The sequence below is a fragment of the Streptomyces sp. Wb2n-11 genome, from assembly GCF_001049855.1.
In the GTDB taxonomy this organism is placed as follows: Bacteria; Actinomycetota; Actinomycetes; order Streptomycetales; family Streptomycetaceae; genus Streptomyces; species Streptomyces altiplanensis.
Window position 1 is genome coordinate 618,954 of sequence record NZ_CVPB01000001.1, and the last position, 55,474, is coordinate 674,427.

Here is a 55,474-nt window from a genome sequence, read left to right on the forward strand (position 1 = left end):
CGCCGCGCACCGGTCCGTCCTGCGCCGAGCCCGCCGGGCGGGCCGGTGGCGATCGCCGTGCCGGACACCGGCACGGCGGCCGTGCGCCTCATGGAGCAGCTCGGCCCGACACCCCCGTCCGGGGCCGCGCGGATGCGCACGGGACCGGTCCCGCAGACCGACCGCTCCGGGTTGTTCGGCGTCACGAGCCTCGGACTGGGCCGACGGCGCGCGGAGGGACCGTACGGCCGGTTCTCCGCGGACAGCTTCCGTCAGGCGGCTCCCGCCGTCATGAACGGCGGCTTCCGTCCCGGCGGGTACGGCGGCTCCCGCCCGGGCGGGCACCGCCGGCCCGTGTGGTGGCCCCTTCCGCCGCGGCCGCCGCGTGGCAGGCGCCGCGGCCGTCGGCGCGCGCCACGATCCGGCCTCCTGCGACACGGACGGCGGCCTCGGTGCCGTCGCTGACGGCCGGTACCCCGGCCGCCTCGGCGAGGACGCCCGACACGTCGTGCACCACCTGGAGCCGCGGCCACGCCGACGGCGGGAACGCCTGCCGCAGGCAGCCGCACAGCCCGGCGACGGCCCACCGTGCCAGGGGCGTCAGTTCGGCCGGCTCGCCGGTGACCAGGACGGCGGTGACCGTGGCCCCGGGCGGTGCGGCCCGTACCGCTTCCTCGGCGGCTTCGAGCCGGTGCAGCCCGAGAATCACCACCACGCCGTCGTCCGCCAGCCGCGCCGGCCCGCCGCGTACGGCGTCCATCGCGGGCGGCGGGGACCACGGCTCGTCGGCCGGGCGTGCCTGTGGGATGTAGGGGAGGTGCGGCGGAGGCCACGTGTCGTCGAGAGCGAGGTCCGCCAGCCGCTCACAGGCGCTGACGATGTTGAAGGGCTCGATGAAACCGGGGGCCGCGTCGGCCATCTGACTCGCGCCGTGCAGCGTCGTGAGGACGGCCTCCGCGACGCGCACCAGGCGGCCGGGCGGTGCGTCGGGCCGCCGCAGTCCCTCCAGAGCCAGCCCGAGCAGGACCGCGTCCAGCTTCATCAGCTGGGCGAACGGCCGCCGGATCCGCTCCTCGGAGAGGATCTCGGGCATCAGGTGCCTGCCCAGCCGGGGCGATTCGTGCCGGTCGCCGGTGCCTGTGCCGGTGCCGGTGAGCGGCAGTCCGGCGACCCAGGCGCGGGCGAGTGCGCCGAGCGCCTCGGGGCGGGTACGGCCCGGCGCGGGGTGCGGGGGCTCGGGCACGTGTTCGGCGAGGTCGGCCAGGACCGCGAAGTACAGCGCCCGCTTGCCGGGGAAGTTGGAGTACACCGCGCCACGGGTCAGCCCGGCGCGCTCGGCGATGGCGTCCACTTTGGCTCCCGGGAAGCCCTGTTCGGCGAACTCGTTCCTGGCCGCTTCGAGCACCCTGGCGCGGTTGTGCTCCTGCAGCTCCGCCCTGCTGAGCCGGCCCATGGTCCTCACTTGCCTGCGCGTTGCCGTCCGTGTCGGTTCAAGATACCGTCACCATCCAGATGGTGACGTCATATGGTTTCAGCATTCGACGAGAGCGAGGGATGTTTCCGAGTGGCACGCATCGGTGACAGCGGCGACCTGCTGAAGTGCACGTTCTGCGGGAAGAGCCAGAAGCAGGTCAACAAGCTCATCGCGGGCCCCGGCGGCATCTGCATCTGCGACGAATGCGTCGGCCTCTGCAACGAACTCATCGCGGAGGACCTGGACGGGGCGGCCGGAGGCGGTGGGACGGAAGAGCTGCCGACGCCCCGGGAGATCCACGCCTTCCTCGACCAGTACGTCGTCGGGCAGAACGACGCCAAGAAGGCGCTCGCGGTGGCGGTCCACAACCACTACAAGCGCATCGGCGCGGCGGCCGGCGGACCGGAGGAGACCGAACTCGGCAAGTCCAACATCCTGCTGATCGGCCCGACCGGATGCGGCAAGACGTACCTCGTCCAGACCCTCGCCCGGATGCTCGACGTCCCGTTCGCGATCGCCGACGCGACGGCGCTGACGGAGGCCGGGTACGTCGGTGAGGACGTCGAGAACATCCTGCTGAAGCTGATCCGGGCCGCCGACTTCGACGTCAGGAAGGCCGAGACCGGGATCATCTACATCGACGAGATCGACAAGATCGCCCGGAAGGGCGAGAACCCGTCGATCACGCGCGACGTGAGCGGTGAGGGCGTACAGCAGGCGCTCCTGAAGATCCTGGAGGGCACGGTCGCGAGCGTGCCGCCGCAGGGCGGCCGCAAACATCCGCAGCAGGAGTTCATCTCCTTCGACACGAGCAACGTGCTGTTCATCGTCGGCGGCGCGTTCGCCGGTCTGGAGCGGATCATCGAGCAGCGGGCCGGCCACCGGGGCATCGGGTTCGGCTTCCCGGTCCCTGCCACCGGGAAGGACCGGGAGGGGGAGGACCCCTTCGCCGGCGTCATGCCCCAGGACCTGCTGGAGTTCGGGCTGATCCCGGAGATCGTCGGCCGGCTCCCGATGGTGTCGGTCGTGCAGCCGCTGGACCGGGCGGCGTTGGTACGGATCCTCACCGAGCCGCGCCACGCGCTGATCCAGCAGTACCGGCGGCTGTTCGAAATCGACGGCGTGGAGCTGGAGTTCACCGAGGACGCTCTGGGCGCGATCGCCGACCAGGCACTGCTCCGCCGTACCGGCGCCCGGGCGGCGCGCACCATCCTCGAAGAGGTCCTGCTCAACGTGATGTACGAGGTGCCGAGCCGGGACGACGTGGCCCGTGTCGTGGTGGACCGCGACACCGTACTCGGCCATGTCGCCCCGGTGCTGGTGCCTCGCGCGCGGCCCGGCCACGAGCCGGGCCGGGAACCGGACCGCCGCGACCGGACCGCCTGACCGCCTGCTTGCCGGCCCGTTGGCCCCGCTCCCCGTTGGCCTGTCGGTCGGCTGGTCGGCTGGTCGGCTGGTCCATGCGGATGAAACCGGATCCCCGCGAATGCGATGGCTGAAGCGCCGTGGAGGCGATCGGCAAGGGTGGCTGATGCTCCGTCGACACCCCGCGGCAAACCTCCAGAGAGGCAGGGCGCCCCCACGATGCTCAGCACCGACTTCGTCACCGGATCCCCCAACTGGCTCGACCTCGGCAGCCCCGACACCTCGGCAGCCGCCACGTTCTACGGCCAGGTCTTCGGATGGGACTTCCGGTCGGCCGGCCCCGACGCCGGCGGGTACGGCTTCTTCCAGCAGGACGGCAGGACGGTGGCCGCCCTCGGGCCGCTGACGGAGGAGGGGGCGGGTTCCGCCTGGACGGTGTACTTCCGGACACCCGACGCCGATGCCACGGTCCGGGCGGCCGAACAGGGCGGCGGGACCGTCCGCGTGGAGCCCTTCGACGTCATGGACGCCGGGCGGATGGCCTGTCTGACCGACCCGGGCGGCGCGGAGTTCGCCGTATGGCAGTCGGCCGCCGTCGAAGGGCTGGAGAAGGTCTCCGACGACACCAGCCTGTGCTGGGCCGAGCTGCACATCGGTGATCCGGCGGCCGCCCTCGGCTTCTACGGCTCGCTGTTCGGCTGGCGGTCGCAGGAGTTGGAGGCGCCTGGCATGACGTACACCGTGCTCTCCACCGCCGAAGGCGACCAGCAGGAAACCTCGTTCGGCGGCGTCGCCCCGCTCCAGAGCGAGTCCGGGGAGGCGCGCTGGATTCCGTACTTCGCCGTGGAGGACGTGGACGAGACCGTCACCAGGTGCCGGGCGAGTGGCGGGTCGGTCGTCATGCCCGCCGCGGACGTCCCGGACGTGGGCAGGATCGCCTGGCTCGCCGACCCCTTCGGCGCGACCTTCGCCGTCCTCAAGCCCGCGCCCCCGGCCTGACGTCCGGGTCCCGTCCCGGGGCGTCGCGACCGGCTACCGGGCCCGCCGGTAGCTGCTGCCGTCCCTGGGGCGGTCCAGCAGGCCCGCCACGACCAGGTGGCGGCGCAGCGCCGAACAGTCTTCGTGCACCGTGAGCAGCGCCTCGTTGACCTCGCGCTCGCTGTACGCCCGGTCCCGCTCGAACAGCGTCTGCGCCAGGTGTACGAGCAACTGCTCGCGGCGGGCCGCCTTCCGCGGGATCGCCGTCAGCCGCCCCCTGGAGAAGAGGGCGGCCACCCCGGCCGCTCCGGCCACCGCCTGCGAACCGCTGGTTCTGTTGTCGGACATGACCGGCAGCCTCCCAGCCGGCCGATCACCGGGCAACCCGTTTTCACGACGGGTGCCCGGTCCCACGTGCCGACCGGCGGGACTGCGGCGTCGAAGGCCGGCACGTCGTCGTGGCCCGCCCGCGCGGAGGAGGCGGGCCGGGCCCGCGGCCCGCCCGCTCGAACCCGGACCCGCGTACTCAGCCCCGGTACGTCTCCAGAAGCCGCAGCCACACCTCGCTGATCGTCGGATACGCCGGGACCGCGTGCCACAGGCGGGCGATCGGGACCTCCCCCGCCACCGCCACCGTGGCCGAGTGCAGCAGCTCGGCCACCCCCGGGCCCACGAAGGTGGCGCCGAGTACGGTCTCGCGGTCCAGGTCGACGACCATGCGGGCGCGGCCCCGGTAGCCGTCGGCGTACAGGCCGGCGCCCGATACCGACGCCATGTCGTAGTCGACGGCCCGCACCCGGCGCCCCTCCGCCTCCGCCTGGGCGAGCGTGAGGCCGACCGCCGCCGCCTCGGGGTCGGTGAAGACGACCTGGGGTACGGCGGCGTGGTCGGCGGTGGCGGAGTGGGCGCCCCAGCGTGCGGTGTCCAGGGGCTTGCCGTGGGCCCTGGCGGCGATGGCGTCGCCCGCGACGCGTGCCTGGTACTTGCCCTCGTGGGTCATCAGCGCCCGGTGGTTGACGTCCCCCACGGCGTACAGCCAGTCACTGCCCTCCACCCGGCAGCTGTCGTCGACCGTCAGCCAGGAGCCGGGCTTCAGTCCGACCGTGTCCAGGCCGATGTCTTCGGTGCGCGGGGCGCGGCCGGTGGCGAAGAGGATCTCGTCGGCCTCGATCCGCTCGCCGTCGTCGAGTACGGCGGTGACCGGGCCGTGGCCGCCGTCGCGCTCGACGGCGGCGACGGAGGTCCCGGTCCGTACGGTCGCACCCGCTTCCGTCAGCGCCTCGGCGACCAGCTCGCCCGCGAAGGGCTCCATGTTCGCCAGCAGGCCCTTTCCACGTACGAGCACGGTGACCCGGGAACCGAGCGCCTGCCAGACCGTGGCCATCTCCACGGCGACCACTCCCCCACCGACGATCACGAGCCGGCCGGGCACCTTGCCGGCGCTGGTCGCCTCGCGGCTGGTCCAGGGGTTCGCACCGGCCAGTCCCGGCAGGTCGGGGACGAGGGCCCGGCTTCCGGTACACACCGCCACCGCGTGCCGCGCCGTGAGGGTGTACCGCTCGCCCGAGGGCGCCTCGACGGTCACCCGCCGGGGGCCCGCGAGCCGGCCCCTGCCGCGGTGGATGTCCGCTCCGACCGACTCCAGCCAGCCCACCTGGCCGTCGTCCTTCCAGTTCGACGCGTAGTAGTCGCGGTGGGCGAGCACCTCGGCGACGTCGAGGGGGCCCTGCACCGCCTGGCGCAACCCCGGGACGCGGCGCGCGTCGGCGCGTGCGGTCACCGGGCGCAGCAGCGCCTTGCTGGGCATGCACGCCCAGTAGGAGCATTCGCCGCCGATCAGTTCGTTCTCCACCACCGCTGTGCTCAGCCCGGCCGCCCGGGCACGGTCCGCGACGTTCTCGCCGACGGGTCCGGCTCCGACCACCACGACGTCGTACTCCGCTGCATTCGTCATAGGCGCAGTCTGGTGCGAGGTGTGCGCCGTGGCCAGCCGGGCAGGCGGAATACGGCGAACCCGCATGCCGTTGTGCGGGACGGCTTCGCCCGCTACGCCAGGAAGAGGAGCACACCATGTCCACCGTCGAGCTCACCAAGGAAAACTTCGACCAGGTCGTGAGCGAGAACGACTTCATCCTCATCGACTTCTGGGCTTCCTGGTGCGGTCCCTGCCGGCAGTTCGCGCCCGTCTTCGAGAGGGCGTCCGAGCGCCACGAGGACCTCGTCTTCGCCAAGGTCGACACGGAGGCCCAGCAGGAGCTGGCCGCGGCCTTCGAGATCCGCTCGATCCCGACCCTGATGATCGTGCGCGAGAACGTGGCGGTGTTCGCCCAGCCCGGCGCGCTGCCCGAGGCGGCGCTCGAGGACGTGATCGGCCAGGCCCGCAAGCTCGACATGGACGAGGTCCGCAAGTCCGTCGAGGACGCGAAGCAGGCGCAGGGCGCGCAGGAAGCGGGCTGAGGCGCGGCAGAGCGCGGAGAAGGGCCCGGCCGGAACGTGCGGCCGGGCCCTTCTCCGCGCGGGTGCGGGGCGGGGTCCTCCTGGAAGCGGGGTGCCCCCGGAAGCGGGGTGCTCCTGGAAGGGGTGGCCTAGAAGGGGTGGTCCGCCGGTTCGCGGCGCACCGTCGTCCAGCGCAGTTCGGTGAAGGCCTCCAGGTTCGCCTCGCCGCCGAAGCGCGCCCCCGTGCCGGACGCCGCGACGCCGCCGAAGGGCGCGACCGCCTCGTCGTTCACCGTCTGGTCGTTGATGTGGACGATCCCGGTGGGGATACGGTCCGCGAGCCGCACCCCGAGTGCGGTGTCGCGGGTGACGATGCCCAGGGAGAGACCGTACGGGCTCGCCGACGCCAGGGCCGCGGCCTCGTCGAGGGTGGTGAAGGAGCGGACCGGTGCGACCGGGCCGAACACCTCCTCGGCGTACGCGGGGGTGTCGTCGCCGACGCCCGCCAGCACGGTGGGCCGGTAGAAGAGGTCGCGGTGCGTGCCGCCCGCCGCGAGCTTCGCGCCGCTCGCCGTGCTGGCCTCCACCAGGCCGTGGATCTTGTCGAGTTGGCCCTGGTCGATGATCGGGCCCAGGTGCACCTTCTCCTGGTGCGGGTCACCGACGGCCAGGGACTCGGCCTTGGCGGCGAGCCGTTCGACGTACTCGTCGTAGAGCGAGGCGTGCACGAGGTGGCGGCCCGTGGTCATGCAGATCTGGCCCTGGTGGAAGAAGGAGCCCCAGGACGCCTGGGCGACGGCGCCTTCGAGGTCGGCGTCCTCCAGGACGACGAGGGCGGAGTTGCCGCCCAGTTCCAGGTGTGCGCGCTTGAGCGCGCGCCCCGCGGCCTCCCCGACCGCGCGGCCCGCTCCCGTGGATCCGGTGAAGGAGACGACCGGTACGCCCGGGTCGGCGACGAGCGCCCGGCCGGCCTCGGCGCCGCCGGGCAGGACGTGCAGCAGGCCCTCGGGCAGTCCCGCCTCGGCGAACACGGCGGCCAGAGCGAGGCCGCCGCAGACCGCGGTGCGGGGGTCGGGCTTGAGCAGAACGGCGTTGCCCAGCGCGAGAGCGGGGGCGACGGAACGTATGGAGAGGATCAGCGGGGCGTTGAAGGGGGCGATGACGCCCACCACCCCGGCCGGAACCCGCTGGGTGTACGACAGCCGGGGCGCCTCGCTGGGCAGCACCTGGCCGGTCGGGCGGGAGGCCAGGGCGGCGGCCTCGTAGCACTCCTGGGCGGCGACGTGGAGTTCGAAGTCGGCCTTGCCGGGTATGGACCCGGATTCCCGTACGAGCCATTCTCGCAGCTCGTCGGCGTGCGCGGCGAAGAGGTCGCCGGCGCGGCGGAGCACGGCGGCCCGCTGGAGGTGCGGTGTGCGGGACCAGGCCGCCTGTACGGCCCCGGCGGTCCGGGCGGCCGTACCGACGTCCTCCGCGGTGGCGAGCGTGACGCGGCCGAGCGTTCCGCCCGTGGCGGGCTCGACGACGTCCGACTCACCGCCCGAGAGCCGGACGGGCTGCCAGGTCTTGGGGTCGAGCAGGGGCATGCGGATCTCCAGTCGCTCAGTCGCTCAGTCACTCAGTCGTGCGGTCGCTCAGTCGAGGGGAAGTCCCGTGTAGTTCGCGGCCAGCTCCGCGGCGGCGGGCCGGGAGGCAGCGAGGCGGTGCAGCCTTGCGAGATGCACTCGGCCGTCGAACGCACTCTCGTTTGGTTGACTGTGCAACATCGTAGTCATGTCGTACGAGAAACGGGTGGCCTGCCATACCCGCCGCAGGCACAAGTCGGAGTAGGAATCGAGGAGTTCGTCCGATCCGGTGCGGTGGTGGTGGGTGAAGGCACGCGCCAGGACCTGCACGTCGGAGACCGCCAGGTTGAGCCCCTTGGCACCGGTGGGCGGCACGATGTGCGCCGCGTCCCCGGCCAGGAAGACCCGTCCGTACCGCATGGGCTCGGTGACGTGACTGCGCATCGGGGTCACCGACTTCGAGGTGATCGGGCCGCGCGCCAGGCTCCAGTCCCCGTCGACCGCGAAGCGCCGGTCGAGCTCGTCCCAGATCCGCTCGTCGGACCAGTCGGCGGGGTCGGTGCCGTTGGGGACCTGGAGGTAGAGACGGGAGACGTCGGGCGAGCGCATGCTGTGGAGGGCGAAGCCGCCCTCGCCGCGTGCGTAGATCAACTCGTCGCAGGACGGCGGGACATCGGCGAGGACGCCCAGCCAGGAGTACGGGTACGTGCGCTCGTACGTACGCCGGACCGCGTCCGGGACCGCCGCGCGAGCGATGCCGTGGAAGCCGTCGCAACCGACGACGTAGTCGCACTCCAGGGTCTGCTCGCGGCCGTCGTGCGCGAAGCGGACGACCGGCCGGCCGGATTCCGGCTTCTCGACGGCGAGGGCCTCGGCCTCGAAGAACAGCGGGGGCCCTTCGGCCAGTTGGAGCGCGACGAGGTCCTTGACGACCTCGGTCTGGGCGTACACCGTCACCGACCGCCCGCCGGTCAGTTCGGGGAAGTCGACGCGGTGGCTCCGCCGGTCGAAGCGGAGCTCGATGCCGTGGTGCACGAGTCCTTCGGCGTCCATGCGGGCGCCGGCGCCGCAGGCGCGCAGGGCGTCGACGGTGCCCTGTTCGAGGATCCCGGCGCGCTGGCGCTGTTCGACGTACGCGCGGGTCCTGTTCTCCAGGACGACGCAGTCGATGCCGGCGTTGTGCAGCAGCCGGGCGAGGAGCAGCCCGGCCGGGCCGGCGCCGATGATTCCTACGGTGGTGCGGAGGGTGGAGGACATCGGTTCAGCGCTCCAGTACGAGGGCGAGGCCCTGGCCGACGCCGATGCACAGCGCGGCGAGGCCGGTGCCCGAGCCCGCGGCGGCGAGCTGGTGGGCGACGGATCCGGCGAGGCGGGCGCCGGAGGCGCCGAGCGGGTGGCCGATGGCGATGGCACCGCCGCGCGGGTTGACGACGGCGGGGTCGAGGTCCGGCCATTCGGCGAGGCAGCCGAGCGACTGGGCGGCGAAGGCCTCGTTCAGCTCGAAGGTGGTGAGGCCGGTGAAGGACCGGCCCGCCTTGGCGAGCGCCCGCTGGACCGCCTCGACCGGGCCGAGGCCGAAGAGCTGCGGCTCGATGCCGGTGACGGCGGAGGCGCGGATGCGGGCGAGCGGCTCGCGGCCGGTGGCGCGCAGGCCCTCCTCGTCGACGATCAGGAGGGCGGCGGCGCCGTCGTTGAGGGGCGAGGCGTTGCCCGCCGTGACGCTGCCGGTCTTGCGGAAGACGGGCTTCAGCCTCGCCAGCGCCTCCATGGTCGAACCCTCGCGGATGCACTCGTCCCGGGTGAGGTCCACGCCGTCGTACGGGACGACCTCTCCGTCGTACAGCCCCTCCGCCCACGCCTCGGCCGCCTTCTGGTGGCTGGCCAGCGCGAAGGCGTCCTGCTGCTCGCGGGTGATGCCGTGCTTGTCGGCGATGAGCTCGGCGCCCTCGCCGAGCGGGACGGTCCACTCGTCGGGCATGCGGGGGTTGGTCATGCGCCAGCCGAGCGTGGTCGAGTGCAGCTCCTGGTGGCCGGCGGGGAAGGCGCGCTCGGGCTTCTGGAGCACCCAGGGGGCGCGGGACATGGACTCGACGCCGCCGGCGATGGCGACGGAGGCGTCGCCGAGCGCGACGGCGCGGGCCGCCTGGATGACGGCTTCGAGGCCGGAGCCGCAGAGGCGGTTGACGGTGACGCCGGGGACGGAGACGGGGAGACCGGCCAGCAGCACGGCCATCCGGGCGACGTCCCGGTTGTCCTCACCCGCGCCGTTGGCGTCGCCGAAGTAGACGTCGTCGATCCTGGCCGGGTCGAGACCGGGCGCGCGGGCGACGAGCGACTTGACGACGTGCGCGGCGAGGTCGTCGGGGCGTACGGAGGAGAGGGCGCCCCCGAACTTGCCGATCGGGGTACGGACGGCGTCGACGATGTAGACGTCGCGGATGCTCATCGGGTCTCCGGAGTCGTAGGGTGATCACTGCGCGAGTGTTCGCAGAATGAACTATCGTTCACATCTGACCTCGCCCGAGTCTCTGCGGAGCGTCGTCCGCTGTCAACGGTCTGCCAGGAGGAATCCCATGCCGAGTGCCACGCCGAGCGTCACGCCTGGTGCCACGCCGGGTGCGGCGTCGCGCTCCGCCGCGAGTGCCGTGGAGCCCTTCGAGCCCTTCGAGCCCGTGGAGCCCGTCGAACCGGTCGGTCCGCTGGAGCGCGGGCTCACCGTGCTGCGCGCCCTGTCCGCGCCCGGTGCCGATGACCGGATGCGGCACAGCGACCTCGTACGGTCGACGGGCCTGGCCCGCTCCACGGTCGACCGGGTCGTGTCCACCCTCGACCGGCTCGGCCTGGCGCGCAGCGACGGACGCGAGGTGGCACTGGCGCCCCGGCTGATGGAGCTTCCCGGCGCGTACCTGACGGCCTGCGGGATCCCGGCGGCGCTCGGACCCGCGGCGGAGCGGCTCGCGGACGAGTTCGACGAGTCGGTGTCGGTGGCGGTGCCGGACGACGGGGTCGCGGGGGTGCGGTTCGTGCTCCAGACGACACGGCAGCGCACCATGTCGCTCGCCTTCCGGATCGGCGATCTGCTGCCCGCCGAGCGGTGCGCGCCGGGTGCGCTGTTCGCGGCGGAGTGGGACGCGCGGCAATGGCGGGTGTGGCGCGGGCGGCTGGCCGCGGACCCGTTGGACGCGGGGTTCGCGGCGGTGCCGCCGCGTGGCGCGGCACGGGACGCGGACGCGGACGCGGAGGCCTTCGAGCGGCGGGCGGCGCGGGCGGGCGTGGACGGCTGGGCGGGCGACGACCAGCTGATCGAGCCGGGTCTGGTCGCGGTCGCCGTGCCCGTACGCGACGGGGCCGGGCGCACGGTGTGCGCGGTGAGCGTGGTCAGCCACACCAGCCGGCACACCCTGGACTCGCTGCGCGAGACCGTACTGCCCCGGCTGCGCGCGGTGCGCGGAGAACTGGAGACGGCGCTGGCGGCGCCGCGTCCCGCGCCGGAGACCGCGCCCGTGCGGGACACCTCGCTGGAGGCGAAGCGCGAACTCGGGCCGGGTTTCCTGCAGTCCCTGGCGCGCGGCCTCGCCGTCCTCGGCTCGCTCGGTGCCGACCGGGGCGACGGGATGGCGCTGACGGCGGTCGCCGGGGCGACCGGACTGGCGCGGGCGACGGCACGGCGCTCGCTGCTCACACTGGAGCAGCTGGGGTACGTCGCCTCGGACGGGCGCCAGTGGCGGCTGCTGCCGCGCGTGCTCGAACTGGGCTGCGCCCGCCTCTCCGAACGGGGACTCGCGGACATCGCCCGGCCCCATCTCGTGGCGCTGGTGCGGCGCGTGCACGAGTCCGCGTCACTGGCGGTGCTCGACGGCGCCGACATCCGGTACGTGGCGCGCGTCCCCACGGTGCGCATCATGAGCGTCAACATCACGGTGGGCACGCGTTTTCCGGCGTACGCGACATCGATGGGGCGGGTGCTGCTGGCGGGACTGGCGACCGGCGAGCGGCCGTCGCTGCCGGAGGCACTGCCGGCGCTGACCCGGCACACCGTGACCTCGCCGGTCGAGCTGGGCCGCGTCGTCGAGCGGGCGGCGGCCGACGAGTACGCCCTGGTGGACGAGGAGCTGGAGGAAGGTCTGCGCTCGCTGGCGGTGCCGGTGCGGGACGGGCAAGGGCGTGTGGTCGCCGCGGTGAACGTGGCCCGGCACGCGGGGAACGGCACGCCGGAGGAGATGCGGGAGGCATTGCTGCCGGCGTTGCGGGAGGCGGCCGCGCTGATCGAAGCGGACCTGCGGGCCCTGGGCACGGCGGGCCGGGCCGCACCGCCGCTCTGACCCCGGCGCCCCCGCGGGGCCGTTCCCCGCCCGTCTCCTTCCCACACCGCGAGAGAGCGGCCCGGCCCGTACGTACCCGCGCCCGTACGTACCCGCGTACGCCGCCTCAGCCGCCCGTCGGCACCTGCAGGTGTCCGGCGACGCCACGCGCGGCCCGGCAGGTCCACGCCGCGCACCGGGCCGTCCAGGTCCTGGCCTCACCCGGGTGGCGGCTTCTACGGCTGGAGGCCGGCCCCGGTCACGGCCCCGGACTCCGTCGTGCGCCCGGCGAAGACCGTGCGGAAGGCGCCCCGCACGGATGCCTCGCGCGTGCGGTCCAGCACCCCGAAGACCACCTCGTCGAAGTGGCCGGAGAAACGTCCTTCTCCGGTGAGGTGCGCGTGGAACGCGCCCGCCACGGCAGCGGGATCGTTCCTGAAGACACCGCAGCCCCAGGCGCCCAGCACCAGCCGCCGGTAGCCGCACGCGGCGGCCGTCTCCAGGACCCGCCCGGCACGGGACGCGAGCGCGGCCGGGATGCGGTGCGCCAGGTCGGGTTCGCGGCTGCGGATCACTCCCGCGTTGGGCGCGGGCGAGGTGAGGAACCCCGCGGTGTACGGCGCGGCGACCAGTGCGCCGCGGTCGTCGCGGAAGACCGGGACGCCGGGCGAGTGGATGACCCGGTCGGTGTAGAACGGGCTGCGGTCGGCGCGGTGGTGGGCGTAGAACCCGGGGGCGCGCAGCAGGGTCGCGTACAGCGCGGAACCCCGGCACAGCGCCTCCTCCTGCGCCTGGGCGCCGTTCAGGTAACCACCGCCCGGATTGCGCGCGGAGGCGAAGTTGAGCACGGCGACCGGGCCGGGCGCCGCCCCGGCCAGCCTGCGCGCCGCCTCCAGACTGCTCTCCCCCGTGACTTCGAAGACCGTCGTACGGTCCGTGTCCGGCGTGACGGGGACCGGGCCGGGACCGTACGTCCTGGTCCCCGCCAGGGCAGCGGCCAGTGCGTCGCCGATCGGCACGCCGTGGCCGTCCGGAGCGGTGTACCGGCCCGCCCGGACGATCTCTTCGGTCTCTTTCGCGATGCCCCGCAGTCGTGCGCTCACAAGCCAGATCGTCGGTGACCACCGCCCGTCGGCGCAACGGGGTTTCCGCGCCCGCCGGGGCACCCTTGTGCGAGTCGGCGTCTATGGCTTAGGTGGGGGCCGATGCCCGTCCCGGCCCGTCCGGGGCGGGCTCAGGCACGATCCCGTCCATCCGGCCATTCGGCAAGGGGGAACAGTCCATGCCCACAAGCGACTTCGCGCAAGAGGGCCCACCGGTCACCGAGAACGACGCCGAGGCGCTGCTGCGCGGCATCTGTTTCAAGACAGGTCCGCCGCGCACCGTCGGCGTCGAACTCGAATGGTTCGTCCACGAGCTCCACCTCCCCGAGCTCCCCGTGGAACCCGCCCGTATCGAAGCGGCGACGACCGCTCTGCGGGCCCTGCCCCTGCTCTCGGCGCTCACCGTCGAGCCAGGCGGCCAGCTGGAACTCAGCTCACTCCCGGCCCCGTCCCTGGCCGAATGCATCGACTCCGTCTCCGCCGATCTGGACGCCGTACGCGCCGTTCTGCGCTCCCGGGACCTCAGCCTCACCGGTATCGGTACGGACCCCTGGCACCCCCCGAAACGTGTTCTGCGCGAACCCCGTTACGACGCGATGGAGGCGTACCTCGACCGGGCGGGTCCCGCGGGCCGGACCATGATGTGCTCGTCGGCCTCCGTCCAGGTCTGTCTGGACGCGGGACACGAGGAGCCGGGCACGCTCGGCCACGGGCGGCGCTGGCTGCTCGCCCACCTCCTGGGCGCCGTACTGTCGGCGGCGTTCGCCAACTCGCCCTTCCACCACCGGCGCCGTACCGGCTGGCGGTCCACGCGCCAGGCCCTGTGGACGGAGATCGAGCCCGGCCGCTCCGCCGCTCCGCCGCTCGACGCGGAGCCGCGCGGCGCGTGGGCGGACCGCGCGCTGGACGCTCCCGTCATGTGCGTCAGGGGTCCGGACGACCGGCCGTGGGACGTACCGGAAGGGATGTCCTTCCGTTCCTGGATACGTTCCGGGGTGCCCCGGCCGCCGACCCGCGCGGACCTCGACTACCACCTGACCACCCTCTTTCCGCCGGTGCGTCCGCGCGGCCATCTCGAACTGCGCATGATCGACGCGCAGCCGGGCGAGGACGGCTGGATCGTTCCGCTCGCCGTGGCCACGGCGCTCTTCGACGACCCGGCGGCCTCGGAGATCGCGTACCGGACCGTCAAGCCCCTCGCGGAGACGGCCGGTTCGCTGCCCGCACCGCGCAATCCGCTGTGGATCAACGCCGCCCGGTACGGGCTGGCCGACGCCGAACTGCGGGCGGCCGCCGAGGTCTGCTTCGACGCGGCGCTCGACGCGCTGCCCCGGCTCGGCGCGTCCAACGCCGTGCAGTGCGCCGTCGCCGCGTTCACCGAGCGGTACGTCGTGCACGGGCGGTGCCCCGCCGACGATCTGATCGACCCCGCTCACGGGAAGGACGTCCGCGCATGAGCGACCCCATCGAGACCACCGGTCACACCACCGATCCGGAACCGCTGCGCGCACGCGCCGTCGACGCGCTGCTCAGAGCGCGCGAGCGCACCGCCGCGCTCACCGACTGCGTGGACGACGGCGAACTGACCGCCCAGCACTCCCCTCTGATGTCGCCGCTGGTCTGGGACCTGGCGCACATAGGCAACCAGGAGGAGCTGTGGCTGCTGCGGGCGGTCGCGGAGCGCGACGCGATGCGGCCCGGGATCGACTCGCTGTACGACGCCTTCGAGCATCCGCGCGCCGCGCGCCCCTCACTGCCACTGCTCGCCCCCGCCGAGGCCCGGGGATACGCCGCGGAGGTGCGCGGCCGGGTCCTCGACGTACTGGAACGCAGTCCCCTGCGCGGCACCCCGCTGCTGGACGCGGCCTTCGCCTTCGGGATGGTCGCCCAGCACGAGCAGCAGCACGACGAGACCATGCTGATCACCCATCAGTTGCGGCGCGGCCCCGTCGCGCTCACCGCTCCCCCGCCGCCCCGTCCGACGGCCGCGACGACCGCCGGCGTCCCGGACGAGGTCCTCGTCCCCGGCGGACCGTTCACCATGGGCACGTCCACCGAACCGTGGGCGCTCGACAACGAGCGGCCCGCGCACCACCGTTTCGTCCCGGCGTTCTTCATCGACACGGTGCCGGTGAGCAACGGCGCGTACCTGCGCTTCATGGAGGACGGCGGATACACCGACGAGCGCTGGTGGGCGGCCGAGGGCTGGGCGCAGATCCGCAAGCACGGCCTGCGCGCACCCCTGTTCTGGCGCCGTGAGGGCGGCCAGTGGCTGCGCCGGCGCTTCGGGGCCGTGGAGCCCGTACCGGAGGACGAGCCGGTCCTGCACGTGAGCTGGTACGAGGCGGACGCCTACGCACGGTGGGCGGGGCGGCGACTGCCCTCGGAGGCCGAGTGGGAGAAGGCGGCCCGCCACGACCCGGCGGCGGGCCGCTCGCTGCGCTACCCGTGGGGCGACGCCGACCCCACCCCGGAGCGGGCCAACCTCGGCCAGCGCCACCTGCGGCCGGCGCCGGTGGGGGCGTACGCCGCCGGGGAGTCCCCGCTCGGCGTACGACAGCTGATCGGCGACGTGTGGGAGTGGACGTCGAGTGACTTCCTGCCCTATCCCGGCTTCGCGGCCTTCCCGTACCGCGAGTACTCCGAGGTCTTCTTCGGCAGCGCGCACAAGGTGCTGCGCGGCGGTTCCTTCGCCGTCGACGCGGTGGCCTGCCGGGGCACGTTCCGCAACTGGGACCTGCCGGTGCGCCGCCAGATCTTCGCCGGGTTCCGTACGGCGCGGGACGCGCCGGACACCCGGGACGTGCCGCCGGGCACACCGGGCACGGTGGTGTCCTGATGTGTCGTCACTTCGCCTGCCTGGGGCCCGAGGTGCCCCTCGGCGACCTTCTGGTGAAACCCGCGCACGGCCTGTACCGCCAGGCGTGGGCGCCGCGCCGCCAGCGGTACGGGACCGTCAACGCGGACGGGTTCGGGGTCGGCTGGTACGCCGAGGGCGACCCGGTTCCGGCCCGCTACCGGCGCTCGGGGCCGATGTGGGCCGACGCCTCCTTCGCCGACCTGGCCCGCGTCGTACGCTCCGGGGCCGTGCTCGCGGCGGTCCGCGACGCCACGGAGGCGGGCGCGGACGGGGAGGCGGCGGCGGCTCCGTTCGCCGCCGGTCCCTGGCTGTTCAGCCACAACGGCGCGCTCAGGGGCTGGCCCCGGTCGGTCGCGCCGCTCGCCGGCGCGCTGCCCGCGGCCGAACTGCTCGCCCTGGAGGCGCGGTGCGACTCGGCGCTGGTCTGGGCGCTCGTACTGCACCGGCTGCATGACGGCGACGAACTGGGGCAGGCGCTGGCGGACACCGTCCTGGAACTGGTGGAGGCCGCCCCCGGCTCCCGGCTGAACCTGCTGCTCACGGACGGCGAGACGGTCGCCGCGACCGCCTGGGGCGACACCCTCTGGTACTACGCGGAGCCGGGCCGCCGCACGGTCGTGGCCTCCGAACCGTACGACGACGATCCCCACTGGCGCGAGGTCCCGGACCGTACCCTCCTCTCCGCCACCCGCACCGATGTCCTGCTGACCCCGCTCAAGGAGCCCACTGCGTGAGCCCGTTCCTGCTGACCCGCACCCTGCCCGAGGACGCGACGGACGCCGACCTGCGCGCCGACGTGCTGCACGGACTGACCCGCACCTCCAAGGCGCTGCCGCCGAAGTGGTTCTACGACGCGCGCGGCAGCGAGCTGTTCGAGGAGATCACCCGGCTGCCCGAGTACTACCCGACGCGCGCGGAGCGGGAGATCCTGATCGCGCGCTCCCCCGAGATCGCGGCCGCCACGCGGGCCCGCACGCTGGTGGAGCTGGGCTCGGGCTCCTCGGAGAAGACCCGCCACCTGCTGGACGCCCTCCTGCCCGAGCTGCACAGCTACGTCCCGGTCGACGTCAGCGAGAGCGCGCTGACCGCCGCCGCGACGGCGCTCCTCGACGAACGGCCCGCCCTGACCGTGCACGCGCTGATCGCGGACTTCACGCGCGGCCTCGCCCTGCCCGGGACGCCGGGTCCGCGCCTGGTCGCCTTCCTGGGCGGCACGATCGGCAACCTGCTGCCCGACGAGCGCGCGACGTTCCTCAGGTCGGTGCGGTCACTGCTGGCCCCCGGGGACGCGCTGCTGCTCGGCACGGACCTGGTGAAGGACGAGGAGACGCTCGTCGCGGCGTACGACGACGCGCGGGGCGTCACCGCCGCGTTCAACAAGAACGTCCTGTCGGTCATCGACCGGGAGCTGGGCGCGGACTTCGACCCGGACGACTTCGGCCATGTCGCGGTGTGGGACCGCGGGCACGAGTGGATCGAGATGCGGCTGCGGGCGCGTACCGCGCTGACGGTGAAGATCCGCGAGCTGGACCTCGTGGTGTCGTTCGAGGAGGGCGAGGAGATACGCACCGAGGTCTCGGCGAAGTTCCGGCGGGAGAAGGTACGCCGGGAACTCGCCGGGGCGGGGCTGGACCTGCGGGAGTGGTGGACCGACGCCGGCGAGCGCTTCGCGCTGTCGCTGGCGGTGGCGGTGTAGGGGCCCGTCGGCACCCGCGACGGACCGGTCCCGGGCCCGAGGGGCGGGAGGGGTACCGCGATCCGCTCCAGCCCCTCGGGCCCCCGGACGAAGTCCGGGGGGTAGGGAACCACCCCCCGGGGCACCCGCACAGTGCCAGAAGCCGAACATGCGCCCCGGCGACTGCTGGGGCACGGTGGGAGAAGCGCGCCGGGACGCCCCGCGCCGCCAGGAACAGAGAGGGAGCCCCCATGTCCGACCACACGTACCGCGTCACCGAGATCGTCGGCACCTCGACGGAGGGTCTGGACCAGGCGATCCGCAACGGCATCGACCGTGCCTCGCAGACGCTGCGCGGCCTCGACTGGTTCGAGATGACACAGGTGCGTGGCCACATCGTCGACGGCCGGATCGAGCACTACCAGGTGGGCCTCAAGGTCGGCTTCCGTCTCGAGGACACGGAGTGACCCCGTAGCCGGGAGCGCGTCGGGCCGGGCGGGAACGCGTCAGGTACGGCCCTCGCGCTCCTGCGCGTCCCTGAGCGCCGCCGACGTGGCCGCCCAGCGGGCGCGCACGACCCGGAACCCGGCCTGCTCCGCCGCGACGCAGACCAGCTCGTCGTCGTCCACGAGCATCCGGATCTCCCGGCCCTGCGCCGCCAGCCGTTTCAGGATCTCCAGCTTGGTGTGGCGGGCGGGCCGCCGGTCGTTGTCGCGGCGCATCCAGATCCGCCCCTCGGGCAGGTCCCGCGCGGCGAGCCAGGCGAGCGTGTCGCGCCGGCACCGCTCGGGGCGGCCGGTGAGGTAGGCGACCTCGCACTCCCGCGCGCTCTCCAGGACCATCCGCACCCCCTCGGGCAGCGGCGGGTCCTGGGGCGCCGCGCCGAAGAAGGCGTTCCAGTCCCGCGGCCTGCGCTCCAGGAAGTGCTGGCGGTGCGCCGTGTCGGCGAGAGTCCCGTCCAGGTCGAACACGGCCAGTGGTCTGCTGCTGTGCGTCATTGAGGCACCTTAGGGCGTACCCGGCCGGTCTTTCCGCGCCGGCCGGGAATCCCCGCGCGGGACAGGCGTTGAAGTGAGGGTGAGCTCAGTGATCGCGCAGACCCGGTTCTCCGTACTCGACCGTTCCCGTACGCGCGAGGCGCACGACGCACCGCAGGCACTGCGGGACACCGTGGACCTCGCCCGGCGGATCGAGGCGCTGGGCTATCACCGGTTCTGGGTGTCGGAGCACCACAGCGTGCCCGGCGTGGCCGGTTCCGCGCCGACCGTGCTCGCCGCCGCCGTCGCCGCCGCGACGTCCACCGTCCGGGTGGGCACGGGCGGTGTGATGCTGCCGAATCATCAGCCCCTGGTCGTCGCGGAACAGTTCGGCGTACTGGAGTCGCTCTTCCCCGGCCGGATCGACATGGGCCTCGGCCGCTCCGTCGGGTTCACCGACGGGATACGCAGGGCACTGGGCCGGGACAAGAAGGACGCCGGGGGCTTCGCCGCCCAGCTGGGCGAGTTGCTGGGTTACTTCACCGGCGACCAGAGCGCGCACCCGCAGGTCCACGCCCACCCCGCGGAGGGGCTGCGGATCCCCGCGTTCGTGCTGGCCACGGGCGCCGGGGCCCAGGTCGCGGCGACGGCCGGGCTGCCGCTGGTGATCGCGGCGGCACGCGGCGAGGACGAGATGCTGCGCGCGATCGACGGGTACCGGGAGGCGTTCCGGCCCTCCCCGTGGGGCGAGCGGCCGTACGTCGTGCTGTCGGGCACGGTGGCCGTGGCCGGGACCTCCGAGGAGGCCGCGCGGCTGCTGGTGCCGGAGGCCTGGGCATCGGCGTACTCCCGCACCCGCGGGGCGTTCCCGCCGCTCGCGCCCGCCGACGAGATCCTGGCCCGGCCGATGAGCGACCGCGAGCGGGAGCTCTTCGACGACGCCCGGCGCGGGCACATCCACGGCACCGGGGACGAGGTCGCGGACGCCCTGGAGAAGGTCCTCGGCCGCAGCGGCGCGGACGAGTACCTGGTCACGACGAGTACGTACGACCGCGGGGCGCTGCTCGACTCGTACCGGCGGCTGGCCCGCCTGGTGGGGCTGACCGGCACGGACGCCGCCTAGAATCGAGCCGTTCGTCGCACCAGTCCCCGCGTACGGAGCCCCCGATGCACAGTGCCCACGACCCGTACGTGCGCGTGCGCGGCGCCGACGAGCACAATCTCCGGCACGTCGACGTCGACATCCCCCGTGACGCGCTCGTCGTCTTCACCGGCGTCTCGGGTTCCGGGAAGTCCTCACTCGCCTTCGGGACGATCTACGCCGAGGCCCAGCGCCGCTACTTCGAGTCCGTCGCGCCGTACGCCCGCCGCCTGATCCACCAGGCCGGCGCGCCCAAGGTCGGTGAGATCAGCGGTCTGCCGCCCGCCGTGTCGCTGGAACAGCGCAGGTCGGCGCCGACCTCGCGGTCCTCGGTCGGGACGGTCACCGCCCTCTCCAACTCGCTGCGGATGCTGTTCTCGCGCGCGGGCACGTACCCGCCCGGCGCGGCCCGCCTCGACTCGGACGCGTTCTCGCCGAACACGGCGGCCGGTGCGTGCCCCGAATGCCACGGCCTCGGCCGCGTCCACCGCACCAGCGAGGAGCTGCTCGTACCCGACCCGTCGCTCTCCGTCCGGGAAGGCGCGATCGCGGCCTGGCCGGGCGCCTGGCAGGGCAAGAACCTGCGCGACGTGCTGGACGCGCTCGGGTACGACGTGGACCGGCCCTGGCGCGAGCTGGAGCAGCGGGACCGCGACTGGATCCTCTCCACCGACGAGCAGCCGGTCGTCACCGTGCACCCGGTGCGCGAGGCCGGCCGCATCCAGCGCCCGTACCAGGGCACGTACATGAGCGCCCGGCGCTACGTCATGCACACCTTCGCCGACTCCAGGAGCCAGACCCTGCGGGCGAGGGCCGAGCGCTTCCTGACCGCCGAGCCGTGTCCGGTGTGCGGCGGCAGCAGGCTGCGCCCCGAGGCGCTCGCGGTCACGTTCGGCGGCCGGACGATCGCCGAGCTGGCCGGGCTGCCGTTGTCGGCGCTCGCACGCGTGCTGGACTCCGCGGCGTCGGCACCGGACGGGCCCGACGGGAGCGAGGCGGCGCGCGTCCTGACGGGCGACCTGCTGGCGCGGATCGCGGTCGTCACCGAGCTGGGGCTCGGCTATCTGAGCCTCGACCGTACGACGCCGACGCTCTCCTCCGGCGAACTCCAGCGCCTGCGCCTGGCGACACAGCTGCGCTCGGGGCTCTTCGGCGTCGTGTACGTACTGGACGAGCCGTCGGCCGGGCTGCACCCGGCCGACACCGAGGCCCTGCTGGTCGTCCTCGGCCGGCTGAAGGCGGCGGGCAACTCGGTCTTCGTCGTGGAACACCACCTGGACGTGATGCGCAGCGCGGACTGGCTCGTCGACGTCGGTCCGCAGGCGGGCGAGCACGGCGGCCGGGTGCTGCACAGCGGCCCGCCCGCCGGTCTGGCCGGGGTCGCCGAATCGGCGACCCGCCGCTTCCTCTTCGGCCGCGGGCCCGCCGCGCCGCGCGAGGTCCGCACGCCCTCGGGCCTGCTGCGGCTGAACGGTGTCGAGCGGCACAACGTGCGCGGCGTGGACGCCGAGTTCCCGCTCGGGGTCTTCACCGCCGTGACGGGTGTGTCGGGTTCCGGGAAGTCGACCCTGGTCGGGCAGGTGCTCGCGGGCGTCCTGGCGGACCGGACGAACAGGGGGGCGGAGCCGGGGGCGGGGTGCGCCTCGGCCGAAGGGCTGGAGGCCGTGGAGCGGCTGGTCCAGGTCGACCAGCGCCCGATCGGACGTACGCCCCGCTCCAACCTGGCGACGTACACCGGACTCTTCGACGTCGTGCGCAAGCTCTTCACCGGCACGGAGGAGGCACGGGCGCGCGGGTACAAGGCGGGGCGGTTCTCCTTCAACGTGGCCGGCGGACGGTGCGAGACGTGCCAGGGCGAGGGGTTCGTCTCGGTGGAGCTGCTCTTCCTGCCGAGTACGTACACCCCGTGCCCGGACTGCCACGGCGCGCGCTACAACCCGGAGACCCTGGAGGTCACGTTCCAGGGGCTCAGCATCGCCGGGGTGCTCGACCTGACCGTCGAGGCCGCGGCCGGGTTCTTCGCGGACACCCCCGCCGCCGTACGCAGCCTCCGGGCGCTCCTCGACGTCGGACTCGGCTATCTGCGGCTCGGACAGCCCGCGACGGAGCTGTCGGGCGGCGAGGCGCAGCGCATCAAACTGGCGAGCGAGCTCCAGCGCACCCGCCGGGGCCACACCGTCTACCTCCTCGACGAGCCGACGACCGGGCTGCACCCGGCCGATGTCGAGGTGCTGATGCGGCAGTTGCACGGCTTGGTGGACCAGGGCCACACGGTGATCGTGGTCGAGCACGACATGGCGGTGGTGGCGGGCGCCGACTGGGTGATCGACCTCGGCCCCGGCGGCGGTGACGAGGGCGGTCGGATCGTCGCGGCCGGGCCGCCGGCCGAGGTGGCAAAGGCGCCGGGCAGCCGTACGGCCCCGTACCTGGCCCGGGAGCTGCGGCCCGCGGTCTGAACGCCGGTCAGCGGCCCCGGGGCGCGGCTGGTGCGGCGCAGCCCGATCAGCTCGGCCACGGACTCCAGCCAGCGGGCGGTGGTCTCGTCGCCGACGACCGGACGGGCCACGGTCCCGGCCGGCTCCAGCCACAGCCGGACGGTGTCCGTGGCGGCCTGGCCCGGAAGCAGTTCGGGGAGCCGGGACGCGTACCGCACACCGCCACTGCGCACGACCTCGGCGAGGAACGCCACGGACCGCGGCAGGACACCGAGCCGGTCGAGTACGACCGCGGCCCCGATGGCACCGTCTCCGAACAGGGCGGTGCGGTGCGGGCCTTCGGCGGGGATGCCGTAGCGCAGCATCGTTGCGGTGTCGAGGCGGGCGCAGTCGTCGTCGGTCCTGGTGGGGCGGGGGGCGGGGTCCATGGGGGCCTCGGATCGGGTCATCGGACGGTGACGGTGTAGACGAAGTACTCGCGGTCGTGCTCGCCGGGGGAGCCACTCGCGACGGGGAACGGCGACTCCGAGGGCGAGGGCGACGGCGCGGGGTCACCGAAACCGGCATTGCATCTGCCGAGCCGGCAGTACAGCAGCTTGATCTTCGTGGTGCCCGGCTCGACCGCCCGGAAGGTGAAGGACTGCGTTCCGCCGCCGCCGACGTTCCCGTCGTCGCCCTCGTACTCCTCGTCCTGGCCCTGGAGCCGGACGACATCACGGTCGGGACGCGGGTCGGCCACGTACCAGTTCTCGCCCGTCGAAGGGCCGGCCGGCAGGGACAGCGGGAACTCGTCACCCGCGTCCACCTCGACGGTCCTCTCGTCGACCTCGTAGGTCTCGGGACCGGGGAGCCCGCAGCCGGCCAGGGCCAGGGCGGACAGCGGCAGGGCGAGGGCGGCTGCGAGTCGATTGCGCATGAAGGAGTTCCTCACTCGGCGGGAAGGTGGACGGCGTAGGCGTCGGGCAGGCCCTTGAGGGCGATCTGCCCGACCCGTTCCTGGACGTCCCGCGCCGCCTCCGCCTGCTGGGCGTACCGCTTCGCGATGTCGTCGAGCGTGCTGGGCGAGCCGACGGGCGCCGAGACGTTCAGGGCGTTCTGGACGGCCTCGATGAGGGTGTTCTTGTCGTCGGCGCCGGCGATGGCCCGGTGGTGGCCGACGAGCTTCTCCCGGCGGTCGGTGGTGGATTAGCCTGCGGCGGGCATGGCTTCGCGGCCTGCGGTATTCGGTTCGGAGCAGTCGACGGGGAGCAGCGGGCGGAGGCGGCGCTCAGCCGAAGTCGGCGAGGCCGACCGGGGGCGAACCCGGAGGAGGCGGTCCGGGAGCCGGCATGGTGCGCATGCCGGGTGCGGGCCCGGCATGCGCCGGCGCCGGCATGGTCGTCATTCCGCCACCGCTCGCCTGGAGCTCGTCCATGGTCCTGAGGTCGGCGCCGTGGTAGTTCGCCTTGGAGATACGGACCTTGTCGGCCAGCTCGTGCAGCGCGCTCTCCAGCACCTCGGCCTCGGCCTGCCACGCCTGGGAGAAGTCGTTGAACGCCGGGCCGGAGTCCGAGCCGCCGAGGGCGTCCGGCGTGTAGCAGAGCTGCTCCTGGAGAGCGGCGCCGATGTCACCGGCGTCGTCGCCCGCCTGGTCGAGCTTGTCGGCCTCGGCGTCCATCCCGCTCCTCTGGACGCGGTAGCCACCCTGGTGCGCCTGCCCGGCCATCTTCCCCCGCTTGCCAGCCGTTCCCGACCTCGCGGGGGAAGATTAACAGCAGCTGGTGACATGCCCACAACCACCAAACCGTCGGGTCAGCGGCGCGATGCCTTCCTGGTCGCCCGCAGCCACTCCTTGTTCATCGCCGCGATGGACGGCAGCGGAATGCCCTTCGGGCAGGCGGTGGCGCACTCGCCGGCCAGGGTGCAGCCGCCGAAGCCCTCCTCGTCCATGGCCGAGACCATGTCGAGGACCCGGGTCTCGCGTTCGGGTGCCCCCTGCGGGAGTACGTTCAGGTGGTTGACCTTGGCCGAGGTGAAGAGCATCGCCGAGCCGTTGGGGCAGGCCGCGACGCACGCGCCGCAGCCGATGCACTCGGCGTGCTCGAACGCGAAGTCGGCGTCGGCCTTGGGCACGGGCGTGGCGTGCGCTTCGGGGGCGGCGCCGGTCGGGACGCTGATGTAGCCGCCCGCGCCGATGATCCGGTCGAACGCCGACCGGTCCACCACCAGGTCCTTGACCACCGGGAAGGCGCCCGCCCGCCACGGCTCGACGTCGACGGTGTCGCCGTCCTCGAAGTGCCGCATGTGCAGCTGGCAGGTGGTGGTGCGCTCCGGGCCGTGCGCGTCGCCGTTGATGACGACGCCGCACGCGCCGCAGATGCCCTCGCGGCAGTCGTGGTCGAAGGCGACCGGCTCGTCGCCGCTCAGGATCAGCTTCTCGTTGAGCGTGTCGAGCATCTCCAGGAACGACATGTCCTCGGAGATGCCGTCCAGGTCGTACGTGACCATGGCGCCGGGTTCCTCGGCATTGCGCTGGCGCCAGACGCGCAGGGTGAGCCTCATGCGTAACTCCGCTGGGTGGGGTGGACGTAGGCGAATTCGAGGGCTTCCTTGTGCAGTACGGGGGCCCGGCCCGTACCCGCGAACTCCCAGGCGGCGGCGTACGAGAACTCCTCGTCCCTGCGGGCCGCCTCACCGCCCTCGGTCTGGCTCTCCTCGCGGAAGTGGCCGCCGCAGGACTCGGTGCGGTGCAGGGCGTCGAGGCAGAGCAGCTCGGCCAGCTCCAGGTAGTCGACGACGCGGTTCGCCTTCTCCAGCGACTGGTTGAGCTCCTCGCCCGTGCCCGGCACCTTGATCCGCCGCCAGAACTCCTCGCGGATCTCCGGGATGCGGCCGAGCGCCTTGCGCAGGCCCTCCTCCGTGCGCGCCATTCCGCAGTACTCCCACAGGAGTTCGCCGATCTCCTTGTGGAAGGAGTCGGGGGTGCGGTCGCCGTCGACGGCGAGCAGCCGCTCCAGGCGGTCGTTGGTCTCCGCGACCGCGCGCACCGCCTCCGGATGGCTCCCGTCGACGTCGTCGTGGTGGGGGTTGCGGGCCAGGTAGTCGTTGATGGTGGACGGCAGGACGAAGTAGCCGTCGGCCAGGCCCTGCATGAGCGCGGACGCGCCCAGGCGGTTCGCGCCGTGGTCGGAGAAGTTGGCCTCACCGATGGCGAAGAGGCCGGGGACGGTGGTCTGGAGGTCGTAGTCGACCCACAGGCCGCCCATCGTGTAGTGGATCGCCGGGTAGATGCGCATGGGCACCTCGTACGGGTTCTCGGCGGTGATCCGCTCGTACATCTCGAAGAGGTTGCCGTACTTCTCCTCGACGGCCCCCCGGCCCAGGCGCCGGATCGCGTCGGCGAAGTCGAGGTAGACGCCCTGCCCGCCGGGGCCGACCCCGCGCCCCTCGTCGCAGACGTTCTTCGCGGCGCGCGAGGCGATGTCGCGCGGGACGAGGTTGCCGAAGGACGGGTAGATCCGCTCCAGGTAGTAGTCGCGCTCGTCCTCGGGGATGTCGGCGGGCGGGCGGGTGTCGCCCTGCGCCTTGGGGACCCAGATGCGGCCGTCGTTGCGCAGCGACTCGCTCATCAGGGTGAGCTTGGACTGGTGGTCGCCGGAGCGCGGGATGCAGGTGGGGTGGATCTGGGTGAAGCAGGGGTTGGCGAAGTACGCGCCGCGCCGGTGCGCCCGCCAGATCGCCGTCGCGTTGGAGTTCTTGGCGTTGGTGGAGAGGTAGAAGACGTTGCCGTACCCGCCGCTCGCGAGCACCACGGCGTCCGCGAAGTACGTGCCGACGCGGCCGGTGATCAGGTCGCGGGCCACGATGCCGCGCGCCCGCCCGTCGACGACGATCAGGTCGAGCATCTCGGTGCGCGCGTGCATCTCGACGTTCCCGGCCGCGATCTGCCGCGACAGCGCCTGGTAGGCGCCGAGGAGGAGCTGCTGCCCCGTCTGGCCCCGGGCGTAGAAGGTCCTGGACACCTGTACGCCGCCGAAGGAGCGGGTGTCGAGCAGGCCGCCGTACTCACGCGCGAACGGTACGCCCTGCGCGACGCACTGGTCGATGATCTCGACGGAGATCTGGGCGAGGCGGTGGACGTTGGACTCGCGGGCGCGGAAGTCGCCGCCCTTGACCGTGTCGTAGAACAGGCGGTGGACGGAGTCCCCGTCGTTGCGGTAGTTCTTGGCAGCGTTGATGCCGCCCTGCGCGGCGATGGAGTGGGCGCGGCGCGGGGAGTCCTGGTAGCAGAACTGGACGACGTGGTAGCCCTGCTCGGCGAGCGTGGCGCCGGCGGCACCGCCCGCCAGGCCCGTCCCGACGACGATGACGGTGTGCTTGCGGCGGTTGGCCGGATTGACCAGCCTGGCCTCGAAGCGGCGGGTGTCCCAGCGCTCGGCGACCGGGCCGGAGGGAGCCTTGGTGTCGGCGACCGGCGCACCGGTCGTGTAGGCCGTGTAGCCGGCGTACCGCGTGTACTCACTCATGTCAGCCCACCACTCCAGTCATGACGGCGACCGGTACGGAGACGAATCCGGCGGTCAGCACCAGTGCGAGGCCGTTGGCCACGGTCTTGAGGATCCGGTCGCGCCGCGCGTTCCCCACGCCCAGCGTCTGCGCGGCGCTCCAGAAGCCGTGCCGCACGTGCAGTCCGACGGCGAGCATCGCCACGAGGTAGATGACGTTGCCGTACCAGGTGGAGAAGGTCGCGACGACGTTCTCGTACGCGCGCCCCGGCTGCGCGTTCTCGTTCACCGTCAGCGTCGTCAGGTCCAGCAGGTGCCACACGATGAACAGCGCGAGGATGATCCCGCCCCAGCGCATGGTGCGCGTCGCGTAGCTCGCCCGTCGCCGCTTGTGCACGTACTTGCTCGGCCGCGCGGCGATGTCGCGCCTGCTGAGCTGGTACGCCGCGACGCCGTGCAGCACCACCGCCGCGAGCAGCACCACGCGCACGGCCCACAGCGCCCACTCGTAGTGCAGGAGGGGCTCGCCCATGGTCCGCAGCCAGTGCGCGTAGGCGTTGAACTCGCCGGAACCGAAGAAGATCTTGAGGTTGCCGAGCATGTGGGCGACCAGGTACATCAGCATGATCAGGCCGCTCACGGCCATCACCGTCTTCTTGCCGACGGTCGATCCCCAGAAGGAGCGCGTGAGAGACGGTTGCCGTTCCGTCCGCGTAGCCAGTGCCATGCCGCTGACGCTAAGGCCCGGAGGCATCAGAGGTCCAAGACATGGTTCGGCTCATATCCATAGGCTTGGCCTATCGCGGCTAGGGTGGTGCCATGCAGTTCCAGCAGCTCCTCTACTTCGTGACCGTCGCCGAGACCCTGCACTTCACGCACGCCGCCGAGCAGGTCCACGTCTCCCAGCCGTCCCTCTCCCAGCAGATCCGCGCGTTGGAGAAGGAACTGGGCGCGGACCTCTTCACCCGCGCCCGCGGCAACATCGCCCTCACCGACGCCGGCGAGGCCCTGCTGCCGCTGGCCCGGCGCATCCTCGCCGACGCCGACACCGCCCGCCACGAGGTCCAGGAGCTGGCCCAGCTGCGGCGCGGCAGGGTGCGGCTCGGCGCGACGCCGAGCCTGTGCACGGGGCTGCTCCCCGACGTCCTGCGCACCTTCCACGACCTGCATCCCGGCATCCAGCTGCTGATCGAGGAGAGCGGCTCGCACGATCTCGTACGGGAACTGGCGCGCGGCGCGCTCGACCTCGCCCTGGTCGTACTGCCGCTGCCGACGCCGTCCCCCGCCCTGACCACCGTCGAGCTGCTGCACGAGGACCTGGTGGTGGTCTCCGCCGCGTCGGTCCCCCGTCCCGGACACGGCAGGTCCGTACGCGTCGCCGACCTGGAGGGCGAGCCGATGGTGATGTTCCGGCACGGCTACGACCTGCGCGAGCTGACCGTCGCCGCCTGCCGGGCCGAGGGCTTCGAGCCGTCGTTCACGGTGGAGGGCGGCGAGATGGACGCCGTGCTCGGCTTCGTACGGGCCGGGCTCGGGCTCGCGGTCGTGCCCCGCATGGTGGCCGCGCGGGCGGGGCGCGACCTGCGGGTCACGCCCCTCGCCCGGCCCGGCCTGAGCCGTACGATCGCCCTCGCGCACCGCAGCGACGTGGACCCGCCGCGCGCGGCCCGCGAGCTGCAGAACGTCCTCCTCGCTTCCCGAGTCCGTCAGACGGCGTCGGCCAGCAGCAAGGTGTGAATGCGGTCGGGCGCCCCGGGCCTGGCGTAGTACCAGCCCTGCGCGGTGTCGCAGCCCAGCGCGCGCAGCTGCGCGGCCTGTGCGCCCGTCTCCACGCCCTCCACCGTCACGTCCAGGTCCAGGCTGTGTGCCAGTGCCACGATGCCCTCGACGATCTTCAGGTCGACGGTGTCGGCCGGATGCTGCTGCATGGACCGGGTGAAGGAACGGTCCAGCTTGAGCACGCTCACCGGCAGCCTGCGCAGATTGGCGAGGTTGGAGTAGCCGGTGCCGAAGTCGTCGAGCGCGATGTCCACGCCCATCTCGGCGAGCCGGCGCAACGGCTTGAGCAGGTCGTCGTCGGCGCCGATCAGCGCCGACTCGGTGACCTCCAGGCACAGCGCACTCGGCTCAAGCCCCGCCCGCTCCAGCACGTCCACCGTGTCGGAGACCAGACCGGGGTGGCGCAGCTGCATCGGTGAGAGGTTCACGTTGATGCGCAGCGGACCACCGTCGGAGTGGCGCTTCTGCCAGAACCTGGCCTGGCGTACGGACTCTTCGAGCACCCAGCGGCCGAGCGGCACGATCAGCCCGGTGTGCTCGGCGAGCGGTATGAACCGGTCGGGGCCGAGGACGCCGTGCTGCGGGTGGCACCAGCGCACCAGTGCCTCCGCGCCGTGCACACTGCCGTCGCCGAGATGCACCAGCGGCTGGTACTCGATGAAGAACTCGCCCCGCTCCAGCGCGGCGGGCAGGGCGTTGGTGAGTCCGTGCCGGGTGATGGCGCGGGCGTCCGCCTCCGCGTCGGCCGTCTCGAAGCGGTTGCCGCCCGCCGACTTGGCGCGGTACATGGTGATGTCGGCGCTCCGCAGCACCTCGGCGGGACCGCGTTCGCCCGCCGGGCCCTCGACGATGCCGATGCTGCCGCGTACGGTCAGGTCACGGCCCTCGATGCGGATCGGGGCCGACAGCGCGGTCAGGATGCGGGTGGCGAGCTCGTCCACCTCCCGGCGGGTGTCGGGGCCCGTGGTCAGCGCCACGAACTCGTCACCGCCGAGCCTGGCCACCATCTCGCCGGGCGCCGTCGCGCAGCTCTGCAGCCGGTCGGCGACCTCCACGAGGAGCCGGTCGCCCGCCGAGTGGCCGAGGCTGTCGTTGACCGCCTTGAAGCCGTCGAGATCGAGGTAGCACAGGCCGAAGCGCATGCCGTCGCCCGCGGACAGCGCCTTCTCCAGGCGCTCGAAGAACAGCGTGCGGTTGGGCAGACCCGTCAGCGCGTCGTGGGTGGCCTCGTAGCGGAGCCGCAGATTGAGCAGCCGCCGCTCGGTGGTGTCTTCCATGAGCGCCAGCTGGTACTGCGGCTTCCCGTCGGCGTCGCGCAGCAGCGAGACCGTCAGATTGGTCCACAGGACGGTGCCGTCGGTGCGGTAGTACGGTTTCTCGACGCGGTAGTTCTCGCGTTCGCCCCGCACCAGTTCGCCGTACAGCCGCCATACGTGGGGCGTGTCCTCGGGGTGGACCCACTCGCTCACCTTCTTGCCGCGCACGTGGTGACCGAGCCCGCCGAACATCCGCATGAGCGCGTCGTTGACCTCCAGGATGTTGCCGTCGAGGTCGGCGATGCCGATGCCGATCGCCGCGCCCTCGAAGACCGCGCGTAACCGGGTCTCGGTGGCGTGCAGTGCCTTCTGCGCCTCGGTGCTCGCCAGGAGCGACGACCGTGCGAGGGCCTCCTGCTCGGCGAGGGTCCGCTCACGGAGGGCCTGCGCGAAACCGGCGGCGACGGCGTGCTGGAGCCGGGCGCAGCGGGCCCGCTGCTCCTCGGTCCCGACGGGCGAGTCGTCCTCCCCGGCGCAGTACAGCACCAGGTAGGAGTCGACCACTCCGAGCGTACGGACGAGGGCGTCCGGGTCGGTGCAGTGCGCGGCGACCAGGGCGGCGCCGACCTCGTACGCGGGCGTGGTGTCGAAGGGCCGCCGGTGCAGAGCCTCGCTCAGCTTCCGGGCGAGCGGCAGCAGGTGCCGTTCGACCTCGGGGCGGGTCATGGAGGTGGCGGTGACGGGGAAGACGGCCCGGCTCCAGATCGTCGCGAACCGGCCGAGCCTGTCGTCGAGTCTGTCGCCGGGTCCGTCGTCGGGGCCGCCCGCGGCTCCCTGCTCGGCGTCCGTCCCGGATCCGGGCCCCGGCGCCTGTGCTGGCACGCTCACTGCTTGCGTCCCACCCCTGCATAGCCCGAGTAGGCGTACGGATCCTCCTGCGCGGCCGGGATCTCGGGCCGCCAGTCCGGCATCGGGACGAGTCCGGGCTCGACCATCGCGTACCCCTCGAAGAACCGTGCGACCTCCTCGCGCGAGCGCATGACCAGCGGGTTCTTGATGTCCTTGTAGACCCCGACCGTGCCGCCCGCCTGCTCCTCGGGGATCGGGATCCCCTCGTAGGAGGCGTGGGTCAGGATCACGACGCTTCCCGGCGCGAGGGCGTCGCGCAGGGTGGCGACGGCGGCCTGCGGATCGTCGGCGTCCTCGACGAAGTGGAGTACGGCGACGAGCAGCAGCGCCACCGGCCGGTCCAGGTCGATGAGTTCGCCGACCACGGGGTCGTTCAGGATCTCCTGCGGCTTGCGCAGATCGGCCGCGATTATGCCGGCCCGGTCGTTGCCCGCGAGCACGGCCCGGCTGTGCGCGACGGCGACCGGGTCGTGGTCGACGTATACCACGCGGGCCTCGGGGTCGGCGGCCTGGGCGACCTCGTGGGCATTGCCGAAGGTCGGTATGCCGGATCCGATGTCGAGGAACTGGGTGATGCCCTCGCCGACCGCGAAGCGCACCGCGCGGCGCATGAACGCCCGGTTCGCCTGCATGACCTTCGGGAGGCCCGGCATGAACTCCATGGCCTTGCGGGCCGCCTCCCTGTCGACCTCGAAGTTGTGCGAACCGCCCAGGTAGAAGTCGTAGATCCGGGACACGCTCGGCACCGAGAGGTCGATGCCCTGAGGTGCCCAGGCGGGTCGCTCCATCAATGTCTCCAACTCGTCGCCACGGGACGTCCGGTCATGGCCAAGACCGGCGTTCGAGCCGAGGCTACTGATCGGCAGGCATCAGAGCGAGCAAAAACGGAAATTGGCGGTCCGTTCTGGGTCACACTCCACAGGCATGTGCGACACATACGACCGGCCCGCCCACCGCACGAAGCGGAAGGACGGGCCGGCCCCGGCCGGGCACCACAGCGTGGGGAAGCCGTCGGAACTAAGCGGGCGCGCCGACCAGCTTGCCCTCGGGCGAGACCGCGTACCAAGTGCCCCCGACCCCCTGGCCGTTGGTGTCACCCGGCTTCACGTCGCCCGAGAAGGTGTAGACGGGCCAGCAGTCGATCGTCTGCTGCTGGACACCGTCGGGGCGGTCGAAGACGACGAAGCCCTTCTTGAGGATGCCGTCGGTGTCGTTCTTCCCGACCGGCGGGACGACCGGCCACTTGTCCAGGCAGGCGCCGGTGCAGGCCGTCCTCATCGGCCAGGCCGAGTCCTTCTTGAACCGGTAGACCGTCATCCCCTTGGAATCGACCACGACGTCGCCGAGGTCGGGGTCCTCGCGTACGGACATGCCCGCGAGGCCGGAGGGGTTCTCGGCGGCGTCGTCCCGCGTGCCGTCCGCCGCGCCCGGTGCGGCCTTCTTCCCGTCGGGGGCGGAGGCGAACCATGTGCCGCCGACGCCCTGGCCCTTGGCGTCGCCGGGTCCGGTGTCCTTGGCGAAGCGGTACATGGGCCGGCCGCCGATGGTGAGCTGCTTGGCGCCGTCGGCCCTGACCACCTCGCCGAGCGCCGAGGCATCGGTGCCGGGGGCGGCCGTGGCATCACCCGCGGGCACGACCGGCCAGGCCTTCGCACAGTCGCCGTCGCAATTCGACTTCGGCGGACTGGCGGTGTCCTTGTCGAACCGGTACAGCGTGAAACCCCTGCTGTCGGTGACGACCTTGCCGAGCTTCTCGCTGTCCCAGACGGCGAGCCGGCCCGCGGCCCTGGGTGCGGCGGCCTGTCCACCGGGTGCGTCGGTGTAGCCGTTGCCCGAGCCGTAGCCGTTCCCCGCGGGCTGTCGCGCGGGGTTGGCATTGCCCACGGACTGGCCGTTGGGAGACTCGGTCGCCCTGTCCTGACCGCACGCCGCCGTCAGCACCATCACAGTTGCCGCCGTCACCGCGAGCGAGACGTTCCGCCAGGTCTTCATGTCGACTCCTGTGCACCGGGGTTGAGTCGCGACGCTGCAGTGCGTCGCTCATGGCCCTAGGTACGGGCGAAGGGCACCCGGGTGTTCAAAGCGTTCGCGAAATTCCCCAGGATCTCCGATGCACAGGCAGGGCGATCACGAACGCAAAACCGTGAAAGTCCCATCCATCAGGGGAATCAGGAGCAGTTACGGCGCGCTGGAGGCGCACTCCGACCATGATTCCCGACGTGCACTCTCCGCCTCTGGGACGCCTGTTGGCCGCCACCACCCTGACCTGGCTGCTGCTGAGCCCTGTTCCGTCCGCGGCCGACAGTTGTGCGTACGCCTCCATTTCGCCGAACGGTGAGGCGTCGTCGGGCTCGGCGGTCGCCGTGGCAGGAAGTGGGACCTGCACGGCGGGCCCGAAACCGAAGCCTCCACCGCCACCGCCGCCCTGCCCGAAGCCACCACCACCGCCGCCCTGCCCGAAGCCACCACCACCGCCGCCCTCCCCGGAGCCACCGCCACCGCCGCCCTCCCCGAAGCCTCCACCACCGCCGCCCTCCCCGGAGCCACCGCCACCGCCGCCCTCCCCGGAGCCGCCGCCACCGCCGCCCTCCCCGGAGCCGCCGCCACCGCCGCCACCTCCGCCCGCCGAACCGGCACCCGCGCCCCCTCCTCCGCCGCCACCGCCTCCCCCACCCGTCGCACCAACACCGCCCGCCCCCAAGCCCTCCCTCGTGCCCACCCCCAACCCCGCCCCCACTCCGACGCCCACTCCGTCCGCCCGGCCGAAACCTGCCACCACCCCGGTCGCCCTTCCCGTGTACCGGAAGGCCACCCGCAAGGAGCCCGACACCGGACCGTCCCTGGTCTCCCTCACCCTCCTGGTCACGGCCCCTGCGGTATTCGCCGCCGCCGTACTGCGCCCCCGCTCCCGCTAGCCGACGGAGAACCCCATGTCGGAATGGCTCGTTCTGAGCATCGCGATGGCGGCCGCCTGCGCGGTCGTCCTCACCATCACGGTCATCAACAACCGCCGCGTCGGCGATGACGACGACCCGTCCGAGACGCCCGACGTCATCGAGTACATGACGATGATGATCGGCGTGGTCTACGCGATCGTCCTGGGCCTCGCCATCGCCGGCGTCTGGGAGGGCCGCAGCGCCGCCCAGGAGTCGGTACGCCAGGAGGCCCAGGCCCTGCGCGAGATCAGTGCCCGCTCGGAGGTCTACCCCGCCGAGGTCCGCGACCGCATCCGCGACGACGTCGACGCGTACGTGACGTACGTCGTCCACACCGAATGGCGCCACATGGCCGACCACGGCAGCCTCTCGGAGCGCGGCACCGAACTCCTCGACCAAGTGCGCCGTGACGTCACCGACTATGTGCCGAAGACCGATCACGAAGGCCAGGCCTATCAGCCCCTGGTCGACCAGGTGGCCGCGGTCGACGACGCCAGGAGCGTCCGGGGCCAGGGCGCGGAGGCCACCATGCCCGGCGTGGTCTGGTTCGGTCTGATCATCGGAGCCCTGGTGGCGGTCGGCCTGATCTTCGCCCTCCAGATCCGCCGCACCCCGCGCGAACTCCTCCTGGCCGGCCTCTACAGCGCCCTGATCGCCTTCCTGCTCTTCCTCATCTGGGACTTCGACGCCCCCTTCGGCCGCGGCCTCTCGGCCACCGCCTCACCGCTCCTCGACCTGCTCCCGAACGCGTCCGGGTGACCCCGCCGGCGTGACACCGTACGGCCGCCCGCCACCGACGGTGACCGCGTCCTCAGTTCGCCCGCCACGTCGCGTCGGCGGATTCCAGGAAGCCGGTGAAGGACTTCCACTGGGTCCAGGTGAACACGACCGTGTGCGGGTTTCCCGCGATCCTCCCGGCCGGCCGGGAGGCGGAGTCCCGCAGCCGGCCGGGGCCGGCATCCGTCGCGAGGAAGACGTAACCGCTCACGAGGAGCGTCGGTTCCCTGCTGAGGATCTTCACCACGTCGGTGAGCGCCACCGTGGCGCCCCTGTTCCCGCCGGGCTTCCCAGACGGCTGCGCCGGATCTCGACACGGTCCTGGTGGAGTGTCGCCGTGGCCGCGCGGCCCTTGAACGTCAGGGGCTGCCGGGGCGGCGGCCGCAGGGCCGGATCTTCGCTGAAGCGGGGCACCTCCCCAGGGTGACGGGTCCCGGCGGTACGCCGGCCGGCCCGCCCCGATGCCCCATTTGCGCGACTGTGATCGCGCGCCGCCACCGTCGCTCCTAGCGTGTGGGGTATCGAGGAGCATTTCCTGCCATGTGTGGATAAAGATTCCGCCGCTGCCCCTCGAGGACCCGGAGGATTGTCCATGCGCGCGATACGTCTCGCATCGGCCGCCGCGCTCGGCCTCGCCGCTCTCTCGTTCACCACCCCGGCCGCCACGGCCGTGGACGGCAAGGCGCCTGTGGTGTCCGGCACCGCCACCCCTTCCACCATCGCCCCGGGCGGCCAGGTCACTCTGGCCGTCACGGGCTGCAACGGTGACGCGATCGCGTCTTCCGCGGTGTTCGACCCCACCAGGATCCCCATGGGAGGAACGGCGACAGCCACGGTCGACTGGGATGCCAGACGCGGTGCCGTCTACCTCGTGACGTACGCCTGCAACGGTGAGACGGACACGTCGGACCTCACCATCACCGGCGGCTCCAGCCCGACGGCCAGCCCCACCCGCACGCCCACCGCCACTGCCACCACCGCCGTGCCCACCAGCGCGACCACCACCCCGGCCGGCCCGGCCAGGGGCGGTGTGGGCGGCAGCGTCGGCGGGATGAACGCGGGGGAGATCGCCGCGGGCGCCACACTGGTCGCCGCGGCCGTGGGCGGCGCGGTCTTCGTGCTGCGCCGCCGCCGCAGCAGCAGCAACCGACAGCACTGACCGCCGGCCGTGCGGCGGCCGGCCGCCCCACGCGCCCGTCGCCCCGCGTCCTGACGAGGACACGGGGCGACGGGCGTTCACACACATACGGACTCGCCGGCAGCCGGGCAGCGCTCAGATCCCGGCGTGGTTGAGGCGGCGCCTGCGCACGATGAAGAGGCCGCCGCCGATGGCCGCCGCGGCGACAAGACCGGCCCCGACCTTCATCTCCGTGTCGGAGGGTCCGAGGGACCCGCCGATGCCGCCCTGCGCGCCGCGGCCCTCGAGAACGGTGAACGGGTGGGTCGCCACCCTCGGGTTGTCGTTGCACTTGACGGCCAGGTTGTAGTGGCCCGGAGTGGCGTTGTGCTTGATCTTGGCGGTGGCGTACGACGTGGTGTCGCTGGCCGGAAGGCGGGCGGGCTTCTTGAAGGCGTTGGACGTGACGGTACCGCCGTGACCGCACCCCGAGGCGCTGATCGTCATCACGGCGCCCTGGTGGACCGAGTACGGATTGACGTTGACGTTGCGCGGGCCGTTGGTGGCGGCAGCGGTGGGGGCGACGAGTCCGACCGCCGCGCAGGCCGTCACGGTCACCAGGCAGGCGCGTGGAACACGCATCGTAGAACCTCCATGGGCGGCGCCCCGGAGCGGTGCTCCGGGAAGGTCGACGAGAACGCCTCCCATGACGAACACTCACCTCGGTCCACAAATCCTGCATTTCGGGACTGGTCCACCCCGGTGAGGCGACACGCCGGTGCGGCACGTCCGGAACTGACGGAGTCGCAGGTCACACACCGTCAGATATCTTGTACGACGAGTTACACGGATGCGCCACGGATGGACCACCCGGGTCGCCGCGCCACCCGTTCGCCCCTCACGCCTCGCCGCCCCCACCCCCCGCACTTAGCGTCCGTACAGACGCGTCGAAGGGAGCACCATGGGCCAGGAGTACAACGGCTCGGAGCCGAGAAAACGCTCACCGTGGGGAGTCCTGGCCCTCGTCATGCTCACCGGCCTCGCGCTGATGCGCAACGGCGTCGACGTCTCGCTCGGGCCCCCGCAGCCCGCGTCGGCCGCCGCCCTGGACACTCCCCGCCCCGACACCGCCGGGGCCACGACCCTCACTCCCTCCCTCCGGCCCCTGCCGTACGCCCCGGCCTCCCGGATCCGCCTTCCCGACATCCGCGTCGACGCGCCCATCGTGGACGTGGGGCTCGATGCGGAGGGCTGGATCGACGCGCCGCCGCCGGAGGACCCCAACCTCGCGGGCTGGTACCAGAACGGTGTCTCCCCAGGCCAGCGGGGCACCTCGGTGATCGTCGGCCATGTCGACAACGCCGCCGGGCCCGCGGTCTTCTTCAACCTGGGCTCGCTCAAGAAGGGCCACCGCATCGAGGTGACCCGCTACGACGGCCACGTCGCGGTCTTCAAGATCTACGGCGTCGAGGTCTTCTCGAAGGAGAACTTCCCCGGCCCCCGGGTGTACGGCGACACGGGCCGGCCGGAGCTGCGCGTGATCACCTGCGGCGGCGGCTACTCGAAGACGGACGGCTACACCGGCAACGTCGTCGCCTTCGCCCACCTGGTCGCCACCCGCTGACGGGTGACGACCAGGCGGAGATCCGGGGACAGCGGTCAGGAAGGCACCCGGAAGGCACTCACGCCCGGGGCGCGGTGCTGGGGACCGTGATGCGGTAGCCCGCGTCGAGCAGCTGCGGCAGGTACGTCCGCAGCGCCGCCACGCTCTGCTGCCGGTCGCCCCCCGCGTCGTGCGAGAGCACCACCACGCCGGGGCCCGCGCCGTCGCGCACCCGGCGGACGATGGCCCTGGCGCCCGGCTCGCGCCAGTCCAGCGTGTCGACGGTCCAGCCGAGCGGTTCCATGCCCAGCTCCGCGCCGATCTCGAAGGAGCGGCGGTTCCAGGCGCCGTACGGCGCGCGATACCAGTCGGGGGCGTCCCCGACGGTCCGCTCGACGATCTCGCTCGTCCGCCCCAGCTCGGAGCGGATGCCGTCCGGTGACAGCCGCGGGATCAACGGGTGGGACCAGGAGTGGTTGCCGACGACGTGCCCGTCGTCGGCCATCTCCCGCAGCAGGTCCCGGTTCTGGACGGCCATCTCCCCGCACACGAAGAACATCGCGCGTACGTCGTAGCGCCGCAGCGTGCGCAGGATGGCCGGGGTGTAGCGCGGGTCCGGTCCGTCGTCGAAGGTCAGCACCATGGAGCGGCCGATCCCCGCCATCCGCAGGAAGGGCCGCCGGCGCACCGGCGGGCGCACGAGCACGGAACTGGGCGGTGCGTACGCCGTCATGGGCCGCAACCGGTACGCCGAGGCCCTGACCGGCGGGGCCGCCTGCGGCCCCGCCGCAGGCGGCGGCCCCGACGGGAAGCGGCTCGGTGCCTCGGCCCGGTCCGGGCCCAGGAACCGCACGACGGTGGCGGCTCCCAGGCAGGCGGCGAGGCGGAGCATCGCCCGGCGCCCCGGATTAATCTGATCATTTTTCATGACTTATAGCTCGCACGGCCGCAGGCCCCGCGGCCCGGCCCACACCGGCGGCGGCGGCCGAAGCACCCGATGGGACGAGCCCGCCGGTGCCGGATAACCTCCCTGCTGTGACAGAGCAGCAGCGCCACCGGTTCGAACGCGGGACCGACGGCCCCAAGGTGATCGTCGCGGGTTTGGACGGATCCGACTCCTCGCTCCGCGCGGCCGCGTACGCGGCGGGCCTCGCCCGCCGGCAGAACGCGCTGCTGGCTCTGGTCTACGTACAGCCGCTGATGCCGGCCGGGGCCGCGCTCGGGGTCGGGGTGCCGCTCGCGGACACGGCCGAGGAGATCGCGCAGGACCTGATGGCGGAGGTCCGCACCGCGGCGGAGCGGGCGAAGGGCACCTTCGAGGTGCGCTGGGAGTTCCACACCTTCCGCGGCGACCCGTACAACGGCCTGGTGGCGGCGGCCGACGAGCTCAAGGCGGACGCCGTGGTCGTCGGGGCCTCGGAGTCGGCGGGCCACCGGTTCATCGGCTCGGTGGCGCTGCGGCTGGTGAAGGCGGGGCGCTGGCCCGTCACCGTCGTACCGTAACCGCGGCGGACCAGGACTCCACTTGGCGTACGCCGCCTTTCGCCCCGGCCTCCCCCGGGTCATCATGAGCCCGCCATCAGCCGACAGTCGCCTGCGGAGGGATCACTCATGGCCGGACTCCGGACGGGACGGGGCGTACTGCGCCGCAAGCCGATCGAACAGATCGAGGAGGAGGGGCCGGGCGACGCCGGGGAGCGACTCACCAGGACCCTGGGCCTCTGGCAGCTCACCGCGATCGGCGTGGGCGGCATCATCGGCGCGGGCATCTTCACCCTCGCCGGTACGGTCGCGAACGGCACGGCGGGCCCGGCGGTGCTCATCTCCTTCCTGATCGCGGGTGTGGCGAGCGCGGCCGCGGCCTTCTCCTACGCCGAGTTCGCGGGAATGATCCCGAAGGCGGGCTCGGCGTACACCTACGGCTACGCGGTCCTCGGTGAGCTCGCGGGCTGGTTCATCGGCTGGGACCTGCTGCTGGAGTACACGGCGATCGTGGCGGTGGTCGCGATCGGCATCTCCGGCTACTTCAACTTCCTGATCGAGGACATGGGAGCCGAACTGCCCGTCTGGATGCTGGGCGCGCCCGGCACCGGCGCAGGCCACAAGGTCGACCTGTTCGCGGCGGTGCTGTGCCTGTTCATCGCGTACCTGCTGACGCTGGGCATCAAGAGCGCCGCGCGCTTCGAGACGATCGTGGTGGTGCTGAAGGTCCTGGTCGTGCTGCTCGTGATCGTCGTCGGTTTCTTCCACGTCAGCACCGGCAACTACAGTCCCTTCTTCCCGTTCGGGGTCGGCGGGGCCTTCACCGGTGCGGCGACGGTGTTCTTCGCCGTCTTCGGGTACGACGCCATGTCGACGGCGGCCGAGGAGTCCAAGGACGCGCAGCGCCACATGCCGAAGGCGATCCTGTACTCGCTCGCGATCTCGATGGTGCTGTACGTCCTGGCCACCCTGGTGCTCACCGGCATGCAGAACTACACGGAGATCGACCCGGAGAGCGGCTTCTCGACCGCGTTCCAGTCGGTGGGGCTCGGTGCGCTCGCGGACGTGATCGCGGTGGGCGCCATCATCGGCATCCTCACGGTGATGTTCACCTTCATGCTGGGTGTCACCCGGGTGTGGTTCTCGATGAGCCGCGACGGGCTGCTGCCCCGCTGGTTCGCCAAGACGCACCCGACGCGGCACGTGCCGGTCCGGGTGACCTGGATCGTGGGGGTCGCCTCGGCGCTGATCGCCGGGTTCCTGCCGATCGGCGAGGCGGCCGAACTGACCAACATCGGGATCCTGCTGGCGTTCGCCGTGGTGTGCACCGCGGTGATCGTGCTGCGCTACCGGCAGCCGGACCTGCCGCGCGGCTTCCGCACTCCCGGCATGCCGTTCGTGCCGGCGATCGGGGTGGTGTTCTCGCTCTGGCTGATCACGTTCCTGGCCTGGGAGACCTGGCTCCGCTTCGCCGCGTGGTTCGCGCTCGGCCTGGTCGTCTACTTCGCCTACTCGTACCGGAAGTCGGCGATGGCGAAGACACCGCCCGCGGTGGAGACGCGCGGCGAGGAGTAGCGGCTCCGGCTACTTCCCCATCCTCAGGCCGTCCTCGGCCGCGTCCCGGCCGAGGACGATCCGGCGGATCCGGTCGCGTACCTCCGTGTGGTCCGCGCCGCCCGCGACCGCCGTGCTGAGGTTCACCGCCCGCCCCTCCTGCGTGTCGAACCACTGCGGGATGAACTCCGCCTTGCGCACGTCCCAGCGCTGCCCCGGCCGTGCGGGCGGGGCGAAGGTGAAGCGGCCGATGGTGCCCTGGTTGCCGCGCGGGTCGTACGCGCCCGAGTGGTCGACCATCGCCCCGGCGACCTGGTCGCCCATGCCGTAGACGATCCAGGTGCCGTTGACCTTCTCGTACGCCTGCGGGACGTGCGCGTGCGTACCGAGGATCAGGTCGATGTCGGGGCGGTCGCCGGTCTTCGACGCGGTGAGCGCCCTGCCGAGCTCCAGTTGCTGCTCGTCGGGGTCGTCCTGCCACTCCGTGCCCCAGTGCAGCGAGACGACGACCACGTCGGCGCCCGCCTTCCTGGCCGCCCGCGCGTCGGCGACGATCCTCTCCCGGTCGATCAGGTTCACCGCCCACGGCCGCTCCTCGGGCAGCGGATAGCCGTTCGTGCCGTAGGTGTACGCGAGCTGGGCGACCTTGGCGGTGCCGCCCTTCAGCCAGGCGGGCTTCCGGGCCTCGGCCGCCGTCCGCGCCGAGCCCGTGTGCTTGATGCCGGCTTTGTCGAGCGCGCCGAGGGTCCTGTCGATGCCCTCGGCGCCCGCGTCCAGGGTGTGGTTGGAGGCGGTGGAGCAGGAATCGTAGCCGGTGGCGCGCAGCCCCTCGGCCACCTCGGGCGGCGACTGGAAGTTCGGATAGCCGGTGTACGGGCCGCCGTCGGGGCCGTACACCGTCTCCATGTGGCAGATCGCCAGGTCGGCCTCGGAGACGACGGGTTTCACGCCGGTGAACATCGGCGCGAAGTCGTAGCCGTCGCCGCCCGCGTCGGCGCGGGCCTGCCGGATGATCGACGCGTGCGGGAGCACGTCGCCCGACGCGACGAGGGTGAAGCCCCGCTGCTGGCGGCCCGCGCCGCCCGCCAGCTCTCCCTCCGGGGCGGGCACGCGCGCCGTCGGCGGGCCGCCGGCGCATCCGGTGGACGCGGTGACGCCCAGGATCAGCAGCGCGGCCGTGGCCGCCACCCCTCGCAGCTTTCTCTTCGCCATCGGACCGACTTCCGTTTTATATGACTATAGGACGAATGAATCCATAGCCCGGCCCCTGGCGTGTCAAGCGACACGGCCGCTCCCGTCACCGGAACAGACGCGCGATTGCGACCGTTCGTCGTGCCATTCGTCGCACCGTTCGACCGCTCACCGCACGGCCCCTGCCGCCCGTTCGGCCGCCGCTTCCCGCACCGCCGCGCATCCGCCGGGCGGCGGATATCTTCGCCGCCGTCCGGCCAACGGCCACCCGGTCTCCCGAAGGGACGTCAACGGTGCCCTCCCCCCTCGAACAGCACACCCACGAACGAGCCATCGCCGACCTCCAGCGCGAGCACGGAAGCGCGCTGTTCGGCTTTCTGCTGGGCCTCACGTACGGGGACCGCCAGCGCGCCGAGGATCTCCTCCAGGAGACCCTGGTACGGGCCTGGCAGCATCCGGAGGCACTGGCGAGCGACCACGGCTCGATGCGCCCCTGGCTCTTCACGGTGGGCCGCAGGCTCGCGATCGACGCCAGGCGGGCGAGGCGGGCGAGGCCGCACGAGGTCGGGTGCGACGTACTCGAACAGTCCGCGCTCCCCGACGACCACGTGGAGCGCTCGGTGACGGCTCTCGATGTGCGCGAGGCCGTCAAGGCGCTGCGGTGCGAGCACCGCCAGGTGCTGACGCAGGTCTACTTCCGCGGCCGGTCCGTGGCGGAGGCCTCCGAAGCGCTCGGCATACCGGCCGGCACGGTCAAGTCCCGTACCTACTACGCCCTGCGCGCCCTGCGTAAGGTGCTTCCCGGATACGGTCGCGACGCCGCCTGAGGCACCTTCGTCCCGCCCGCACCGCTGGACACGTCCTCACCCTCCCGTACCCGTGCAGAGCAGGCCGATTTCGAAACGACAGCGTCAAGTTGAGCAAAGACGGCACGCTGTGCGTCTTCGAGAGTGAAAGCTCGGCGGTACCCCAGGAAACACAGAACAGATTCAGTGCGGGAGAAGGTGGAGTGCTGTGCTGCCCGAGAGTACGAATGGCACCAGCGGAGAGAAGATCGCGGTACCGATGGCCTGGCTGTACGCCGAGTACATCGCCGACGAGCTGCTGCGGACGGGCCGTCTGGTCCCGCCCGGCACGCTGGAGTTCAGAGCCGGCCGGGAGACCCTGGCGCTCACCGTCTACCTCTCCGACAGTTCGGACGAGCTGTCCGGCATCCGCGTCGTCTCCAGCCTCGACGAGTGGCTCTCGCTCACCACGTACGGCCACCCCTGGGAGTCATGGGTGCGGGAGCGGTTCGCCGACCGCACCGCCGGGGCCCGCCCCGGGGAAGTGGCGGTGGTCAGCCCCGATCTGGAACTGGCCCTGGCGTCATGGCGGTGGCTCGGCGAGACGGAGCTCCTCGCCGCCGACCTCGGCGGCGCGCTCCCCTCGCGCCGGGCGGCGGACCTCTGCGTGGACGAGAGCGAGCAGGTGTGGACCCCGGCCTGGCAGCTGGGGCTGCCGCTCGGTCACCTCGCCATCCACCTCTTCTGATCACGGTCGCGTCCGGCGGGCGCCGCCGGGTGCACCCCCGCGCGGTACTTGGGAAACCGCAGCGTGATCTTCATACCCGCGCCCACCCCCGTCTCGATCACGAGACCGTAGTCGTCCCCGTACACCTGGCGCAGCCTCTCGTCGACGTTGGACAGGCCGATGCCGGACGAGGTGGTGTGCTCGCCCGCGAGGATCCGCCGCAGCCGCTCCGGGTCCATGCCGACGCCGTTGTCCTCGATGACCACCACGGCCTCGGCGCCCGCGTCCCGGGCGGCGATGGTGACCTTGAACTCGTCCCTGGAGTCCTCCAGACCGTGCTTGACGGCGTTCTCGACGAGCGGCTGGAGACAGAGGAAGGGCAGCGCGACCGGCAGCACCTCGGGGGCCACCTGGAGCGTCACTCTGAGACGGTCGCCGAAGCGGGCACCGGCCAGCGCCAGGTACTGCTCGATGGAGCGCAGCTCGTCGGCGAGGTGGGTGAAGTCGCCGTGCCGGCGGAAGGAGTAGCGGGTGAAGTCCGCGAATTCCAGGAGCAGCTCGCGGGCGCGCTCGGGGTCGGTGCGGACGAACGAGGCGATGGCGGCGAGCGAGTTGAAGATGAAGTGCGGCGATATCTGGGCGCGCAGGGCGCGGATCTCCGCCTCGACGATCCGGGTGCGTGAGCGGTCGAGCTCGGCCAGTTCCAGCTGGACGGACACCCAGCGGGCCACCTCGGTGGCGGCTCTCACCAGGACGGCCGACTCCCGCGACCCGTACGCGACGAGCGCGCCCAGCACCCCTTCCTCACCGGTCAGCGGCGCGATCACCACCCACCGCAGCGGGCACTGGGGGTCGTCGCAGTCGCTGCGCAGGCTCTGGCTCCGCCCGGAGTCGAGCATCTCCCGCACCCGCCGCATCACCAGCTCTCTGTGGTGATCGCCGCCGGGCCCGTCCCACGCGAGCACGGACTCGCGGTCGGCGAGGCACAGCGCCTCGGTGCCCAGCAGGGAACGCAGCCGGCGGGCGGCCTTGCGGGCGGTGTCCTCGGTGAGGCCGGCGCGCAGCGGGGGCGCGGCGAGCGAGGCGGTGTGCAGGGTGTGGAAGGTGGCGCGCTCGACGGGCGTACCGAGGTCGAGGTCCTCGCCGCGCCCGCGGCCGGCGGTGACCCGGCCGAGAACGACGCCCGCGGCGAGGAGTACGGCACCGGCGGCGGCCAGCGACGCGATGTCGATTCCGGTCATCGCCGCCCGCCCGCTCCCGTGTCGGCCTTCGTCATCAGGTCCTCCGGCAGGTGGAGTCTGGCCAGGGTCGCGGCGGTCCCGGCAGGTATGCGGTCACGGGTCGCCAGCGACACCAGCACCATCGTCAGGAAACCGAGCGGCACCGACCAGACGGCGGGCCAGGCCAGCAGCGAGTGCGGCCAGCCGTCCGCCGGGAGCCCCATCCTGGTCGCCATGACGGCGGTCAGCGCGGCCCCGCCGCCGACGACGAGACCGGCCACGGCGCCCGGCGGGGTGAGCCCACGCCACCAGATGCCGAGGACGAGGAGCGGGCAGAAGGAGGACGCGGACACGGCGAAGGCCAGGCCCACGGCGTCGGCGACCGGCACGTTGACCGTCACGATGCTCAGGCCGAACGGCACCGCCATGGCGATGACGGTGGCGAGCCTGAAGTGCCGTACGCCGCGGGACGGCAGGACGTCCTGGGTCAGGACGCCCGCGACCGACATGGTCAGCCCCGACGCGGTGGACAAGAACGCCGCGAACGCCCCGCCCGCGAGCAGCGCCCCGAGCAGGTCTCCGCCGACGCCGCCGACGATCCGGTCGGGCAGGACGAGGACGGCGGCGTCCGCCTCCCCGGTGAGGGACAGCTCGGGGGCGTAGATCCGGCCGAGCGCGCCGTACACCGGGGGCAGCAGGTAGAAGACGCCGACCAGGCCGAGGACGACGAGGGTGGTGCGGCGCGCGGCGGTGCCGTTGGGGCTGGTGTAGAAGCGCACGGCCACGTGCGGCAGCCCCATGGTGCCGAGGAAGGTGGCGAGGATCAGCCCGTACGTCGCGTACAGCGGATGGTCCTCGCGGCTGCCGGCCGGCGGCTGCGACCAGCTGGACGCGCCCGTCCGCTCGGCGCCCGCCTTCCGGGGGACCTGGGCGTGCGCGGGAAAGCCCAGTTCCGTACCCGCGCCGATGCGGTGGACGCCCGCGTCGAGGGCGAGGGACGCGCCGTCGTGGCGCCGGCCGTCGACGGTGCCGGTCGCGGTGACGCGCAGCGGCCGGACGAGGTCGATGCGTACGGTGTCGTCGATCCGTACCTCCGTGTACGCGCGGAAGGTCGCGGGCTCCGCGAACCGGGCACGCGGGGCGTCGTCACCCAGCCACGCGACGGTGAGGAAGAGCGCGGGGACGAGCAGTGCGGTGAGCTTGAGCCAGTACTGGAAGGCCTGCACGAAGGTGATGCTGCGCATCCCGCCGGCCGCCACCGCCCCGGTCACCACGAGCGCCACGACGAGGCCGCCGACCCAGTCGGGCGCCCCGGTGAGTATCTCCAGGGTCAGGCCGGCGCCCTGGAGCTGGGGCAGCAGGTAGAGCCACCCGATGCCGACGACGAAGAGGCTGGCGAGTTTGCGGACCTGCGGGGACTCGAGGCGGGCCTCGGCGAAGTCGGAGAGGGTGTACGCCCCGGAGCGGCGCAGCGGGGCCGCGACGAGGACGAGGAGGACGAGGTACCCGGCGGTGTAACCGACCGGGTACCAGAGCATTTCGGGGCCCTGGAGGAGGACCAGGCCCGCGACGCCGAGGAAGGAGGCGGCGGAGAGGTACTCGCCGCTGATGGCGGCGGCGTTCAGGCCGGGCTTGACGCTGCGGGACGCGACGTAGAAGTCCGAGGTGGTGCGGGATATGCGCAGGCCGAGCGCGCCGATGAGCACGGTGGCGAGCACGACGACGGCGACGGCGGCCACCGCGTACGCCTGGTTCACTCAGCGCCCTTCGACGAGCCTGCTGAACGCGCGCTCGTTGCGCTCCGCGCGCCGGACGTACCAGCGGGCGATCAGCCACATGACCGGGTAGACCCCCACGCCGAGCGTCGCCCAGACGAAGGGAGCGGGCGACGGCAGGTCGGAAGCGGTGAAGACCTCCGGCAGCGCGAAGAGCAGGGGCAGCGAGCCGACGAGGAGTGTGAGCGCGCCCAGCGAGGTCAGTGCCGTCCGCAGCTGGCTGCGCATCAGGGAGCGTACGTACGTCGCTCCCAGGGTGGTCTGCTCGGTGATCTCGGACCGCGCCGGGGCGTGCCCGGGCGGCCGGCGGGCGCTGCGGGGCACTCCGGTGACGGTTTCGCGGCGGGGCTGCGGGCGGTCTGGGGACGGCTGGTCTGCGGACATCGGCGCGAGTCTACGCAGCGGTGATTACGGTGGGTAGGGTCAGCGGCCGAGCTGGTGGCGGCCGGTCTTCCGGACGCAGTCGCGCAGCGCGAATTCCAGCTCGACGTACGACTCCTCGGCCCTGCGGAAGGCGACCTCCAGGGCGGCGGCGGTGCGCGGCCCGGCGATGCTCCGCGCGGACTCCTGCACCTCGTACAGCACATCGGCCCAGCGGCCCGCCGCGCTCTTGACCCCGGTCAGCAGCGCTTCGAGGTCGCGCGCGTCGGACGGCCGGGTCGGCGGCAGGCCGCGGAGCTCCTCCAGCAGCGCGTCGAGTTCGGACATCGGGCTCCTCGGGACGGTGGCCCGACCGAGCGTAGGCGACGCGCGGGGCGGCGCGGGACGTCGGCGGGTCCGGGTCGGCGGGCGGCGGTTGTACGGCGGTGAACGGCGGCCCGGGGAGGGCCGGCGGTCAGCCGCGCGCGCGGCGCATCAGCAGGTCGCGGAGCTCGCGCGCGTGGCGACGGCTCACCGAGAGTTCGGCGTCGCCGACGCGTACGGTCGTCGCCCCGGCGTCCAGCCGCAGTTCGTCGATGCGGCCCAGGGCGACGAGGTGGCGCCGGTGGATCCGGACGAAGCCGCGGGCGGCCCAGCGCTCCTCCAGGGTGGAGAGCGGGATGCGGACGAGGTGGCTGCCGGCGTGCGTGTGGAGGCGGGCGTAGTCGCCCTGCGCCTCGACGTACGCGATGTCGCCGATCGGGATGAAGCGGGTGACACCGCCCAGTTCCACGGGGATCTCGTCGGGGGCGGTCTGCGGCAGGACGGCGGGCGGGGCCGCCGCGGGGGCGGGGCTCGCGTCGACCTGGTCGCAGACGCGGCGCACGGCCTCGGCGAGGCGCTCCCTGCGGACCGGCTTGAGCACGTAGTCGACGGCCTTGAGGTCGAAGGCCTGGACGGCGAAGCCCTCGTGGGCGGTGACGAAGACGATGAGCGGGGGGCGGGCGAACCCGGCGAGGAGCCGTGCGACGTCGAGGCCGGTGAGCCCGGCCATGTGGATGTCGAGGAAGACGACGTCGATGGCGTCGTCGCCGTCGGGCCCCGCGTCGAGTGCGCGGTTGATCCGGCGGAGGGTCTCGGTGGCGTCGGTGGCTCCTTCGGCGCTGCGGACCCGGGGGTCGGCACGCAGCAGGTAGAGGAGTTCCTCCAGTGCCGGTCGTTCGTCGTCGACAGCCAGTGCGCGCAACATGGTCCGGAGTGTAGGAGCAGGCCGGGTGGCCCGGACATACGGGTCCGGCCACGGGCGGGTCCGGCCGGACCGCCTCCCCGCGTGAGCACAACCCCCGCGGATTCCGTACCTGAGGACGACCTGTCGGCCCGGCTGCCTGCTGAGCGAACCACGAACCGCGAACCGCGCGAGATCTCCGAGGAACTGCCCCATGAGCCCGAACCAGCGGCACCGGGACGTCGGCGCGTACGCGCTCGGCGTCCTCGGTCCAGCGGATTCGTTCCGCTTCGGGGAGCACCTGGTCGGCTGCGCGACGTGCGCCGTGCGGCTCGGTGGGTTCGCCGGGATCGAACCGGTGCCGGCCGCGTACGCCTGCCCCGGCGGGAGCGCCGGCGTACTCCTGCCCCAGCGGCCGTCGCCCGGTCTGCTGGACCGGCTGCTCGACCGGGTCGAGGCCGGGCGCCGACGCGGCGGCAGGCGGCGCGTGGGGGTGGTCGCCGCGGCGGCGGCGCTGATCGTCGCCGGGCCCGTGGCGGTGGTGGGCCTCCCGGCGCAGGGCACAGGCGGCGGTGGCGACGCGGTCCAGCGGTACGCCGCCACCGACCCGGCCTCCGGGGTCTCGGCGTCCGTGGCGCTTCGGGAGCGGGACTGGGGGACGGGGTCGGCCTCGAACCGGCCCGGGTCCAGGGGCCGCTGGCCTGCGCACTGGTCGCCGTCGGCAAGGACGGCGCGGAGCAGACGGTCACCACCTGGGCCGTGCCCGCGGGCGGCTACGGGATCCCGGGCGCCGAGGGACACGAGGAGCCGCTGCGCACGCGGGGCGGCGCCGCGCTGCGCGAGGACGAGATCGACCGCTTCGAGGTCCGCACCCCGGCCGGGAACCGCCTGGTCACGGTCGAGGTGTGAACCGGCTCCCCGCCGGCGGCGCGCCTCAGCCCGTGGCGGCCCGCAGGAGGGCCGCCAGCTCGTCGGTCATGCTCCCGGCCAGCCGGTCCAGGTCGGGCACCGCCTTGGCGTCCGCGACGAGACCGACGTGCACCCGGCCGCCGTACGTCGAAAGGGCGACGGCCAGGGACTGGCCGCGGGCCAGCGGCGCCATCGGGTAGATCGCGCACAGCGGGCTGCCGCCCAGCGAGAGCGTGGAGCGGGGCAGCGGCACGCTCGTGACGAGTACGTCGAAGAGCATCCGGGCCGCGCTGCCCGCGATCGGTGCGCCGAACCGGTGGGCGAGCGGCGGGAGGTGGTCGGCCAGCACGGCGACCGCTCCGGCGCCGCGTCCCGGCCCTTCCGCCTTGTTCCTGTCCATGGCCCGGCGCACCGCCGTGAGCCGCGTCCAGGCGTCCGGCTCGGAGACGGGCAGGCCGAGGAGGTACGCCGAGAGTCTGTTGCCGGAGGCCGCGGGGCCGCCCGGACGCCGTCGCGATACCGGCACCAGGGCGCGCGGGTCCGCGCCGGGCAGCGGTTCGCCGCGCTCCAGCATCCAGCGGCGCAGGGCGCCGGCGACGACGGCGAGCAGCACGTCGTTCGCCGTGCCGCCCGCCACCCGGCGGATCTTCAGTACGTCGTCGAGCCCCAGCACGGCGGTACCGAGCCGTCGCGTGCCGCTGGAGCCCGCCGCGAAGGCGCTGTCGCCCCACAGGTCGAACCTGCTGGCCCGCATCACGGACGCGCCGATGCCGACAGCCCGGCCCACCTCCTCCAGTCGGTCGCGGGCGAAGCCGACGACCTGGTGCGGGCCGGGCAGCCACGACCGGGGCGGCACGCCGCGCTCCCGCCGGGCGCCCGCCGCGCCCGCTCCCGCGATCTGGTCGAAGATGCCGGCGCCGATGGCGACGGCGCGCATGCCGTCGGCCAGGGCGTGGTGCAGCTTCACGAGTACGGCGAACGCGCCGGGCTCCGCGCCGGTCAGGACGTACATCTCCCAGGGCGGCAGTCCGCGTTCGAGCGGCTGCTCCATCAGCTCGCCGGCGAGGTGGGTGGCGTCGGCCGCGAAGTCGCCGCCGGGCAGCCGAACGTGCCGGACGTGCCGGCGTACGTCGAAGTCCTTGGCCGTGGACCAGGCCGCGCCGCCGATGGGCAGCAGGACGCCGCGTACGCGCATTCTCAGCCGGGGGATCGCTGCGGCGCGCTCGGCGAGCAGTTCCACGATGGAACCGGCGTCGTTGCCGCCGTCGCCCTCGAAGAGGGCGAGCGCGCCGAGGTGCATGGGGTGTTCGGTGGATTCGAGGTGCCAGAACGCCAGGTCAAGAGGTGCCAGAAGCTCGGTGCTCAAGTAGCCCTCACGTCATCGGAGGCAGGTAGGGGAGCGCAGTCAATCCCGAACGATCGGTTACGGTCAAGTATGACTTGACCACGCATCGTTACCGAACGGTACGGTCAGGAGCGCTCAAAGCCGGTCGGGTACGACAAATTCACACCAGACGCACTTGCCGCTCCCCCGCGACTCCACGCCCCACACGTCCGCCAGCCGGTCGACCAGCATCAGTCCCCGCCCCGACACGCCCGCCTCGCCCGCCTCGCGGCGGCGCGGCAGCGCACTGGAGCGGTCCTCCACCTCGATCCGCAGCCTGCGCTGCGCCCCGGCCAGCACCCGGGCGGTGACGACGGCCCCGCCGTCGGTGTGCAGCAGCGCGTTGGTCATCAGCTCGTCGGCGGCCAGCTCGATCTCGTCCGAACGCTCCCGGGCGCCCCAGGCCCGTACCGCCGCACGGATCATGTGCCGTGCCGAACTGAGGGCCTCGGGGTCGTTCTGCGCGACATGCTGCTGGAGGCGTCCGCCCGTCTGCGGTATGTCGACGCCCCTGCGGCGCAGGAGCAGCAGCGCCACATCGTCCTCGCCGCCCCGTTCGTCGACCACTTCGCACAGCGCGTCGGCCAGCTCCTGGAGGTCGTGGGGGCCGGTGCGGACCAGGGCGGACAGCATCTGCATGCCGTCGTCGAGGTCCGTGCCCGGCAGCTCCACGAGACCGTCGGTGCACAGCACCAAGGTCTGCCCGGGGTCCAGTTCGACGGTGGTGACCGGGTATTCGAGCTGCCCGAACTCCGCGGAGAGGCCGAGCGGCATGCCGCCGGCGACGGGCAGTCTGCGGCACGCTCCGTCGGCGTGGCGCAGCAGCGGGTCGAGGTGCCCGGCCCGGACGACCTGCACCACTCCGGTGGTCAGGTCGGTCTCGGCGTACGTACAGGTGGCGAAGCGGTCGGTGTCCAGCTCGTCGAGGAAGACGGAGGCGCGGGCCATCACCGTCGCGGGGGTGTGCCCCTCGGCGGCGTACGCGCGCAGCACGATGCGCAGCTGCCCCATGACGGCGGCGGCGTGGGTGTCATGGCCCTGTACGTCGCCGATGACCGCGCCGACGCGTCCGTTCGGCAGCGGGATCACGTCGTACCAGTCGCCGCCGACGTCGCGGCCGAGACGGGCCGAACGGTAGCGGACCGCGATCTGGGCGCCGGGCACGGAGGGGATGCGGCGCGGCAGCATGGCCTGCTGCAGACCTTCGGCCAGGTCCTTGTCCTGCTCGAAGAGCATGGCCCGCTGGAGGCTCTGCGCGATGCTGCTGCCCAGCGCGATCAGGACGTTGCGCTCGTCGGAGGTGAACCCGATCCGGTCGCTGTAGAGCAGGCCGAGCGCGCCGACCGGACGGGCCTGGGCGATCAGCGGCAGGTAGGCGGCGGAGGTGATGCCGAGGCCCCTGATGTGCGGCCACAGGACGGGGTAGGAGGTGGCGAACTCCTCCGGCGACTCGATGAAGCGGGGCGCGAGGGTGCGGACCACCTCGCTCATCGGGTACTGCTCGTCGACGCGGGTGTAGCGGGTGCCGGGCACGAAGGAGCCGTCCGGGCCGTCGGCGACGAGGTGGATGCGCCCCGCCTCGACGAGCCCCATCACCAGGCTGGTGGCCCCGAGGTTCTCCAGGCCCTGGGAGTCGTTGAGTACGTCGATGACGTCCTTCACGGTGCGCGCGTGGGCCAGGGCGGCCGTGGTGCCCTGCACCAGGCTGGTCTTGCGGCGCCTCTCCGCGTCGTGTTCGAGCCGGTCGGTGGAGTCGGCGAGTTCCCGGGTGGCGTCGCGGACCACGCCGATGATGCGGCGCGGCCTGCCGGTGGCGTCGCGGCGCACGCAGCCCTGGGTGTGGGTCCAGCGCAGGCTCCCGTCCCGGCAGCGGATGCGGAAGTAGGCGCCGTACGTGGCGCTGCCGTTCTTCAGCGCCTGGGAGACGTGGGCGTCGAGGCGGGCCGCCTCGGTGGGCGGCACGCGCGCCGAGAGCTCCTCCGGGCGGCCGGAGTACTCGCCGGGGCGCAGGTCGAACACGGCGAGGGCCGAATCGTCCATGCGCATGAATCCGTTGTCGAGGTCCCAGTCGAATCCGCCCAGGCCGAGCGCGAGCCCGTACGTCTCGAAGAAGCAGCACGTCACGCCGGATTCCCGCTCCTGGCAGGAGCACGTCCCCGCCGCCTCCTCATCACCCCCTGCGCCCGCGTCCATGCGCCCACGCTAGGCGCAGCCCGGGGCGCGCGCATGCGGGACGGCGGCCTCCGAGCGGCCGGGGAGCACCCGCCGAATCCGCTCCGGCCGCTCCGGCCCCCGCGCTCAGTGCACCCGGCGGTCCTCCAGCGGCGCGGCCCTCAGCACTCCGTCGGACTCCCGCGGCAGGTGCGGGGTGTGGTTGACCAGCCGGGCCGAGTTCCCGACCACCGCGATGCTGCTGGTGTTGTGCAGCAGGGCCGCGAGGACGGGGTTCATCGATCCCCCGGCGCCGGCGAGGAGGCCGAGCAGGTTGACGCCGATGGCCAGGCCGTAGTTCTGGCGTACGACGCGCAGGGTGTGGCGGCTGAGTTCGACGACGGCGGCGACCTGGCGCAGGTCGTTGCCGGCGAGAGCGATGTCGGCGGTCTCCAGCGCCACGTGCGAGGAGTGCTCCCCCATGGTGATCCCGATGTCGGCCAGGGCGAGGGCCGGGGCGTCGTTGGTGCCGTCGCCGACCATCGCCACCGTGTGGCCCTCGGCCTGGAGGTCCCGGATCAGCTGGAGCTTGCCCTCCGGAAGCGCGTGGGCGTGCACCTCGGTGATGCCGAGCACGTCGGCGACGACCTGCGCGGTCTCCGGCGCGTCGCCGGTGAGCAGTACGAGGCGGGAGACACCGAGGTCCCTCAGCTGCCCGACCACGGTCCCGGCCCCCGCCCGTACGGCGTCGGAGACCCCCAGCATGCCGATCAGGTCCTCGTCGCGCGCCAGGCAGATGACGGTCTCGCCCCCGCCGCGCAGCCGCTGCGTCCAGTCCTGGGCCTCCTCCGTCAGCTCGACGCCGTGGCGGCGCAGCAGGGCCGGGCTGCCGACCAGCAGGCGCGTACCGTCCAGTTCGGCGCGCATGCCCATGCCGAGGACCACTTCGCACGCCTGGTGGATGGGAACGTGCAGGTGCTGTTCCTCGGTACGGGCGACGATGGCCTGGGCGAGCGGATGCCGGGCGTGCAGTTCCCCGGACGCGGCCAGGCTCAGCACCTGGTCGGCGGTGAACCTGTCGCCGAGGGTGACCACGCTGGTGACCAGGGGCCGCCCGAAGGTCAGGGTGCCGGTCTTGTCGAACACGACGGCCGTGACCCGTCCGACGCCCTCCAGGTGGGTTCCGCCCTTGATGAGGGTGCCGCGGCGCGCTCCGTTGCCGATGGCGGCGCTGATGGCGGTGGGGGTGGCCAGTCCCGCCGCGCACGGGCAGGCGATCAGCAGCATGGTCATCGCGCGTCGGGCGTCGCGCGTGAGGAGATAGGTCAGCGCGGCCAGCGCGAAGGAGACGGGGACGAAGCGCTGGGTGAAGCGGGTGGCCACGGTCTGGATCGGCGCCCGGTCCGCCTGGGCCTCCTCGACCCGGCCGATGATCCGTCCCACGGTGGTGTCCCGGCCGACCGAGGTGGCCCGGACCTGAAGCGATCCGGACGTGACGACGGTGCCCGCGTAGACGTGGGAGCCGGCCCGGGCGTAGACCGGCAGGGCCTCACCGGTGACCGCCGCCTGGTCCACCAGGGCCTCGCCGGACACCGCGTGCCCGTCGACCGGGATCCGGTGGTGCTCGTACACGGCGACCACGTCCTGCGGCTCGACGTCCTCGATCGCCACCTCGGTCTCGGTCCCGTCGCGTACGAGCCAGACGCGTTCCTCACCGATGGTGAGCAGTTCCTCGATGGCACGCCGGGTGCGGCGCAGGGTCAGGGTCTGGAGGAACTCGCCGATGTTCAGCAGCCACAGCACGGTGAGGGCCACGACGTTCTCGCGCAGCACCAGCGAGATGACCGTCGCCGCGGTGACCAGGGTGTCCGTCCCCGGAGAACTCCGGCCGCGCAGCCCGCGCAGGGCCCCCCGGAAGAAAGGCAGACCGGTGAAGACCGTGACCGCGCCGAGGAGGCCGGAGGAGCCGAGGGTCAGGCGTGGCCGGCGTAGCAGGCGGCGCAGCGCCACGAGCGCGAGGACCGCGCCCCCGACCACCAGCCGGGCGACTTCGCCGGTGGAGGAGTCGGGGCCGCAGCGGGTGGGCGCGGTCGGCGCGGAAGCGGGCGGAGGTTCTTCGAGCGCGGCCACCAGGCGGTCCACGTCCAGCCGGTCGGGCGCCATCCAGATCACGACACTGCCGGTACGCGGGAAGATCCGCAGCGCGCGGAACCCCTCGATGCCGGTCAGGCGCTCGTCGGCCAGCCCCGCGCTGCCGGGGCGGGCCCGTACCCAGGGGACGGTCAGCCGCGCCCGGCCCGCGGCGACGGAACACACGACCACGCCGGTCATGATCAGTGCTCGTGTCCGTGATCGTGGTCCTCGACGCGGACCGCGGAGGGGGGCGGTACCTCCTCGCCCAGGCTGGTCCGGGCCTCCGCGAGCATGTCCCCCGCCTTGAGGCGGGCCTCTTCGGCGGTCGAGGCGACCCACCGCCCGGCGACGATGCCGTTCGCGATGCCACCGATCAGGGCTTTGCGGGCGACGGGTTTCGCGTCGGGAAGGCGCTTCGAGGCTCCCCGGATGATCAGGCCACCGACCACTCCGGAGACCGCGTAGTGCGCGAGACGGCCGGCTGCCGCACCGGCCAGAGCCACGGGGTGCATGAGCGTCTCCTTCCGCCCGGGCCAAAGGGGCCACGGCTCGAAGGCTCGACGGGCTTCCTCTCAAGTGTGCGCCCGGTCACTGGGGCGGTGCGAGCCGGATCCTGGGGCTTGAACGTGTTCAAAAAGTGCCGTACGGTCACCCCGGGAAGCGAATTGAACATGTTCAAATCTGGGGGTTCCGCGATGTCCGTGCTGGTCGGCCTGATCGTGATGCTCGGCATGCTGGTCGTCGTCCCCCTGGGCCTGCGCCTCGTCGGCTCGCCCGCGCTCCACCGCATCCGACGGCTGTGGCCGCTGCTCGCGGCACCCGGGGCCGTCGCCCTGTGGCTGCCGCGCGGCGGAACCGCGACCGCGCTCGCCGCGGTGTACGCCCTCGGCACGCTCGCCCTCGCGCTGCACGCCCCGGCGCGGCTCCTGCGCACGCGCTCCCTCGCCCCGGCCGAGGTCGCCGTGCTCACCGCGCTCGCGGCGCCCTCGGTCGCCGGGCTCGCGCTGGTCGCCGAGCGCGGCGGACACGAGCTCTTCGGGTTCGACCTCGAAATCCTGGCGCTCACCGTCCCGCACTTCCACTTCGCCGGCTTCGCCGCCGCACTGGTGGCGGGACTCGTCTGCCGGGCCGCCGGCCGGCGGCCCGCCGGCCGGTTCGCGGCGCTGAGCGTGCCGCTCGGCACACTGCTGGTCCTCACCGGGTACTTCGTCGACGACTGGGCCGAGCTCGCCGGAGCCGTCGTACTCACCGCCGGCATGTGGACGGTGGCGCTGCTGACCTGGCAGGACGTACGCGACGACCGGCAGGACCGGACGACCCGCGCTCTGCTCGCCGTCTCGGCCGCCGTCCTGGTCGCGACGATGCTGCTCGCCCTCAGCTGGGCGCTCGGCGAGGCGACCGGCATCCCGCACCCCAGCCTGACCTGGA

The 55,474-nt window shown here is 72.8% G+C and carries 52 protein-coding genes (1 of these 52 running past the window's edge); 23 read left to right on the forward strand and 29 right to left on the reverse strand.

Annotated features, from left to right (window positions below; all coding sequences use genetic code 11):
- Positions 1-268: 268 nt before the first annotated feature.
- Positions 269-1,432, reverse strand: a complete 1,164-nt coding sequence (locus BN1555_RS02690; RefSeq protein WP_093797493.1) for a TetR/AcrR family transcriptional regulator — start codon at positions 1,430-1,432, stop codon at positions 269-271.
- A 111-nt stretch (positions 1,433-1,543) separates the two neighbouring features.
- Between BN1555_RS02690 and clpX the strand changes: the two genes are divergently transcribed.
- Both clpX and BN1555_RS02700 read left to right on the forward strand, forming a co-directional pair.
- Positions 1,544-2,839: an ATP-dependent Clp protease ATP-binding subunit ClpX gene (gene clpX, locus BN1555_RS02695; RefSeq protein ID WP_093797495.1), complete on the forward strand. Its 1,296-nt coding sequence runs from the start codon at positions 1,544-1,546 to the stop codon at positions 2,837-2,839.
- A 198-nt stretch (positions 2,840-3,037) separates the two neighbouring features.
- On the forward strand, positions 3,038-3,817 hold the full coding sequence (locus BN1555_RS02700) for a VOC family protein (RefSeq protein WP_093797497.1): 780 nt from the start codon (positions 3,038-3,040) through the stop codon (positions 3,815-3,817).
- 33 nt (positions 3,818-3,850) lie between these two features.
- On the opposite strand, the gene BN1555_RS02705 is transcribed toward BN1555_RS02700, so the two are convergent.
- A complete protein-coding gene (locus BN1555_RS02705; RefSeq protein ID WP_093797499.1) occupies positions 3,851-4,144 on the reverse strand; it encodes a DUF2087 domain-containing protein in 294 nt (97 codons plus the stop codon).
- Positions 4,145-4,322: 178 nt separating this feature from the next.
- On the reverse strand, positions 4,323-5,750 hold the full coding sequence (locus BN1555_RS02710; protein WP_176709931.1) for a dihydrolipoyl dehydrogenase family protein: 1,428 nt from the start codon (positions 5,748-5,750) through the stop codon (positions 4,323-4,325).
- A gap of 116 nt (positions 5,751-5,866) precedes the next feature.
- On the opposite strand from BN1555_RS02710, the gene trxA reads away from it, so the two are divergent.
- Positions 5,867-6,253 carry a thioredoxin gene (gene trxA / locus BN1555_RS02715; RefSeq protein ID WP_093797501.1) on the forward strand — a complete coding sequence of 129 codons (387 nt, stop codon included), beginning with the start codon at positions 5,867-5,869 and terminating at the stop codon, positions 6,251-6,253.
- A 128-nt stretch (positions 6,254-6,381) separates the two neighbouring features.
- Here trxA and BN1555_RS02720 read toward each other — a convergent pair whose 3' ends face one another.
- The 3 genes from BN1555_RS02720 to BN1555_RS02730 are packed head-to-tail and all read right to left on the reverse strand — an operon-like array spanning position 6,382 to position 10,243.
- Positions 6,382-7,818 carry a benzaldehyde dehydrogenase gene (locus tag BN1555_RS02720; protein ID WP_093797503.1) on the reverse strand — a complete coding sequence of 479 codons (1,437 nt, stop codon included), beginning with the start codon at positions 7,816-7,818 and terminating at the stop codon, positions 6,382-6,384.
- Between the two features lie 48 nt (positions 7,819-7,866).
- Positions 7,867-9,054 (reverse strand): 4-hydroxybenzoate 3-monooxygenase, encoded by a 1,188-nt coding sequence (locus BN1555_RS02725; protein ID WP_093797505.1) that lies wholly within the window; start codon positions 9,052-9,054, stop codon positions 7,867-7,869.
- Between the two features lie 4 nt (positions 9,055-9,058).
- Positions 9,059-10,243, reverse strand: a complete 1,185-nt coding sequence (locus BN1555_RS02730) for a thiolase family protein (RefSeq protein WP_093797507.1) — start codon at positions 10,241-10,243, stop codon at positions 9,059-9,061.
- A 127-nt stretch (positions 10,244-10,370) separates the two neighbouring features.
- Between BN1555_RS02730 and BN1555_RS02735 the strand changes: the two genes are divergently transcribed.
- Positions 10,371-12,119: an IclR family transcriptional regulator domain-containing protein gene (locus BN1555_RS02735; protein ID WP_093797509.1), complete on the forward strand. Its 1,749-nt coding sequence runs from the start codon at positions 10,371-10,373 to the stop codon at positions 12,117-12,119.
- A 215-nt stretch (positions 12,120-12,334) separates the two neighbouring features.
- Here BN1555_RS02735 and BN1555_RS02740 read toward each other — a convergent pair whose 3' ends face one another.
- On the reverse strand, positions 12,335-13,201 hold the full coding sequence (locus tag BN1555_RS02740) for a TIGR02452 family protein (protein ID WP_093797511.1): 867 nt from the start codon (positions 13,199-13,201) through the stop codon (positions 12,335-12,337).
- Between the two features lie 179 nt (positions 13,202-13,380).
- Between BN1555_RS02740 and egtA the strand changes: the two genes are divergently transcribed.
- The 5 genes from egtA to BN1555_RS02765 all read left to right on the forward strand — a co-directional run bounded on the left by egtA (position 13,381) and on the right by BN1555_RS02765 (position 18,203).
- On the forward strand, positions 13,381-14,658 hold the full coding sequence (gene egtA, locus BN1555_RS02745; RefSeq protein WP_093797513.1) for an ergothioneine biosynthesis glutamate--cysteine ligase EgtA: 1,278 nt from the start codon (positions 13,381-13,383) through the stop codon (positions 14,656-14,658).
- A complete protein-coding gene (gene egtB, locus BN1555_RS02750; RefSeq protein ID WP_093797515.1) occupies positions 14,655-16,040 on the forward strand; it encodes an ergothioneine biosynthesis protein EgtB in 1,386 nt (461 codons plus the stop codon). Before egtA ends, egtB begins: the two co-directional genes overlap by 4 nt.
- Positions 16,040-16,795, forward strand: a complete 756-nt coding sequence (gene egtC / locus BN1555_RS02755) for an ergothioneine biosynthesis protein EgtC (protein ID WP_093797517.1) — start codon at positions 16,040-16,042, stop codon at positions 16,793-16,795. The genes egtB and egtC overlap by 1 nt, the downstream gene beginning before the upstream one ends.
- Complete coding sequence (egtD, locus tag BN1555_RS02760; protein ID WP_093797519.1) at positions 16,792-17,757, forward strand: L-histidine N(alpha)-methyltransferase; 966 nt, start codon at positions 16,792-16,794, stop codon at positions 17,755-17,757. The genes egtC and egtD overlap by 4 nt, the downstream gene beginning before the upstream one ends.
- Before the next feature lie 230 nt (positions 17,758-17,987).
- Positions 17,988-18,203 carry a dodecin gene (locus BN1555_RS02765; protein ID WP_093797521.1) on the forward strand — a complete coding sequence of 72 codons (216 nt, stop codon included), beginning with the start codon at positions 17,988-17,990 and terminating at the stop codon, positions 18,201-18,203.
- Between the two features lie 39 nt (positions 18,204-18,242).
- Here BN1555_RS02765 and BN1555_RS02770 read toward each other — a convergent pair whose 3' ends face one another.
- The gene (locus BN1555_RS02770; protein ID WP_093797523.1) at positions 18,243-18,734 is read right to left on the reverse strand and encodes a phosphatase domain-containing protein; all 492 of its coding nucleotides are present in this window, start codon (positions 18,732-18,734) and stop codon (positions 18,243-18,245) included.
- A 79-nt stretch (positions 18,735-18,813) separates the two neighbouring features.
- On the opposite strand from BN1555_RS02770, the gene BN1555_RS02775 reads away from it, so the two are divergent.
- Complete coding sequence (locus tag BN1555_RS02775) at positions 18,814-19,836, forward strand: MsnO8 family LLM class oxidoreductase (RefSeq protein WP_093797525.1); 1,023 nt, start codon at positions 18,814-18,816, stop codon at positions 19,834-19,836.
- A 44-nt stretch (positions 19,837-19,880) separates the two neighbouring features.
- Entirely contained in the window at positions 19,881-22,310 is a 2,430-nt protein-coding gene (gene uvrA, locus BN1555_RS02780; protein WP_093797527.1) for an excinuclease ABC subunit UvrA, read from the forward strand.
- A 424-nt stretch (positions 22,311-22,734) separates the two neighbouring features.
- Here the strand turns inward: uvrA and BN1555_RS02790 are convergent, their stop codons facing one another.
- A complete protein-coding gene (locus tag BN1555_RS02790; RefSeq protein ID WP_093797529.1) occupies positions 22,735-23,205 on the reverse strand; it encodes a protease inhibitor I42 family protein in 471 nt (156 codons plus the stop codon).
- 54 nt (positions 23,206-23,259) lie between these two features.
- Between BN1555_RS02790 and BN1555_RS02795 the strand changes: the two genes are divergently transcribed.
- Positions 23,260-23,478 carry a hypothetical protein gene (locus BN1555_RS02795; protein ID WP_093797531.1) on the forward strand — a complete coding sequence of 73 codons (219 nt, stop codon included), beginning with the start codon at positions 23,260-23,262 and terminating at the stop codon, positions 23,476-23,478.
- A 78-nt stretch (positions 23,479-23,556) separates the two neighbouring features.
- On the opposite strand, the gene BN1555_RS02800 is transcribed toward BN1555_RS02795, so the two are convergent.
- The 4 genes from BN1555_RS02800 to BN1555_RS02815 form a co-directional block, all read right to left on the reverse strand.
- Positions 23,557-23,946 carry a hypothetical protein gene (locus BN1555_RS02800; RefSeq protein WP_093797533.1) on the reverse strand — a complete coding sequence of 130 codons (390 nt, stop codon included), beginning with the start codon at positions 23,944-23,946 and terminating at the stop codon, positions 23,557-23,559.
- A 134-nt stretch (positions 23,947-24,080) separates the two neighbouring features.
- Positions 24,081-24,830: a succinate dehydrogenase/fumarate reductase iron-sulfur subunit gene (locus tag BN1555_RS02805; protein WP_093797535.1), complete on the reverse strand. Its 750-nt coding sequence runs from the start codon at positions 24,828-24,830 to the stop codon at positions 24,081-24,083.
- On the reverse strand, positions 24,827-26,794 hold the full coding sequence (locus BN1555_RS02810; protein WP_093797537.1) for a fumarate reductase/succinate dehydrogenase flavoprotein subunit: 1,968 nt from the start codon (positions 26,792-26,794) through the stop codon (positions 24,827-24,829). Before BN1555_RS02810 ends, BN1555_RS02805 begins: the two co-directional genes overlap by 4 nt.
- A gap of 1 nt (position 26,795) precedes the next feature.
- The gene (locus BN1555_RS02815; protein WP_093797539.1) at positions 26,796-27,500 is read right to left on the reverse strand and encodes a succinate dehydrogenase; all 705 of its coding nucleotides are present in this window, start codon (positions 27,498-27,500) and stop codon (positions 26,796-26,798) included.
- 92 nt (positions 27,501-27,592) lie between these two features.
- Between BN1555_RS02815 and BN1555_RS02820 the strand changes: the two genes are divergently transcribed.
- Positions 27,593-28,510 carry a LysR family transcriptional regulator gene (locus tag BN1555_RS02820; RefSeq protein WP_093797541.1) on the forward strand — a complete coding sequence of 306 codons (918 nt, stop codon included), beginning with the start codon at positions 27,593-27,595 and terminating at the stop codon, positions 28,508-28,510.
- Here the strand turns inward: BN1555_RS02820 and BN1555_RS02825 are convergent.
- The 3 genes from BN1555_RS02825 to BN1555_RS02835 all read right to left on the reverse strand — a co-directional run bounded on the left by BN1555_RS02825 (position 28,480) and on the right by BN1555_RS02835 (position 32,709).
- Positions 28,480-30,690 carry a putative bifunctional diguanylate cyclase/phosphodiesterase gene (locus BN1555_RS02825; RefSeq protein ID WP_093797543.1) on the reverse strand — a complete coding sequence of 737 codons (2,211 nt, stop codon included), beginning with the start codon at positions 30,688-30,690 and terminating at the stop codon, positions 28,480-28,482. The genes BN1555_RS02820 and BN1555_RS02825 overlap by 31 nt on opposite strands.
- Positions 30,691-30,692: 2 nt before the next feature.
- On the reverse strand, positions 30,693-31,505 hold the full coding sequence (locus BN1555_RS02830; RefSeq protein ID WP_093797545.1) for an SAM-dependent methyltransferase: 813 nt from the start codon (positions 31,503-31,505) through the stop codon (positions 30,693-30,695).
- Between the two features lie 229 nt (positions 31,506-31,734).
- Entirely contained in the window at positions 31,735-32,709 is a 975-nt protein-coding gene (locus BN1555_RS02835) for an SCO0930 family lipoprotein (RefSeq protein WP_093797547.1), read from the reverse strand.
- A gap of 719 nt (positions 32,710-33,428) precedes the next feature.
- Here BN1555_RS02835 and BN1555_RS38405 point away from each other — a divergent pair.
- Together BN1555_RS38405 and BN1555_RS02845 are read left to right on the forward strand one after the other, a co-directional pair.
- Positions 33,429-33,632: a hypothetical protein gene (locus tag BN1555_RS38405; RefSeq protein WP_141662802.1), complete on the forward strand. Its 204-nt coding sequence runs from the start codon at positions 33,429-33,431 to the stop codon at positions 33,630-33,632.
- A 15-nt stretch (positions 33,633-33,647) separates the two neighbouring features.
- Complete coding sequence (locus tag BN1555_RS02845; protein WP_093797549.1) at positions 33,648-34,412, forward strand: bestrophin-like domain; 765 nt, start codon at positions 33,648-33,650, stop codon at positions 34,410-34,412.
- Positions 34,413-34,464: 52 nt separating this feature from the next.
- Here the strand turns inward: BN1555_RS02845 and BN1555_RS02850 are convergent, their stop codons facing one another.
- Positions 34,465-34,692, reverse strand: coding sequence for a hypothetical protein (locus tag BN1555_RS02850; protein ID WP_093797551.1), 228 nt, complete (start codon positions 34,690-34,692; stop codon positions 34,465-34,467).
- Positions 34,693-35,022: 330 nt separating this feature from the next.
- Here BN1555_RS02850 and BN1555_RS02855 point away from each other — a divergent pair, with 330 nt between their 5' ends.
- Positions 35,023-35,589, forward strand: a complete 567-nt coding sequence (locus BN1555_RS02855) for a hypothetical protein (protein WP_093797553.1) — start codon at positions 35,023-35,025, stop codon at positions 35,587-35,589.
- Positions 35,590-35,703: 114 nt separating this feature from the next.
- On the opposite strand, the gene BN1555_RS02860 is transcribed toward BN1555_RS02855, so the two are convergent.
- Positions 35,704-36,189, reverse strand: coding sequence for a hypothetical protein (locus tag BN1555_RS02860; protein WP_093797555.1), 486 nt, complete (start codon positions 36,187-36,189; stop codon positions 35,704-35,706).
- A gap of 319 nt (positions 36,190-36,508) precedes the next feature.
- Here BN1555_RS02860 and BN1555_RS02865 point away from each other — a divergent pair, with 319 nt between their 5' ends.
- A complete protein-coding gene (locus BN1555_RS02865; RefSeq protein WP_093797557.1) occupies positions 36,509-37,171 on the forward strand; it encodes a class F sortase in 663 nt (220 codons plus the stop codon).
- A gap of 58 nt (positions 37,172-37,229) precedes the next feature.
- Here the strand turns inward: BN1555_RS02865 and BN1555_RS02870 are convergent, their stop codons facing one another.
- Positions 37,230-38,078, reverse strand: coding sequence for a polysaccharide deacetylase family protein (locus BN1555_RS02870; RefSeq protein WP_093797559.1), 849 nt, complete (start codon positions 38,076-38,078; stop codon positions 37,230-37,232).
- Between the two features lie 107 nt (positions 38,079-38,185).
- Here BN1555_RS02870 and BN1555_RS02875 point away from each other — a divergent pair, with 107 nt between their 5' ends.
- Both BN1555_RS02875 and BN1555_RS02880 read left to right on the forward strand, forming a co-directional pair.
- Positions 38,186-38,653, forward strand: coding sequence for a universal stress protein (locus tag BN1555_RS02875; RefSeq protein ID WP_093797561.1), 468 nt, complete (start codon positions 38,186-38,188; stop codon positions 38,651-38,653).
- A gap of 108 nt (positions 38,654-38,761) precedes the next feature.
- Positions 38,762-40,207 carry an amino acid permease gene (locus BN1555_RS02880; protein ID WP_093797563.1) on the forward strand — a complete coding sequence of 482 codons (1,446 nt, stop codon included), beginning with the start codon at positions 38,762-38,764 and terminating at the stop codon, positions 40,205-40,207.
- Between the two features lie 9 nt (positions 40,208-40,216).
- On the opposite strand, the gene BN1555_RS02885 is transcribed toward BN1555_RS02880, so the two are convergent.
- A complete protein-coding gene (locus BN1555_RS02885) occupies positions 40,217-41,398 on the reverse strand; it encodes a CapA family protein (RefSeq protein WP_093797565.1) in 1,182 nt (393 codons plus the stop codon).
- 272 nt (positions 41,399-41,670) lie between these two features.
- Here BN1555_RS02885 and BN1555_RS02890 point away from each other — a divergent pair, with 272 nt between their 5' ends.
- Positions 41,671-42,204 carry a sigma-70 family RNA polymerase sigma factor gene (locus BN1555_RS02890; RefSeq protein WP_093797567.1) on the forward strand — a complete coding sequence of 178 codons (534 nt, stop codon included), beginning with the start codon at positions 41,671-41,673 and terminating at the stop codon, positions 42,202-42,204.
- Positions 42,205-42,442: 238 nt separating this feature from the next.
- Positions 42,443-42,910, forward strand: coding sequence for a hypothetical protein (locus BN1555_RS02895; protein ID WP_093803132.1), 468 nt, complete (start codon positions 42,443-42,445; stop codon positions 42,908-42,910).
- On the opposite strand, the gene BN1555_RS02900 is transcribed toward BN1555_RS02895, so the two are convergent.
- The 5 genes from BN1555_RS02900 to BN1555_RS02920 all read right to left on the reverse strand — a co-directional run bounded on the left by BN1555_RS02900 (position 42,886) and on the right by BN1555_RS02920 (position 47,493).
- Entirely contained in the window at positions 42,886-44,130 is a 1,245-nt protein-coding gene (locus tag BN1555_RS02900; protein WP_093797569.1) for a sensor histidine kinase, read from the reverse strand. The genes BN1555_RS02895 and BN1555_RS02900 overlap by 25 nt on opposite strands.
- The gene (locus BN1555_RS02905; RefSeq protein WP_093797571.1) at positions 44,127-45,866 is read right to left on the reverse strand and encodes a sodium/solute symporter; all 1,740 of its coding nucleotides are present in this window, start codon (positions 45,864-45,866) and stop codon (positions 44,127-44,129) included. The genes BN1555_RS02900 and BN1555_RS02905 overlap by 4 nt, the downstream gene beginning before the upstream one ends.
- Positions 45,867-46,268 carry a hypothetical protein gene (locus BN1555_RS02910; RefSeq protein WP_093797573.1) on the reverse strand — a complete coding sequence of 134 codons (402 nt, stop codon included), beginning with the start codon at positions 46,266-46,268 and terminating at the stop codon, positions 45,867-45,869.
- A 39-nt stretch (positions 46,269-46,307) separates the two neighbouring features.
- Complete coding sequence (locus BN1555_RS02915; RefSeq protein ID WP_093797575.1) at positions 46,308-46,592, reverse strand: hypothetical protein; 285 nt, start codon at positions 46,590-46,592, stop codon at positions 46,308-46,310.
- A 127-nt stretch (positions 46,593-46,719) separates the two neighbouring features.
- The gene (locus tag BN1555_RS02920) at positions 46,720-47,493 is read right to left on the reverse strand and encodes a LytR/AlgR family response regulator transcription factor (RefSeq protein WP_093797577.1); all 774 of its coding nucleotides are present in this window, start codon (positions 47,491-47,493) and stop codon (positions 46,720-46,722) included.
- Between the two features lie 735 nt (positions 47,494-48,228).
- Between BN1555_RS02920 and BN1555_RS41525 the strand changes: the two genes are divergently transcribed.
- Positions 48,229-48,378: a hypothetical protein gene (locus BN1555_RS41525; RefSeq protein ID WP_369688934.1), complete on the forward strand. Its 150-nt coding sequence runs from the start codon at positions 48,229-48,231 to the stop codon at positions 48,376-48,378.
- Positions 48,379-48,403: 25 nt separating this feature from the next.
- Here the strand turns inward: BN1555_RS41525 and BN1555_RS02930 are convergent, their stop codons facing one another.
- The 4 genes from BN1555_RS02930 to BN1555_RS02945 form a co-directional block, all read right to left on the reverse strand.
- Entirely contained in the window at positions 48,404-49,744 is a 1,341-nt protein-coding gene (locus BN1555_RS02930; RefSeq protein WP_093797579.1) for a wax ester/triacylglycerol synthase family O-acyltransferase, read from the reverse strand.
- Positions 49,745-49,858: 114 nt separating this feature from the next.
- Positions 49,859-51,955 (reverse strand): SpoIIE family protein phosphatase, encoded by a 2,097-nt coding sequence (locus BN1555_RS02935; protein ID WP_093797581.1) that lies wholly within the window; start codon positions 51,953-51,955, stop codon positions 49,859-49,861.
- A gap of 105 nt (positions 51,956-52,060) precedes the next feature.
- Positions 52,061-54,244 (reverse strand): heavy metal translocating P-type ATPase, encoded by a 2,184-nt coding sequence (locus tag BN1555_RS02940; RefSeq protein ID WP_093797583.1) that lies wholly within the window; start codon positions 54,242-54,244, stop codon positions 52,061-52,063.
- A gap of 2 nt (positions 54,245-54,246) precedes the next feature.
- Positions 54,247-54,558, reverse strand: coding sequence for a DUF1490 family protein (locus BN1555_RS02945; RefSeq protein WP_093797585.1), 312 nt, complete (start codon positions 54,556-54,558; stop codon positions 54,247-54,249).
- Between the two features lie 183 nt (positions 54,559-54,741).
- On the opposite strand from BN1555_RS02945, the gene BN1555_RS02950 reads away from it, so the two are divergent.
- Positions 54,742-55,474: the 5' portion of a YndJ family protein gene (locus BN1555_RS02950; RefSeq protein ID WP_093797587.1), read on the forward strand. Its footprint extends 110 nt past the window's final position; only the first 733 of its 843 coding nucleotides appear in the window; it begins with the start codon at positions 54,742-54,744; its stop codon lies off the right edge, out of view.

What these genes read in the sequence shown, in the direction of transcription:
- BN1555_RS02910 (WP_093797573.1), bottom strand. Translation starts at nt 46,268, where the DNA reads ATGTCCGCAGACCAGCCGTCCCCAGACCGCCCGCAGCCCCGCCGCGAA.
- BN1555_RS02900 (WP_093797569.1), bottom strand. Translation starts at nt 44,130, where the DNA reads ATGACCGGAATCGACATCGCGTCGCTGGCCGCCGCCGGTGCCGTACTC.
- BN1555_RS02870 (WP_093797559.1), bottom strand. Translation starts at nt 38,078, where the DNA reads ATGAAAAATGATCAGATTAATCCGGGGCGCCGGGCGATGCTCCGCCTC.
- BN1555_RS02830 (WP_093797545.1), bottom strand. Translation starts at nt 31,505, where the DNA reads ATGGAGCGACCCGCCTGGGCACCTCAGGGCATCGACCTCTCGGTGCCG.
- BN1555_RS02720 (WP_093797503.1), bottom strand. Translation starts at nt 7,818, where the DNA reads ATGCCCCTGCTCGACCCCAAGACCTGGCAGCCCGTCCGGCTCTCGGGC.
- BN1555_RS02880 (WP_093797563.1), top strand. Translation starts at nt 38,762, where the DNA reads ATGGCCGGACTCCGGACGGGACGGGGCGTACTGCGCCGCAAGCCGATC.
- BN1555_RS02790 (WP_093797529.1), bottom strand. Translation starts at nt 23,205, where the DNA reads ATGCGCAATCGACTCGCAGCCGCCCTCGCCCTGCCGCTGTCCGCCCTG.
- BN1555_RS02725 (WP_093797505.1), bottom strand. Translation starts at nt 9,054, where the DNA reads ATGTCCTCCACCCTCCGCACCACCGTAGGAATCATCGGCGCCGGCCCG.
- BN1555_RS02915 (WP_093797575.1), bottom strand. Translation starts at nt 46,592, where the DNA reads ATGTCCGAACTCGACGCGCTGCTGGAGGAGCTCCGCGGCCTGCCGCCG.
- BN1555_RS02690 (WP_093797493.1), bottom strand. Translation starts at nt 1,432, where the DNA reads ATGGGCCGGCTCAGCAGGGCGGAGCTGCAGGAGCACAACCGCGCCAGG.
- BN1555_RS02855 (WP_093797553.1), top strand. Translation starts at nt 35,023, where the DNA reads ATGCGCGCGATACGTCTCGCATCGGCCGCCGCGCTCGGCCTCGCCGCT.
- BN1555_RS02810 (WP_093797537.1), bottom strand. Translation starts at nt 26,794, where the DNA reads ATGAGTGAGTACACGCGGTACGCCGGCTACACGGCCTACACGACCGGT.
- trxA (WP_093797501.1), top strand. Translation starts at nt 5,867, where the DNA reads ATGTCCACCGTCGAGCTCACCAAGGAAAACTTCGACCAGGTCGTGAGC.
- BN1555_RS02920 (WP_093797577.1), bottom strand. Translation starts at nt 47,493, where the DNA reads ATGTTGCGCGCACTGGCTGTCGACGACGAACGACCGGCACTGGAGGAA.
- BN1555_RS02815 (WP_093797539.1), bottom strand. Translation starts at nt 27,500, where the DNA reads ATGGCACTGGCTACGCGGACGGAACGGCAACCGTCTCTCACGCGCTCC.
- BN1555_RS02845 (WP_093797549.1), top strand. Translation starts at nt 33,648, where the DNA reads ATGTCGGAATGGCTCGTTCTGAGCATCGCGATGGCGGCCGCCTGCGCG.
- BN1555_RS02765 (WP_093797521.1), top strand. Translation starts at nt 17,988, where the DNA reads ATGTCCGACCACACGTACCGCGTCACCGAGATCGTCGGCACCTCGACG.
- BN1555_RS02865 (WP_093797557.1), top strand. Translation starts at nt 36,509, where the DNA reads ATGGGCCAGGAGTACAACGGCTCGGAGCCGAGAAAACGCTCACCGTGG.
- BN1555_RS02705 (WP_093797499.1), bottom strand. Translation starts at nt 4,144, where the DNA reads ATGTCCGACAACAGAACCAGCGGTTCGCAGGCGGTGGCCGGAGCGGCC.
- BN1555_RS02735 (WP_093797509.1), top strand. Translation starts at nt 10,371, where the DNA reads ATGCCGAGTGCCACGCCGAGCGTCACGCCTGGTGCCACGCCGGGTGCG.
- BN1555_RS02885 (WP_093797565.1), bottom strand. Translation starts at nt 41,398, where the DNA reads ATGGCGAAGAGAAAGCTGCGAGGGGTGGCGGCCACGGCCGCGCTGCTG.
- BN1555_RS02770 (WP_093797523.1), bottom strand. Translation starts at nt 18,734, where the DNA reads ATGACGCACAGCAGCAGACCACTGGCCGTGTTCGACCTGGACGGGACT.
- BN1555_RS02945 (WP_093797585.1), bottom strand. Translation starts at nt 54,558, where the DNA reads ATGCACCCCGTGGCTCTGGCCGGTGCGGCAGCCGGCCGTCTCGCGCAC.
- BN1555_RS02820 (WP_093797541.1), top strand. Translation starts at nt 27,593, where the DNA reads ATGCAGTTCCAGCAGCTCCTCTACTTCGTGACCGTCGCCGAGACCCTG.
- BN1555_RS02800 (WP_093797533.1), bottom strand. Translation starts at nt 23,946, where the DNA reads ATGGACGCCGAGGCCGACAAGCTCGACCAGGCGGGCGACGACGCCGGT.
- BN1555_RS02835 (WP_093797547.1), bottom strand. Translation starts at nt 32,709, where the DNA reads ATGAAGACCTGGCGGAACGTCTCGCTCGCGGTGACGGCGGCAACTGTG.
- egtB (WP_093797515.1), top strand. Translation starts at nt 14,655, where the DNA reads ATGAGCGACCCCATCGAGACCACCGGTCACACCACCGATCCGGAACCG.
- egtC (WP_093797517.1), top strand. Translation starts at nt 16,040, where the DNA reads ATGTGTCGTCACTTCGCCTGCCTGGGGCCCGAGGTGCCCCTCGGCGAC.
- BN1555_RS02895 (WP_093803132.1), top strand. Translation starts at nt 42,443, where the DNA reads ATGGCCTGGCTGTACGCCGAGTACATCGCCGACGAGCTGCTGCGGACG.
- BN1555_RS02710 (WP_176709931.1), bottom strand. Translation starts at nt 5,750, where the DNA reads ATGACGAATGCAGCGGAGTACGACGTCGTGGTGGTCGGAGCCGGACCC.
- uvrA (WP_093797527.1), top strand. Translation starts at nt 19,881, where the DNA reads ATGCACAGTGCCCACGACCCGTACGTGCGCGTGCGCGGCGCCGACGAG.
- BN1555_RS02940 (WP_093797583.1), bottom strand. Translation starts at nt 54,244, where the DNA reads ATGACCGGCGTGGTCGTGTGTTCCGTCGCCGCGGGCCGGGCGCGGCTG.
- BN1555_RS02935 (WP_093797581.1), bottom strand. Translation starts at nt 51,955, where the DNA reads ATGGACGCGGGCGCAGGGGGTGATGAGGAGGCGGCGGGGACGTGCTCC.
- BN1555_RS02860 (WP_093797555.1), bottom strand. Translation starts at nt 36,189, where the DNA reads ATGCGTGTTCCACGCGCCTGCCTGGTGACCGTGACGGCCTGCGCGGCG.
- BN1555_RS02700 (WP_093797497.1), top strand. Translation starts at nt 3,038, where the DNA reads ATGCTCAGCACCGACTTCGTCACCGGATCCCCCAACTGGCTCGACCTC.
- BN1555_RS02730 (WP_093797507.1), bottom strand. Translation starts at nt 10,243, where the DNA reads ATGAGCATCCGCGACGTCTACATCGTCGACGCCGTCCGTACCCCGATC.
- BN1555_RS02805 (WP_093797535.1), bottom strand. Translation starts at nt 24,830, where the DNA reads ATGAGGCTCACCCTGCGCGTCTGGCGCCAGCGCAATGCCGAGGAACCC.
- egtA (WP_093797513.1), top strand. Translation starts at nt 13,381, where the DNA reads ATGCCCACAAGCGACTTCGCGCAAGAGGGCCCACCGGTCACCGAGAAC.